At 54.6% G+C, this 57671-nt stretch carries 54 protein-coding genes and 7 tRNA genes (2 of these 61 running past the window's edge); 17 read left to right on the forward strand and 44 right to left on the reverse strand.

Annotated features, from left to right (window positions below):
• On the reverse strand, positions 1-763 hold the 5' portion of the coding sequence (gene dcuC / locus ACOTY5_RS02015; protein WP_017382481.1) for an anaerobic C4-dicarboxylate transporter DcuC. The gene continues 605 nt to the left of window position 1, outside the view; 763 of the gene's 1368 nt are visible here — the first part of the coding sequence; the start codon lies at positions 761-763; its stop codon lies beyond the left edge, outside the window.
• 340 nt (positions 764-1103) lie between these two features.
• On the opposite strand from dcuC, the gene ACOTY5_RS02020 reads away from it, so the two are divergent.
• From ACOTY5_RS02020 to cspE, 7 genes are all read left to right on the forward strand, one after another.
• Positions 1104-1505 (forward strand): hypothetical protein, encoded by a 402-nt coding sequence (locus ACOTY5_RS02020; RefSeq protein ID WP_032647677.1) that lies wholly within the window; start codon positions 1104-1106, stop codon positions 1503-1505.
• A 53-nt stretch (positions 1506-1558) separates the two neighbouring features.
• Entirely contained in the window at positions 1559-1852 is a 294-nt protein-coding gene (locus ACOTY5_RS02025) for a copper-binding protein (RefSeq protein WP_045142404.1), read from the forward strand.
• Between the two features lie 11 nt (positions 1853-1863).
• Positions 1864-3120, forward strand: coding sequence for a TolC family protein (locus tag ACOTY5_RS02030; protein WP_023303289.1), 1257 nt, complete (start codon positions 1864-1866; stop codon positions 3118-3120).
• Positions 3117-4316, forward strand: coding sequence for an efflux RND transporter periplasmic adaptor subunit (locus tag ACOTY5_RS02035; RefSeq protein WP_045142403.1), 1200 nt, complete (start codon positions 3117-3119; stop codon positions 4314-4316). The genes ACOTY5_RS02030 and ACOTY5_RS02035 overlap by 4 nt, the downstream gene beginning before the upstream one ends.
• The gene (locus tag ACOTY5_RS02040; protein WP_045142402.1) at positions 4313-7429 is read left to right on the forward strand and encodes an efflux RND transporter permease subunit; all 3117 of its coding nucleotides are present in this window, start codon (positions 4313-4315) and stop codon (positions 7427-7429) included. The genes ACOTY5_RS02035 and ACOTY5_RS02040 overlap by 4 nt, the downstream gene beginning before the upstream one ends.
• 161 nt (positions 7430-7590) lie before the next feature.
• On the forward strand, positions 7591-8166 hold the full coding sequence (gene pagP, locus ACOTY5_RS02045) for a lipid IV(A) palmitoyltransferase PagP (protein ID WP_017382475.1): 576 nt from the start codon (positions 7591-7593) through the stop codon (positions 8164-8166).
• A gap of 190 nt (positions 8167-8356) precedes the next feature.
• On the forward strand, positions 8357-8566 hold the full coding sequence (gene cspE, locus ACOTY5_RS02050; RefSeq protein WP_002439184.1) for a transcription antiterminator/RNA stability regulator CspE: 210 nt from the start codon (positions 8357-8359) through the stop codon (positions 8564-8566).
• Positions 8567-8785: 219 nt separating this feature from the next.
• Here cspE and crcB read toward each other — a convergent pair whose 3' ends face one another.
• Complete coding sequence (gene crcB / locus ACOTY5_RS02055) at positions 8786-9169, reverse strand: fluoride efflux transporter CrcB (protein WP_017382474.1); 384 nt, start codon at positions 9167-9169, stop codon at positions 8786-8788.
• Positions 9170-9236: 67 nt separating this feature from the next.
• Between crcB and ACOTY5_RS02060 the strand changes: the two genes are divergently transcribed.
• On the forward strand, positions 9237-10025 hold the full coding sequence (locus tag ACOTY5_RS02060) for a deaminated glutathione amidase (RefSeq protein WP_045142401.1): 789 nt from the start codon (positions 9237-9239) through the stop codon (positions 10023-10025).
• Positions 10026-10150: 125 nt separating this feature from the next.
• The gene (gene tatE, locus ACOTY5_RS02065) at positions 10151-10354 is read left to right on the forward strand and encodes a twin-arginine translocase subunit TatE (protein WP_003858723.1); all 204 of its coding nucleotides are present in this window, start codon (positions 10151-10153) and stop codon (positions 10352-10354) included.
• 80 nt (positions 10355-10434) lie between these two features.
• Here tatE and lipA read toward each other — a convergent pair whose 3' ends face one another.
• The 14 genes from lipA to leuS form a co-directional block, all read right to left on the reverse strand.
• Complete coding sequence (gene lipA, locus ACOTY5_RS02070) at positions 10435-11400, reverse strand: lipoyl synthase (RefSeq protein WP_006809637.1); 966 nt, start codon at positions 11398-11400, stop codon at positions 10435-10437.
• Between the two features lie 207 nt (positions 11401-11607).
• The gene (locus ACOTY5_RS02075) at positions 11608-12561 is read right to left on the reverse strand and encodes a YbeF family transcriptional regulator (RefSeq protein WP_032647690.1); all 954 of its coding nucleotides are present in this window, start codon (positions 12559-12561) and stop codon (positions 11608-11610) included.
• 291 nt (positions 12562-12852) lie between these two features.
• Positions 12853-13494: a lipoyl(octanoyl) transferase LipB gene (lipB, locus tag ACOTY5_RS02080; protein WP_045142400.1), complete on the reverse strand. Its 642-nt coding sequence runs from the start codon at positions 13492-13494 to the stop codon at positions 12853-12855.
• Positions 13495-13588: 94 nt separating this feature from the next.
• Positions 13589-13852, reverse strand: a complete 264-nt coding sequence (gene ybeD / locus ACOTY5_RS02085) for a DUF493 family protein YbeD (protein WP_003858718.1) — start codon at positions 13850-13852, stop codon at positions 13589-13591.
• Between the two features lie 107 nt (positions 13853-13959).
• Positions 13960-15171, reverse strand: coding sequence for a D-alanyl-D-alanine carboxypeptidase DacA (gene dacA, locus ACOTY5_RS02090; protein ID WP_003858714.1), 1212 nt, complete (start codon positions 15169-15171; stop codon positions 13960-13962).
• Between the two features lie 139 nt (positions 15172-15310).
• Complete coding sequence (gene rlpA / locus ACOTY5_RS02095; protein ID WP_045142399.1) at positions 15311-16417, reverse strand: endolytic peptidoglycan transglycosylase RlpA; 1107 nt, start codon at positions 16415-16417, stop codon at positions 15311-15313.
• Between the two features lie 16 nt (positions 16418-16433).
• The gene (gene mrdB / locus ACOTY5_RS02100) at positions 16434-17546 is read right to left on the reverse strand and encodes a peptidoglycan glycosyltransferase MrdB (protein WP_015571139.1); all 1113 of its coding nucleotides are present in this window, start codon (positions 17544-17546) and stop codon (positions 16434-16436) included.
• Positions 17547-17548: 2 nt separating this feature from the next.
• A complete protein-coding gene (gene mrdA / locus ACOTY5_RS02105; RefSeq protein WP_015571138.1) occupies positions 17549-19450 on the reverse strand; it encodes a peptidoglycan DD-transpeptidase MrdA in 1902 nt (633 codons plus the stop codon).
• 28 nt (positions 19451-19478) lie between these two features.
• Positions 19479-19946: a 23S rRNA (pseudouridine(1915)-N(3))-methyltransferase RlmH gene (gene rlmH / locus ACOTY5_RS02110; protein ID WP_003858701.1), complete on the reverse strand. Its 468-nt coding sequence runs from the start codon at positions 19944-19946 to the stop codon at positions 19479-19481.
• Positions 19947-19949: 3 nt separating this feature from the next.
• On the reverse strand, positions 19950-20267 hold the full coding sequence (rsfS, locus tag ACOTY5_RS02115; protein WP_003858696.1) for a ribosome silencing factor: 318 nt from the start codon (positions 20265-20267) through the stop codon (positions 19950-19952).
• A 268-nt stretch (positions 20268-20535) separates the two neighbouring features.
• The gene (gene nadD, locus ACOTY5_RS02120; protein WP_003858694.1) at positions 20536-21201 is read right to left on the reverse strand and encodes a nicotinate-nucleotide adenylyltransferase; all 666 of its coding nucleotides are present in this window, start codon (positions 21199-21201) and stop codon (positions 20536-20538) included.
• On the reverse strand, positions 21194-22225 hold the full coding sequence (holA, locus tag ACOTY5_RS02125; protein ID WP_015571137.1) for a DNA polymerase III subunit delta: 1032 nt from the start codon (positions 22223-22225) through the stop codon (positions 21194-21196). Before holA ends, nadD begins: the two co-directional genes overlap by 8 nt.
• Positions 22225-22794, reverse strand: coding sequence for an LPS assembly lipoprotein LptE (gene lptE, locus ACOTY5_RS02130; RefSeq protein WP_006809628.1), 570 nt, complete (start codon positions 22792-22794; stop codon positions 22225-22227). The genes holA and lptE overlap by 1 nt, the downstream gene beginning before the upstream one ends.
• Positions 22795-22808: 14 nt before the next feature.
• Complete coding sequence (gene leuS, locus ACOTY5_RS02135; protein ID WP_023303296.1) at positions 22809-25391, reverse strand: leucine--tRNA ligase; 2583 nt, start codon at positions 25389-25391, stop codon at positions 22809-22811.
• Positions 25392-25605: 214 nt separating this feature from the next.
• Here leuS and ACOTY5_RS02140 point away from each other — a divergent pair, with 214 nt between their 5' ends.
• A complete protein-coding gene (locus tag ACOTY5_RS02140) occupies positions 25606-26088 on the forward strand; it encodes a zinc ribbon-containing protein (RefSeq protein WP_003858689.1) in 483 nt (160 codons plus the stop codon).
• 56 nt (positions 26089-26144) lie between these two features.
• Here the strand turns inward: ACOTY5_RS02140 and rihA are convergent, their stop codons facing one another.
• The 10 genes from rihA to miaB all read right to left on the reverse strand — a co-directional run bounded on the left by rihA (position 26145) and on the right by miaB (position 36393).
• A complete protein-coding gene (rihA, locus tag ACOTY5_RS02145) occupies positions 26145-27086 on the reverse strand; it encodes a pyrimidine-specific ribonucleoside hydrolase RihA (protein WP_045142398.1) in 942 nt (313 codons plus the stop codon).
• Between the two features lie 119 nt (positions 27087-27205).
• The gene (locus ACOTY5_RS02150) at positions 27206-27931 is read right to left on the reverse strand and encodes an amino acid ABC transporter ATP-binding protein (RefSeq protein WP_017382465.1); all 726 of its coding nucleotides are present in this window, start codon (positions 27929-27931) and stop codon (positions 27206-27208) included.
• A complete protein-coding gene (gene gltK, locus ACOTY5_RS02155; protein ID WP_003858686.1) occupies positions 27931-28605 on the reverse strand; it encodes a glutamate/aspartate ABC transporter permease GltK in 675 nt (224 codons plus the stop codon). The genes ACOTY5_RS02150 and gltK overlap by 1 nt, the downstream gene beginning before the upstream one ends.
• Positions 28606-29346, reverse strand: a complete 741-nt coding sequence (gene gltJ / locus ACOTY5_RS02160) for a glutamate/aspartate ABC transporter permease GltJ (protein WP_015571133.1) — start codon at positions 29344-29346, stop codon at positions 28606-28608. It lies immediately after the preceding gene.
• 155 nt (positions 29347-29501) lie between these two features.
• Positions 29502-30407, reverse strand: coding sequence for an amino acid ABC transporter substrate-binding protein (locus ACOTY5_RS02165; RefSeq protein ID WP_003858681.1), 906 nt, complete (start codon positions 30405-30407; stop codon positions 29502-29504).
• 380 nt (positions 30408-30787) lie between these two features.
• The gene (gene lnt, locus ACOTY5_RS02170; protein ID WP_017382463.1) at positions 30788-32326 is read right to left on the reverse strand and encodes an apolipoprotein N-acyltransferase; all 1539 of its coding nucleotides are present in this window, start codon (positions 32324-32326) and stop codon (positions 30788-30790) included.
• A 5-nt stretch (positions 32327-32331) separates the two neighbouring features.
• Complete coding sequence (gene corC / locus ACOTY5_RS02175) at positions 32332-33210, reverse strand: CNNM family magnesium/cobalt transport protein CorC (protein WP_003858679.1); 879 nt, start codon at positions 33208-33210, stop codon at positions 32332-32334.
• Between the two features lie 84 nt (positions 33211-33294).
• A complete protein-coding gene (ybeY, locus tag ACOTY5_RS02180; RefSeq protein WP_003858677.1) occupies positions 33295-33762 on the reverse strand; it encodes an rRNA maturation RNase YbeY in 468 nt (155 codons plus the stop codon).
• Entirely contained in the window at positions 33759-34805 is a 1047-nt protein-coding gene (locus ACOTY5_RS02185) for a PhoH family protein (RefSeq protein WP_421631826.1), read from the reverse strand. The genes ybeY and ACOTY5_RS02185 overlap by 4 nt, the downstream gene beginning before the upstream one ends.
• Before the next feature lie 163 nt (positions 34806-34968).
• Complete coding sequence (miaB, locus tag ACOTY5_RS02190) at positions 34969-36393, reverse strand: tRNA (N6-isopentenyl adenosine(37)-C2)-methylthiotransferase MiaB (RefSeq protein ID WP_017382461.1); 1425 nt, start codon at positions 36391-36393, stop codon at positions 34969-34971.
• 135 nt (positions 36394-36528) lie between these two features.
• Between miaB and ubiF the strand changes: the two genes are divergently transcribed.
• Complete coding sequence (gene ubiF / locus ACOTY5_RS02195; protein ID WP_003858670.1) at positions 36529-37704, forward strand: 3-demethoxyubiquinol 3-hydroxylase; 1176 nt, start codon at positions 36529-36531, stop codon at positions 37702-37704.
• Positions 37705-37800: 96 nt separating this feature from the next.
• On the opposite strand, the gene ACOTY5_RS02200 is transcribed toward ubiF, so the two are convergent.
• The 12 genes from ACOTY5_RS02200 to nagB all read right to left on the reverse strand — a co-directional run bounded on the left by ACOTY5_RS02200 (position 37801) and on the right by nagB (position 44667).
• Positions 37801-37875: transfer RNA gene (locus tag ACOTY5_RS02200), tRNA-Gln, on the reverse strand.
• A 34-nt stretch (positions 37876-37909) separates the two neighbouring features.
• Positions 37910-37984: transfer RNA gene (locus ACOTY5_RS02205), tRNA-Gln, on the reverse strand.
• Positions 37985-38025: 41 nt separating this feature from the next.
• Positions 38026-38102: transfer RNA gene (locus tag ACOTY5_RS02210), tRNA-Met, on the reverse strand.
• Between the two features lie 17 nt (positions 38103-38119).
• Positions 38120-38194 (reverse strand) — tRNA-Gln (locus ACOTY5_RS02215).
• 32 nt (positions 38195-38226) lie between these two features.
• A tRNA-Gln gene (locus tag ACOTY5_RS02220) sits at positions 38227-38301 on the reverse strand.
• Between the two features lie 23 nt (positions 38302-38324).
• Positions 38325-38409: transfer RNA gene (locus ACOTY5_RS02225), tRNA-Leu, on the reverse strand.
• 8 nt (positions 38410-38417) lie between these two features.
• Positions 38418-38494 (reverse strand) — tRNA-Met (locus tag ACOTY5_RS02230).
• Positions 38495-38719: 225 nt separating this feature from the next.
• Positions 38720-40384, reverse strand: coding sequence for an asparagine synthase B (gene asnB, locus ACOTY5_RS02235; RefSeq protein ID WP_015571128.1), 1665 nt, complete (start codon positions 40382-40384; stop codon positions 38720-38722).
• A gap of 250 nt (positions 40385-40634) precedes the next feature.
• Positions 40635-41387, reverse strand: coding sequence for a ribonucleotide monophosphatase NagD (gene nagD, locus ACOTY5_RS02240; protein WP_003858667.1), 753 nt, complete (start codon positions 41385-41387; stop codon positions 40635-40637).
• Positions 41388-41432: 45 nt separating this feature from the next.
• Positions 41433-42653 (reverse strand): DNA-binding transcriptional regulator NagC, encoded by a 1221-nt coding sequence (gene nagC / locus ACOTY5_RS02245; protein WP_017694286.1) that lies wholly within the window; start codon positions 42651-42653, stop codon positions 41433-41435.
• Positions 42654-42661: 8 nt separating this feature from the next.
• Positions 42662-43810, reverse strand: coding sequence for an N-acetylglucosamine-6-phosphate deacetylase (gene nagA / locus ACOTY5_RS02250; protein WP_017382458.1), 1149 nt, complete (start codon positions 43808-43810; stop codon positions 42662-42664).
• A gap of 56 nt (positions 43811-43866) precedes the next feature.
• Entirely contained in the window at positions 43867-44667 is an 801-nt protein-coding gene (gene nagB, locus ACOTY5_RS02255) for a glucosamine-6-phosphate deaminase (RefSeq protein WP_003858663.1), read from the reverse strand.
• Positions 44668-44992: 325 nt separating this feature from the next.
• Here nagB and nagE point away from each other — a divergent pair, with 325 nt between their 5' ends.
• The 4 genes from nagE (at position 44993) to chiQ (ending at position 50998) form a co-directional block, all read left to right on the forward strand.
• Complete coding sequence (gene nagE, locus ACOTY5_RS02260; protein ID WP_045142396.1) at positions 44993-46942, forward strand: PTS N-acetyl glucosamine transporter subunit IIABC; 1950 nt, start codon at positions 44993-44995, stop codon at positions 46940-46942.
• A 169-nt stretch (positions 46943-47111) separates the two neighbouring features.
• Positions 47112-48779 (forward strand): glutamine--tRNA ligase, encoded by a 1668-nt coding sequence (gene glnS / locus ACOTY5_RS02265; RefSeq protein ID WP_045142395.1) that lies wholly within the window; start codon positions 47112-47114, stop codon positions 48777-48779.
• Between the two features lie 447 nt (positions 48780-49226).
• Positions 49227-50624: a chitoporin ChiP gene (gene chiP / locus ACOTY5_RS02270; RefSeq protein WP_017694280.1), complete on the forward strand. Its 1398-nt coding sequence runs from the start codon at positions 49227-49229 to the stop codon at positions 50622-50624.
• A gap of 47 nt (positions 50625-50671) precedes the next feature.
• Complete coding sequence (gene chiQ, locus ACOTY5_RS02275) at positions 50672-50998, forward strand: ChiQ/YbfN family lipoprotein (protein WP_032102682.1); 327 nt, start codon at positions 50672-50674, stop codon at positions 50996-50998.
• A 142-nt stretch (positions 50999-51140) separates the two neighbouring features.
• Here chiQ and fur read toward each other — a convergent pair whose 3' ends face one another.
• The 4 genes from fur to ybfF form a co-directional block, all read right to left on the reverse strand.
• The gene (gene fur / locus ACOTY5_RS02280; protein ID WP_010428651.1) at positions 51141-51587 is read right to left on the reverse strand and encodes a ferric iron uptake transcriptional regulator; all 447 of its coding nucleotides are present in this window, start codon (positions 51585-51587) and stop codon (positions 51141-51143) included.
• 291 nt (positions 51588-51878) lie between these two features.
• Entirely contained in the window at positions 51879-52409 is a 531-nt protein-coding gene (gene fldA / locus ACOTY5_RS02285; RefSeq protein WP_003858653.1) for a flavodoxin FldA, read from the reverse strand.
• A gap of 155 nt (positions 52410-52564) precedes the next feature.
• Entirely contained in the window at positions 52565-52852 is a 288-nt protein-coding gene (ybfE, locus tag ACOTY5_RS02290) for a LexA regulated protein (RefSeq protein WP_003858652.1), read from the reverse strand.
• 128 nt (positions 52853-52980) lie between these two features.
• On the reverse strand, positions 52981-53754 hold the full coding sequence (gene ybfF, locus ACOTY5_RS02295; protein WP_015571124.1) for an esterase: 774 nt from the start codon (positions 53752-53754) through the stop codon (positions 52981-52983).
• Between the two features lie 183 nt (positions 53755-53937).
• Between ybfF and seqA the strand changes: the two genes are divergently transcribed.
• Positions 53938-54483 carry a replication initiation negative regulator SeqA gene (seqA, locus tag ACOTY5_RS02300; protein ID WP_003858650.1) on the forward strand — a complete coding sequence of 182 codons (546 nt, stop codon included), beginning with the start codon at positions 53938-53940 and terminating at the stop codon, positions 54481-54483.
• A gap of 24 nt (positions 54484-54507) precedes the next feature.
• Positions 54508-56148 (forward strand): phosphoglucomutase (alpha-D-glucose-1,6-bisphosphate-dependent), encoded by a 1641-nt coding sequence (gene pgm, locus ACOTY5_RS02305; RefSeq protein ID WP_003858649.1) that lies wholly within the window; start codon positions 54508-54510, stop codon positions 56146-56148.
• Positions 56149-56293: 145 nt separating this feature from the next.
• Here the strand turns inward: pgm and potE are convergent, their stop codons facing one another.
• Complete coding sequence (gene potE, locus ACOTY5_RS02310) at positions 56294-57607, reverse strand: putrescine-ornithine antiporter (RefSeq protein WP_032652978.1); 1314 nt, start codon at positions 57605-57607, stop codon at positions 56294-56296.
• On the reverse strand, positions 57604-57671 hold the 3' portion of the coding sequence (gene speF / locus ACOTY5_RS02315) for an ornithine decarboxylase SpeF (protein ID WP_045142394.1). Its footprint extends 2131 nt past the window's final position; 68 of the gene's 2199 nt are visible here — the last part of the coding sequence; its start codon lies off the right edge, out of view; the stop codon is at positions 57604-57606. Before speF ends, potE begins: the two co-directional genes overlap by 4 nt.

Raw genomic sequence — 57671 nt, forward strand, 5'->3', positions numbered from 1 at the left:
TAATCGGCGTGAAGGGCAGGATGGAATAAAACGCCGGGGCGGTAGTGGTGATTTCGCTGACGTCCATCATTTCGTGGCTGACGTTCTCTTTCTTATCGAGATAGCGTTGCCAGAAGAAATGCGCCACGCCCATGCCGAGAATAGCGGTGATGGAGATCGGCAGTGTGGTTTTGAAGGCGAAGTCAATCAACGACATTTCCGCGGCTTTTGCGGCCAGCACTACGTCACCGGAAGTAGGGGAGAGAATAATCGCCGCCGGAGAGGCGCAAATAGCCGCCGCTGCGCCACGGCTGATCCCGACGTTAACCATTACCGGGAACAACGTTGCCATTAACAGCACGCCAAGGCCCGTTGCTGAGGAAACGGCTAATGACATCAGACAGGCCAGGAAATAGGCCGCGACCATCAGCAGATAGGGGGAGTTAATATATTGCAGCGGCTTAGAAGCCAGCTTTACCACCATATCATTCGCGCCGATATGGGTCATATAGGCAGCAAATCCGCAGAGCATCATGATCATCATGCCCAGATCGCCGCCGCGGCTCATCAGCAGAATTTTTATATATTCCACAATATCGGTAGCGGTATATCCGGTACTGGCTTCGCTGGCGGGTAAAACCTGATGACCCATTAGCGCGCTAATGATCAGCAGCGTCAGGCCGCCGACAAATAGCACGCCGGTGGCTGAGTAACCTTTAATGATGTAGCGTGCTACACCAACAATGACCACGACTCCAATGAGGAGTTCGAGAAAAGTAAGCATGATTTCCCCTGTATCCTTGCTGCCCGAGAGACAAATAATCAATAAAAAAGAAGCTGAAATGTGCCGAATAAATGTCCAGTCCTTGCTGATTAAAATCAAGAAAGAGACTACTAAAGGCACTGATGACGATATTTCTGCTAACCCTGCGTCATTTATATTAAGACGTTATTGACCTGATGAATAGATATTATATGTCATTAAAATGATGGTGAAGTGTTAAGGTTTTGAGTATTACTTGCCGACAATCGATTTAAAACGTAAATCTCTTTAAAACCACTTCTCTTTCATTCTTTTGCCTGCTTATACTCGGTTCACTTTTACCCTATCCGACGATCTGAATATGCACGCCAGCTGGACATATCGCCTGCGCTTTATCAAAAAACATCTGCTGATGTTTTTGCTGGCGTTTGGCTGGCTGTTGATCCAGAGTCAGGTTGCCGTCGCCTCCCATCAATGTTCAATGGATTTGCGCGGTGAGGTGGCCACCATCCAGCATATGGACATGATGGCGCAACCGGGGCCGCATTATGCTGCCGGTGCTTCACCGCTGTGTGAAAAACATTGTGTGCCGGATCAGGTACAAAAAGATCCTGCCCAGCCGCATCTGGTGGCGCTGCCTGCCGCCATGACCCTGACCTTAACGACCCCAGAGTGCTCGTCTGCAAGCCATCCTGCGTGGTCCGTTACCCCTCCTGCTGTGGGGCCGCCGGCAACGATCCGCTATTGCCGGTTTCGGGAGTAAAAACCTGTTAATTCGTTGATTTTATTTACTTAACGTTTAACAGGAGTTTTATCATGCGTACCGTATTCCTTTCCGCGCTGGTTGGCGCGTCCGTCTCTTTCGCTTCTTATACCGTTCAGGCAAACCAGACCTGGCAGGGCCACGGCGTGGTTCAGTCGATCTCTGACAGCGCCGTCATGCTCCGGCACGAGGCCATACCGGAACTAAAATGGCCAGCAATGACCATGCCGTTTACTTTATCTGCCGGCGCCACGCTGAATGGCGCCAAACCGGGGGATGAAGTGACCTTCACGCTTGAGCGTGCGGGTGACGGTTTCCAGATTATCTCGCTGACGCCAGCACGCTAAGCGAGGTCACCATGAAACAACACACACTGAGCCTGTGGCTCGGTGGGGTGTTGTTCGGCCTGTTAACCTCCGCCGCGCAGGCGGAGCCGTGGACGCTCGAACACACCCTGACCGAAGCCCAGCGCTACTCGGCCGAACTCTCTGCCAGCCGTAACGAAGCGCAGGCGCTGGATGCGATGGCGGATTCCGCCACGCAATTACCTGACCCGAAACTGAAATTCGGCATCGAAAACGTGCCGGTACAGGGCAGCAACGATCGGCGGCTGACGCGTGAAGGGATGACCATGCAGAAGGTTGGCATCATGCAAAGCTACGTCAGCTCAGAGAAGCGGGAACGTAAAGCGCAGACCTTCCAGGCGCAGGCGCGAAGCGTGCTGGCAAAATCCGAAGCCGTCCGCGCCGCGCTTCAGCGTGATACCGCCCAGGCCTGGCTGGATCTGGCGCTGGCCCAGCAGGCGCTGAACACGGCCAGAACGCTGGTCCGTGAAACGGAACGCCAGCGGGGCGTGCAGAAGGCGAGCGTCGGGGCGGGAAGCGCCACGCCGGACAGCGTACTGGCCCTGCAAATGATCCTCAGCGCCATGCGCGACAAAGAGACGCTGGCGCAGCGGGATGTGCAGCTGGCGCAAAGCCGTCTGCTGGAGCTTACGGGGCACGCGATTACGGCGGTTCGCGGTCCGCTGCCGCGCTATCAGCGTCTTCCTGCCGATGAAAAAACGTTGCAGGAGGGGATCGTCAGGCACCCGGAAGTGGAGGCCGCACGACGTGAAGCCGAGACCGCGAAAGCGCGTTCAGCGCAATCTGCCGTGGCGGCGATACCCGATGTGGATGTGGAGGTCTATTACGCCCACCGCGCCGAAGGCTATGACGATATGGCTGGCGTGATGTTCAGCGTGGATCTGCCTTTGTTCCAGTCAAAACGTCAGGACAAGGATTACGCCGCCGATGTTTCCCGCTCAATGCAGGCGGTGGATCAACTGACGCTGCTCAAACGTGAACACATTGCCCAGGTGCAAACGCTGGTGGCGCAGTATCAGGCTGCGCAAACGGTGTGGCAGCGACAGCGGGACGAGGTACTACCGTTGCAGCGTCAACGGCTGGCGGTACTGACGGCGCAATATCGCTCTGGACAGTCGGCGCTTCCGGCCCTGCTGGAGGCGCGTCGTGGCGTACTGGATACGGAACTGGCGGTGAACCAGGCGGAGCGCGAAATGGCGCGAACCTGGGCTGCCGTGAACTGGCTGATCCCGCAGGAGCTGGCGCAATGAAAAAAACAACGTTAATGGCGATTGCCATCGCGATAGCTGCCGCTGGCGGCTATTTTGTCGGAAAGAAGCAGACGCATCAGCCGGCTGCGGCTGCACAACCCTCTGAACGTAAGGTGCTTTACTGGTACGACCCTATGGTGCCCGGTCAGCGCTTCAATAAGCCGGGTAAATCCCCCTTTATGGATATGGATCTGGTCCCGCGCTACGCCGATGAAGCACAGGCGGCGTCAGGCGTGGTCATCAGCACTCAACAGCAGCAAAACCTGGGGATGAAAACCGCCAACGTTGAGATGCGCCAGCTGGTTTCGCCGTTCTCGGCCTTTGCCACGGTTGCAACGGATGAACGTAACGTCTCGGTGGTGTCAGCCCCGGCCAATGGCGTGGTGTCAAAATTGTTTGTTAAGGCGCCACAGCAGCAGGTGAAAGCCGGAGAGGCGCTGGCGCAACTGTGGATCCCGCAATGGACCACCGCCCAGCAGGAGTATCTCGCGGTTCGTCAGCTTGGCGATGCCGCATTGACCCGCGCCGCACGCGAGCGGCTGGCGTTGCAGTTTATGCCGGAAGAGGTCATTCGTTTGCTGGAGCGTAGCGGTAAGCCGCAGACCACGCTCACCCTGCGCGCTGACCGGGCGGGCTATGTGGTGAAGCTGGACGTGCGGGAAGGGGCGCAAATCACCGCAACGGCGCCGCTGTTTGAGATCGCCAGCCTCGATCCGGTCTGGCTGGTGGTCGACTACCCGCAAACGCAGGCGCAGTCTCTGGCAGTGGGCAGCAACGTGGTCGCAACATCGGAAAGCTGGCCGGGGGAGCAATTCCACGGCACGGTCAGCGAATTGCTGCCGCAGATGGAGGCGTCCACGCGAACCCTGAAAGCCCGTATCGTGCTGGAAAATACCGCACATAAGCTGAAGCCGGGCATGTACCTCTCCGTCAGGCGTGCGGAAGAGCTGAAAGGCCCGCCGGTGCTGGCGGTGCCGGAAGAGGCGGTAATTAACAGCGGAGAGTCTGCGCGTCTGCTGCTGGCCACCGGGGATGGTTATTTCCAGCCTGTGACGGTGACAACCGGCCTGACGGCGCAGGGCTGGACGGCGATCCTGTCCGGGGTCAAAGAGGGCGATAAGGTGGTGACGTCCGGGCAATTCCTCATTGATTCCGAAGCCAGCCTGCGTAGCGTGATGCCGGAGGTGACGCCATGATTGCCGCTGTGATTCGCGCTTCGTTGCGTAACCGCCTGCTGGTGATCCTGGCCGCGCTGATGATGGCCGGCTGGGGCTGGTGGGCGGTGCAGCGCGCGCCGCTGGACGCGTTGCCCGATCTGTCTGATGTGCAGGTCATTATCAAAGCGAGTTACCCCGGAAAAGCGCCGCAGGTGATTGAAGATCAGGTGACCTGGCCCCTGACAACCTCCATGTTGTCTGTGCCGGGCGCTAAAACCGTGCGTGGTTTTTCAATGTTTGGTGACGCTTATGTGTATGTGCTGTTTGAGGATGGCACCGATCTCTACTGGGCGCGATCCCGGGTGCTGGAATATTTAAGCCAGGTACAGGCGCAGTTTCCGCCAGGCGTGAAGGTGTCGCTGGGGCCAGATGCGACGGGCGTGGGCTGGATCAACGAATATGCGCTGATCGACCGTAGTGGAAAACACAGCCTGGCAGATCTGCGGGCCCTTCAGGACTGGACGCTTAAGTTCGAGCTTAAGACGGTACCGAATGTATCTGAAGTGGCAAGCATTGGCGGAATGGTGCGTCAGTATCAGATCGTGGCGGACCCGGCGAAGATGCGCGCGCTGAATATTACCCACAGCCAGCTATCCGGCGCAGTGCAGGCCGCCAATAAAGAGAGCGGGGGCGCCCTGCTGGAGATGGGCGAAGCGGAGTATATGGTGCGGACAACGGGCTATTTGCGCTCGCTGGAGGATTTTCGCAATGTGGTGATCGCCACCCGCAATGGCGTGCCTGTCCTGCTGAAAGATGTCGCCACCCTTGGCATTGGCCCGGAGATCCGCCGGGGCGTGGCGGAGCTTAACGGTGAAGGGGAGGTCGCTGGCGGCGTGATCGTGATGCGCTACGGGCAGAACGCGCTGGAAACGCTTCGTGCGGTAAAAGCGAAACTGAGCGAGCTGCAAAAAACGCTGCCGCAGGGCGTCGAGATTGTTCCGGTCTACGATCGCTCCACGCTGATTGAGGACTCAGTCAAAACGCTGACGCACAAGCTGCTCGAAGAGTTTGCCGTGGTGGTACTGGTGTGCGCGCTGTTCCTGTTCCACCTGCGCTCCGCGCTGGTGGCGATGGTCTCTCTGCCGCTGGGGATCCTCGGGGCTTTTGTGGTAATGCACTATCAGGGCATTAACGCGAATATGATGTCGCTCGGCGGGATCGCCATTGCCATCGGGGCGATGGTGGATGCGGCAATTGTGATGATTGAAAACATGCACAAGGTGCTGGAGCAGTGGCGGCATGATAATCCGGGCAAGGAGCCCGCGCCGGGGGAATACTGGCGTCTGGCGGAAAAGGCGGCGGTTGAAGTGGGACCGGCGCTGTTTTGCAGCCTGTTAATCATCACGCTGTCATTTATACCGGTTTTTTCGCTGGAAGCGCAGGAGGGGCGAATGTTCTCGCCGCTGGCGTTCACCAAAACCTGGTCGATGGCCGTGGCCGCCGGGCTTGGGATCACCCTGGTGCCGGTGCTAATGGGCTTTTTCATTCGCGGGAAAATCCCGGATGAGAAGGCAAACCCGATCAACCGCCTCCTGATCCGCCTGTATGAGCCGCTGCTGGACAAGGTACTGACCTTCCCGAAAACGACCCTGGCACTGGCATGTCTGCTGCTGATCGCCACACTGTGGCCGCTGAGCCGCCTGGGCAGCGAATTTATGCCGCCGCTGGATGAAGGGGATTTACTCTATATGCCCTCCACGCTGCCGGGGATCTCTGCTCGCGAGGCATCGCGGCTGCTTCAGCAGACGGACCGCTTGATCAAAAGCGTCCCGGAGGTCGCGAGTGTGTTTGGCAAAGCCGGTCGGGCGGAGTCGGCAACCGATCCCGCGCCATTAACCATGCTGGAAACAACCATCCACTTTAAGCCCCGCGAGCAGTGGCGGCCAGGAATGACGCCGCAAAAGCTGGTGGAGGAGCTCGATAAAACCGTGTCGCTGCCGGGCATTGCCAATGTGTGGGTGCCGCCTGTCCGTAACCGCCTGGACATGCTGGCAACCGGGATCAAAAGCCCGGTCGGCATTAAGGTGAACGGCAATAATATTGCCGACATTGAGCGCGTGGCCCGGCAGATTGAGCAGGTGGTGAAGGACGTTCCTGGCGTCTCCTCTGCGCTGGCGGAGCGTCTGGAAGGCGGGCGCTACGTGGATATACGTATCGACCGGCAAAAAGCCGCGCGCTACGGCGTTTCCGTCGATGAACTGCAAAGCCTGGTCTCCACGCTGGTCGGGGGTGATAACATTGGCGAGGTGATCCAGGGACGCGAGCGGTATCCCATCAACCTGCGTTATCCCCGCGATTTGCGTGATAACGTCGACACGTTGCGGGTGTTGCCGGTAGTGACCGCCAGCGGTAGCCAGGTGGCACTGGGGGAATTGGCCGATATCGTCGTGACGGAAGGCCCACCGATGCTAAAAAGTGAAAACGCGCGCCTTTCCAGCTGGATCTACGTGGACTTGCGCGGGCGCGATCTGAAGTCCGCCGTGGATGAAATGCAAAAACGGGTGGAGGAGAAGGTGGTATTGCCGCAGGGCGTGTCTCTCTCCTGGTCCGGGCAGTTTGAATATCTGGAACGCGCGACCGCGACGCTCAAAATAGTCTTACCTGTCACGCTGATGATTATATTCGTCCTTTTATGGTTAACCTTCAGGCGGATATCAAATGTCCTGATAATAATGGGGACATTGCCTTTCGCGCTTATTGGGGGCGTGTGGTTACTGTGGCTGCTTGAATATAATTTGTCAGTGGCGGGGGCCGTTGGCTTTATCGCCCTTTCCGGGGTGGCGGCAGAATTCGGCGTAATTATGGTTCTTTATTTGAATCATGCGCTCGATAAATATCACAGGCTGGAGCCAGAAGGGGGAAATACGGTGCTGATGCGGGCGATCCACGAAGGTGCCGTGCTGCGCGTGCGTCCGAAGGTGATGACGGTCGCCACTATTATGGCGGGACTGCTGCCCATCATGTGGGGCAGTGGGAGTGGCTCAGAGGTGATGCAACGTATTGCCGCGCCGATGATTGGTGGCATGGTAACGGCACCGTTATTATCGATGTTAGTTATTCCCGCACTCTACAAATTGTTACATCAACGTTAAATATGTCAACTGCATGTGCTTATTCAGGCATGCAGTTTATGTATCCTCAGATTATTCCCAGGAACGGGATGGTAATTAGGAATAACACCCATGCTGTTAAGCGTTCATTCAAGTATTCTGTGTTAAGGTCTGCACCGAATACTAAATATGGTAATGGCATTGTGATTGTACGAATTAAATTCCCCCTGATTTTGTTGTTTATTATTGGGCAGTTATCGTTTGCGTCTGCGGTTAATGCAGACAGCAATACAGCGGATAAAGGCTGGTTCACCACCTTCACGGATAACGTCGCGCAAACATGGAACGAACCTGAGCATTACGATCTCTATATTCCGGCCATTACGTGGCATGCACGTTTTGCCTACGATAAAGAAAAAACTGACCGTTATAACGAGCGTCCGTGGGGGGCCGGCTTCGGTCAGTCTCGCTGGGATGAAAAAGGTAACTGGCATGGCCTGTACCTGATGGCGTTTAAGGACTCCTACAATAAATGGGAGCCTATTGGTGGCTACGGCTGGGAAAAAACCTGGCGTCCGTTATCAGACGACAACTTTCGTCTGGGGCTGGGCTATACGGCAGGGTTCACGGCGCGTGATAACTGGAAATACATTCCTGTTCCGGTACTGCTGCCGCTTGCCTCCATCGGCTATGGTCCGGCAACGTTTCAGATGACCTACATACCGGGTACCTATAACAACGGTAACGTTTACTTTGCCTGGATGCGGTTTCAGTTTTAACTAAATTTTTCTGCTAAATCGGCCAAAAAACGCACAGATATTGAAATGTAAAGGATAAAAATCGAACAGCGAAAATTAACGCGACTTTTGTCACTTTTTATCAAAGATCCGCTGGACAAAACGCCTCACAATTGTTGTACTGATACCCGACACAGCATTTGTGTCGTTTTTTAATGTAAAGGTAATTTTGATGTCTAAGATTAAAGGTAACGTTAAGTGGTTTAATGAGTCCAAAGGATTCGGTTTCATTACTCCTGAAGATGGCAGCAAAGACGTGTTCGTACACTTCTCTGCAATCCAGTCTAATGGTTTCAAAACTCTGGCTGAAGGTCAGCGCGTAGAGTTCGAAATCACTAACGGTGCCAAAGGCCCTTCTGCTGCTAACGTAATCGCTCTGTAATTCAGACGCGTCAGCAAGAATTTCAAAACCCGCTCAATGAGCGGGTTTTTTTCGTTCTGAATCAACCAATAAGATAGATCTTCAGGAAGCTGGCGACAATCGCGACGCTTAGCAATACCATACCCACGCCTGACAGAGTTTCTTTCATGCTATCACCCTCGTTCAATATTGAGCCAAGAGTGACAGAGAAAAATTAAGCCAACATTAAGGTTGCCGCGCTTAATGTCCGCTGGCGGAGGAAAATAACCAGAATGCGATCGCAGTCATCGCAAACGAGCCAAGCATGTTAACGGCAATGTTGGTCAGCGCCCAGCCCATCCGGCCTTCCTGAAACAGAAATACTACCTCCGCAGAGAAGGTAGAAAACGTTGTTAAGCCGCCGCAGAAACCAGTTGTAATCAGAACCTTCCACATAGGGTCGATGTTGGTCATGCGATTAAACCAGGCCAGCCCCATCCCAATAATAAACGCCCCGATCAGATTTGCCGCCAGTGTCCCCATCGGAATGGCCTGATGCAGGGGGTTAAACCGCATGCTTAAGAGCCACCGCGCAACGCTACCCGTGCCTCCACCAATAAAAACGGCTATAAGTAGTTGTAACACTGTCAATACCTGCTATTTGCTGTGTAAGTGCGTCGAGTGTAACGCTGTTTTTAACCGGGAGACAATTATGTATGTTGCAGTAGGGCAGTTCGCGGTGACGCCGGACTGGAATGAAAACGCGGAAAAATGCGTCTCCCTGATGCATCAGGCGAAGCAAAAGGGGGCGTCGTTGCTGGTACTTCCCGAGGCGTTACTGGCCCGTGATGATGGCGATCCAGACCTGTCGGTAAAGTCTGCGCAAACGCTGGAAGGGGCGTTTCTGAAACGACTGCTGGCCGAAAGCGTTGGCAACACGCTCACCACCATCTTGACGGTCCATATTCCGTCCTCGCCGGGGCGCGCGGTAAACACGCTGGTGGCGATACGTGAGGGTGCCACCGTCGCGAGCTACGCCAAACTTCATCTGTATGATGCGTTCAGCGTTCAGGAGTCGCGCCTGGTCGATCCGGGGAGTGTAATTCCGCCGCTGATTGAGGTCGAGGGTTTTAAGATTGGCCTGATGACCTGCTACGATATCCGTTTTCCCGAGCTGGCGCTGAACCTGGCATTGCAGGGGGCCGAGGTGCTGGTTCTGCCTGCCGCGTGGGTCAAAGGACCGCTTAAGGAGCATCACTGGGCGACGCTGCTGGCAGCACGTGCGCTGGATACCACCTGTTACGTGGTAGCCGCGGGTGAATGTGGTAACAAAAATATCGGGCAGAGCAGGGTTGTCGATCCGCTGGGGGTGACGGTTGCGGCAGCAGCGGAGACGCCTGCGTTATTGCTGACGGAGATAATTTCCGCCCGAATAGCGCTTGCGCGTCAGCAATTACCTGTTCTGCGCAACCGCAGGTTTGCGCCACCGCAATTAATGTGATGTTTTTTTCAACAATGCTTGATTCACCTTGTTACAGATTGCTATTGTGTGCACGCGCCAAATGACCGTTAATACGTTCAGGTTTTTTGGCGGAATGCAGCCTGTTTCATGTAAAGAAGGTATTTATGGGTGAGATTAGTATTACCAAACTGCTGGTGGTTGCCGCACTGGTCGTCCTGCTGTTCGGTACCAAGAAGTTACGCACGCTGGGTGGAGACCTGGGGGCTGCCATTAAGGGCTTTAAGAAAGCAATGAACGATGACGACGCGGCAGCAAAGAAAAGCGCCGAAGATGACATCACTGCACAGAAGCTTTCACACAAAGAGTAATGGCAATGCTGCAAGGCTTGCATAAAAAAACCGGCTCACGAGGCCGGTTTTTTGTTTTACTGTAAATAAATTTTACAGCTTTATTTCACTTCTTCGCCCTTCGCCTGCATATCGGCGTGATAAGAGGAGCGAACAAACGGACCGCACGCGGCATGGGTAAAGCCCATCGCCATCGCTTCGGCTTTCATTTCATCGAACTCATCCGGGCTCACGTAACGCTGTACAGGCAGGTGGTGACGGCTTGGCTGGAGGTACTGGCCCAGCGTCAGCATGGTGACGCCGTGGCGGCGCAGATCGCGCATCACTTCAATGATCTCAGCGTTGGTTTCACCCAGGCCGACCATCAGGCCGGACTTGGTTGGAATATGCGGATGGGCTTCTTTAAAGCGCTCCAGCAGCTTCAGCGACCAGTTGTAGTCTGCACCGGGACGTACCTGTCGGTAGATACGCGGTACGTTCTCCAGGTTGTGGTTGAACACGTCTGGTGGCGTCGCGGTCAGGATATCGAGCGCGCGATCCATACGGCCACGGAAGTCTGGCACCAGCGTCTCAATCTTAATGTTCGGGCTTTTTTCGCGGATGGCGGTAATACAGTCAGCAAAATGCTGAGCACCGCCATCGCGCAGATCGTCACGGTCAACGGAGGTGATAACAACATAACGCAGCGCCATATCGGCAATCGTCTGCGCCAGTTTTTGCGGTTCGTTTGCGTCAGGCGCAACAGGACGGCCATGGGCAACGTCACAGAACGGACAGCGGCGGGTGCAGATGGCACCCAGAATCATAAATGTCGCGGTACCGTGATTGAAACATTCAGCAAGGTTAGGGCAGGAGGCCTCTTCACAGACAGAGTGAAGGCCATTTTTGCGCATCGCCGCTTTGATCCCCTGGATACGCGAAGAGTCGGCCGGAAGTTTGATTTTCATCCATTCCGGTTTTCTTAACAGCGCCTCGCGCTCTGTAGCCACGTTTTTAACCGGGATAAGGGCCATTTTATCGGCATCGCGGTATTTAACACCGCGTTCCATCACAATGGGTTTACTCATAGCGTGCGTGTTCCAGTTGCGAATATCGAAGGAAAGCGTTTCAATTCAAGGGAATGTTGTAATTATCAACTATTTTTGAACGAACGACAGGCAGTATATCATTTAAAGGGGCGATAAAGCAGCCTGCCAGGTCGCCAATTTGTAAAATAGTTGTTGTTTTGTGCCTTTTGCCCCGCTTGCGGCAGGGGCTTGTGCTGAAAGGCGGGATTAGAACGCCTGGCGGATCACGTTAATGACGTTTTCCAGCACCGGATCGCGCAGGCTTAGCTTGTTGTAATGCAGTGAGATTTCAACAGATTCCGTCGTAAGTTGACTCAATGGAATGCTCTCCAGCGGCCAGCACTTTTGAAGCAGAGTGAAGAGACGCACAGGCATAATACAGAGCAAATCGCTGCTGCCAATAAGGGCCGCGAGGGTAAACATATTGTAACTGCTGAAGCTGATCAGACGGTCCGGGAACAGTTCGTCAATACGCTGGCGCAGCGGATCCGGACCCTGCCCCTCGGACATAAAGGTTGCATGTTCGTAATGACGCAAATTTTCAGGCGTCAAAGCTGCGCCCAAAGCAGGATGACTCTGACGACATACGAGCGCCAGAGAGTCGGTATAGAGAACGTTATGCCCTAATGCCCTGGCCGCGAAGCTGTTGCTGTCGATAATAAGGTCCGTCTGGAATTGTGCCAGCTGAGTTTCCGGATCGTTAACGGGCACGTTGCGGATCAGCAGCTGTGGCGCATGCTGTTTAACAGCCTGGTAAATAGCGGGCATGACCAGAACGCCCACAGAGGGAGAGGTGCCTATGGTGATGGTTCGTTGCTTATCGTAACTGCCGGTGAGATCCAGCGCGCCCAGAATCGATTCCAGACCCTGGCTGATGTACTCATGCAGATGGGTGGCGTACGCGGTGGGGGTTACGCCCTGGCCTTTACGAATAAATAAGGGATCGGGAAATATCGCGCGCAATTTTTGAATTGACTGGCTAATAGCGGAGGGCGTGAGATTAAGAATTTTCGCAGCATTAACGATACCTTTGTGGACATATACCGCCTCAAAAATAGTCAATAAATTGAGATCAATATTACGTAAAGTCCGGAAAATTTGCGGCTTATCTTCGCCGCTGGTTTCATTCAGGCGTTTGGCTGGTAAATTAGTAGGCTCCACGCTCTTACTCCGTATCCATTCACAATATGAATGATAGTTGAATTTATTTATTATGCTTGCAGAGATTCGTAAAGTGTTTCGCAAGTTTCCCTTGTTTATCGAAAACAAGCAGTTGGGTGATTATCACGCACGTTACACGATACCCGGTGATGGTACTATTAAGGTTCTAATTAATATGGGACGCTAATATATGGGCGACTCGAAAATATAGAATATGCGGTTTATTGTAAAGCGTAAATGCGGCAATTAAGCAGTGGCTGGTCAAATAACCGAACCACTGTCGGAAGTGTGTTAAGCAGCAATATATTCGTAGTCAGGATTGTTAAGCAGCGCTAAAAACTTCTTCAGAAGCACGGGGCGGATATTCTCAGGGGTGGCGGTATCGACCCACTGGCGCATTTGCGTCATTTCCATACCGGCATACCCGCATGGGTTGATGCGCTGGAAAGGAGTCAGATCCATATTGATATTCAGCGCCAGCCCGTGGAACGAGCAACCTTTACGGATACGCAGCCCCAGCGAACAGATCTTCATCTCTCCCACGTAGACGCCCGGGGCATCGGCGCGAGGGTGAGCATCGATACCATACTCAGCGAGCGTGTTCACCACGGTTTGTTCCAGTAAGGTCACGAGCTCACGCACGCCCAGCTTTCTGCGTTTCAGGTTAAGCAGGACATACATTAGCTGCTGGCCCGGGCCGTGGTAGGTTACCTGTCCACCGCGATCGCTCTGGATCACCGGGATATCACCCGTCATCAACAAATGTTCGGCTTTTCCTGCCTGGCCTTGAGTAAACACCGGCAAGTGTTCAACCAGCCAGATTTCATCAGGGGTGGTGTCATCGCGCATATCGGTAAAGTCATGCATAGCCTGAGAGACTGGCTCGTAAGGCTGTAGCCCAAGATGGCGGACAAGAATTTTATCCTGGTACAAAAGGACGTCTCCGAAGACAAGGGAGAATAGGTAACGGGGAGTATATCACAGCGGGGAAGTGGGTTACCCGGCAAACCGGGTAACCGCTGAGGGACTACAGCACCATACGAACAATTTCGATATTGCCGAGCTCTTCGTACAGCGTCTCAACCTGCTCAATGTGTGTCGCAGTGATGGTGATTGAGACCGAGTGGTAGTTACCTTTGCTGCTCGGTTTGACTGATGGAGAGTAGTCACCCGGCGCATGGCGCTGTACCACTTCAACCACCTGATCAACCAGCTCAGGTTTCGCCAGACCCATTACTTTGTAAGTAAAAGGGGTAGGGAATTCAAGCAGTTCGTTAAGTTTGGTTTTCATGTCAGCTCCGGCGTGTGTATAAAAAATAATAACTCCCGCCACGGGGCGGGAGTTTTACTGATACGTAGTATATGGGGATCAAAATCACACTTTCAAGTGTTCGATTTTTAACCAAACCAGTGATGGAACATCAGCTTAATGTAATCAATGATTTTGCCGAAGAAATTGCCTTCAGGAATTTCCTCCAGCACCACCAGCGGGCGCTGATCGATGGTTTTGCCATCCAGCTGGAAGTTGATAGTACCCACGACCTGATTCTTTTGCAGCGGGGCGTGCAGCTCGGTGGTATTCAGCACGTAGCTGGCTTTCAGATCTTTCATACGACCACGTGGGATCGTCAGATAGAGATCTTTGTCCACGCCCAGGGAAGCGCGATCGTTATCGCCAAACCAGACAGGTTCAGAGGCAAATTCTTTACCGGCTTTCAGCGGGTTCACGGTTTCGAAGAAGCGGAAGCCCCAGGTCAGCAGCTTTTTGCTTTCCGTTTCGCGGCCTTTAAACGTACGTCCCCCCATCACGGCAGAGATCAGACGCATCTGGCCTTCAGTGGCGGAGGCCACCAGGTTATAGCCGGCTTTATCGGTGTGGCCAGTTTTGATGCCGTCGACGTTCAGGCTGTTGTCCCACAGCAGGCCGTTACGGTTGGTCTGACGAATGCCGTTGAAGGTGAACTCTTTCTCTTTGTAGATAGAGTACTCGTTTGGCACATCGCGGATCAGCGCCTGACCGATCAGCGCCATGTCACGCGCGGAACTGTACTGACCTTCGGCGTCCAGGCCGTGAACGGTCTGGAAGTGGCTGTTTTTCAGGCCCAGGGCGGAGACGTAGCTGTTCATCAGGCCCACGAACGCGTCCTGGCTGCCCGCTGCAAAATCGGCCATGGCCACGCAGGCGTCGTTACCGGACTGCAAGTTGATGCCACGGATAAGCTGAGAGACCGGAACCTGCATACCAGGCTTCAGGAACATCAGCGATGAACCTTTGAACACCGGGTTGCCGGTTGCCCACGCATCGTTACCGATAGTCACCAGGTCGGTTTCTTTGAATTTGCCTGCTTTCATGGCCTGGCCGATAACATAGCTGGTCATCATTTTGGTCAGGCTGGCCGGATCGCGGCGGGCATCGGCGTTCTGTTCTGCCAGAACTTTGCCGGAGTTGTAATCAATCAGGATGTAGGATTCCGCGTCGATCTGCGGAACGCCAGGGATCATGGTCTTGATGTTCAGGTCATCCGCGTGAGCTGCGGAGAACGCAGCAGCGCAAAGGGCCGTGGTCAGCGCCATGCGCTGCACAAAACGAGCAGAAAAAGTGGTCTTCATGGTCAGAACTACGACATCCGTGATGGAATTAAAAAAAGTGCCTTACTATAGCAAATGCTATACGGGCAGGCATCCGACTTTCATCATGAGAGTGTTAACGTGCTTTACACAAACTGACATTTCGGATACCACCGAATAATTATTTTGCAACAGCGATAAACGACTGGAGCTGCGCCTCGCTCTGCAAACGCTGTTGCAGGGACGCTGCCTGCGATTTGCTGGCAAACGGACCCATCTGGATACGCCATACCGCACCGTTTTGCTCAACGCGGCCTGGCACGCCAAACTGCTTGCTTAAACGCTGCTGATATTGCTCTGCACGGGTCCGATCGCTGACGGCGCCAACCTGAACCACGTAGCTGCCGCTCGCCGTCGCAGGCGCCGCAGTCTGCGTAGCAGCAGGCGCGGTCACCGGGGCGGGTTGTGTAGCGGGTGCAGCAGCGACGGGCGCAGGCGCTGGGGCAGGTTCATTTGATTCAATCACGCCCGGCGCTAACGTGGTGGGTGCGCCAAGGAAACCACTGCTTTTCACCGGGGCGCCTGTCGCGTCTTCACTTTGCAGCGTATCGTTGCTGATAGCGCGCACTTCACCCTGCGGCTGTGTGAGCTCTGCCGGCGTTGAAGCGCCCCCCATACCACCGCTCAGATCCGGGCGAGCGGGCAGGGCATAGGTCTGTTTCGCGACCGTGGTACAGGCCGTGCCCGGGCCGGACAGCGAACCATCCTGCGCCACGATAATCGGGTCGATACGCACTTTAGTATTGTTTGAGGTGTTCAGACGGTCGGCCGCCGCGCGGGACAGGGAGATCACGCGATCGCTGCCGTAAGGACCGCGATCGTTGATACGCACCACGATCATTCGGCCATTCGCCAGGTTAGTGATGCGTGCATAGCTCGGGACAGGCAACGTCGGGTGTGCCGCCGTGATCTGCATCGGATCGAAGGTTTCACCCGACGCGGTCAGATTGCTGCCGGGCTCAGCGTCATAGATGGCAGCAAAGCCAGCCTGGCTGAAACGGGAAGGATCCTGAACGATTTTATAGCTTTTACCGTCGCGCTGATAATCCTGATTCACGCTGGCGTTCAGCGGTTCATAAACGGGATCGGCACCGCTAATCTCAACAATCGGGCCATTACAGACCGCAGGCTGCGGCGGCGCGACGGTTGCCTGTTGCTGACCATCATCACTTGTACAGGCGGCAAGTAAACTTGCTGCGATGCAGATCCCCAGCCACTGCTTACGCATTGCGATCCCCTTATTTTTATACGCTTTTGGACAACATTTTCCTGTGGGTATGGATCGACATGACGATACCAAACCCGGCCATCAACACGATCAGTGCCGAGCCCCCGTAACTCACCAGCGGCAGCGGTACGCCAACAACCGGCAGAATACCACTCACCATACCAATATTTACGAAGACATAAACGAACAAAATCAACATTAATCCGCCTGCCATGACGCGACCAAAGGTGGTTTGCGCGCGCGCGGCAATCCACAAACCTCGCATGATCAGCAGCACGTAGAGTGCAAGCAGCACCAGGATGCCAACCAGCCCTAACTCCTCAGCCAGAACGGCAAAGATAAAGTCGGTGTGGCGTTCCGGTAAAAATTCGAGCTGCGACTGCGTACCGTGCAGCCAGCCTTTACCGCGCAGGCCGCCGGAGCCAATCGCAATCTTCGACTGAATAATATGATAGCCTGCGCCCAGCGGATCGGTCTCGGGATCGAGCAGCATCATAACGCGCTGACGCTGGTAATCATGCATCAGGAAGAACCAGAGGATGGGGATAAACGCGGCAACCAGCACCACGGCGATACCGATCAGACGCCAGCTCAGGCCGGACAGGAACAGGACGAACAGGCCGGAGAGGGCGATAAGAATTGAAGTACCGAGGTCCGGCTGTGCGGCCACGAGCAGCGTCGGCAGGAAAATCAGCACCAGCGCAATGGCGGTATTTTTCAACGACGGGGGGCAGACGTCGCGGTTAATAAAGCGCGCCACCATCAGCGGGACGGCGATTTTGGCGATTTCCGACGGCTGGAAGCGGACAATCCCCAGATCCAGCCAGCGTTGCGCCCCTTTCGAGATGGCGCCGAAAGCATCTACTGCCACCAACAAAATGATACAGAAAATATAGAGATAGGGCGCCCAGCCCTCGTACACGCGCGGCGGTATTTGCGCCATCACCACCATAATGACCAGACCCATGGCGATCTGGCCGATTTTACGCTCCATCATGCCGATATCCTGGCCGCTGGCGCTCCAGATAACGAGGGCGCTATAGACCAGCAGAGCCAGCAGGATCAGCAGCATGGCAGGGTCGATGTGGATCTTGTCCCACAGCGATTTTTTATTCGGATTATCCGTCATGATTATTGGTCCTCCGCCGCAGCGGCTGCCGGGTTTTCAGCTGGCAGTTCGGTGTTGTTGTCACCCAGCATGATGTGGTCGAGGATTTGACGCATGATGGTACCCACCGCCGGGCCTGCGCCGCCGTTCTCAAGAATCATCGCCACCGCAACCTGCGGGTTATCATAAGGGGCAAACGCCGTCATGAGCTTGTGGTCACGCAGACGTTCGGCAATTTTATGTGCGTTATAAGTTTCATTCGCTTTCAGACCGAAGACCTGAGCCGTACCTGATTTCGCGGCAACCTTATACGGTGCGCCGGCGAAATATTTGTGCGCCGTCCCGTTAGGACGGTTGGCTACACCGTACATGCCGTCTTTCGCGATTTCCCAGTAGCCGGAATGAATGTCACCCACCGGCGGCTCGTGCGGCTGTATCCACGGCACTTTTTTGCCGTCTTCAACGGTGCTTTGCAGCAGGTGCGGCACTTTCACAACGCCATCGTTAATGAGGATCATCATCGCCTTGTTCATTTGCAGCGGCGTTGCCGTCCAGTAGCCCTGGCCGATCCCTACCGGAATGGTGTCACCCTGATACCAGGGTTTTTTAAAGCGCTTCAGCTTCCATTCGCGGGTTGGCATGTTGCCGGAACGCTCTTCCGCCAAATCTATACCGGTGTAATGCCCGTAGCCGAATTTGCTCATCCATTCAGACAGACGATCAATACCCATGTCGTAGGCGACCTGATAGAAGAAGGTATCCGCCGACTCCTCCAGTGATTTGGTCACGTTCAGATGGCCGTGGCCCCATTTTTTCCAGTCGCGGTAGCGTTTCTCAGAGCCAGGTAACTGCCACCAGCCGGGGTCAAACAGACTGGTATTGCGGGTGATGACGCCCGCGCTTAGCGCAGACACGGCGACATACGGTTTAACCGTTGAAGCTGGAGGATAAACCCCCTGCGTCGCGCGATTCACCAGCGGCGTGTTTGGATCGTTGAGCAGGCCGGAGTAATCCTTGCTGGAGATGCCATCCACGAACAGGTTCGGATCGTAGCTTGGCATCGAAACCATCGCCAGAATGCCGCCGGTACGCGGGTCGGTCACAATAACCGCAGCACGGCTACCCGCCAGCAGCGTCTCGATATACTGCTGTAGCTTCAGGTCGAGCGTCAGATAGACGTCATGCCCCGCCTGCGGGGGAACCTCTTTCAGCTGACGGATCACGCGGCCACGGTTGTTAACTTCAACCTCTTCATACCCGGTCTGACCGTGCAGCACGTCTTCGTAATAACGTTCGATCCCCAGCTTGCCAATATCATGGGTTGCGGCGTAGTTAGCCAGCTTGCCGTCTTTATCAAGGCGTTCGACGTCTTTATCGTTGATTTTGGAGACGTAACCAATGACGTGCGTCAGCGCGGAGCCGTAAGGATAGTAGCGGCGTTTATAGCCTTTGACTTCCACACCGGGGAAACGGTACTGGTTAACGGCAAAACGGGCGACCTGCACTTCCGTCAGGTTGGTTTTTACCGGAATGGAGGTGAAGCGGTGAGAACGTGCGCGCTCTTTTTTGAACGCAGCGATATCGTCATCAGTCAGGTCGACAACGCTTCTCAGCGCGTTCAGCGTATCCTGCACGTTATCCACTTTCTCGGGCATCATCTCTATCTGGTAGATGGTGCGATTAAGCGCCAGCGGCGTGCCGTTACGATCGTAGATAATGCCGCGGCTGGGCGCGATGGGCACCAGCTTGATACGGTTTTCGTTTGAGCGGGTCTGGTAATCGGTATAGCGGACAATTTGCAGATTATAGAGGTTGGCGATCAGCACGCCGGTAAGCAGCAAAATCCCCGTAAAGGCGACCAGCGCCCGGCGCACAAACAGCGCGGACTCAGCCGTATAGTCGCGAAAAGAATTCTGTAGTTTCATCCGCTGCTTAAATTACCCTGGTCAGTCATTACTCGCGGTGATAAGGGTGGTTGGTAGTGATGCTCCATGCGCGATACAAACTTTCTGCCACGAGAACCCGTACAAGCGGGTGGGGCAACGTCAGCGCCGAGAGTGACCAACTTTGTTCTGCTGCCGCTTTGCAGGCGGGAGATAACCCCTCTGGTCCGCCAATCAACAGACTGACGTCCCGACCATCCTGCTTCCAGCGCTCCAGTTCGTGCGCCAGCTGCGGCGTATCCCAGGGTTTGCCCGGGATATCGAGGGTCACGATGCGGTTTTTGCCTGCGGCAGCCAGCATCAGCTCTCCCTCTTTATCGAGAATACGTTTGATATCTGCGTTCTTGCCGCGCTTTCCTGCTGGGATCTCCACCAGTTCGAACGGCATATCTTTTGGGAAACGACGCAGATACTCAGTAAAACCGGTTTGTACCCAGTCCGGCATTTTGGTGCCGACGGCGACCAGTTGCAACTTCACGCATTAACCCCAGAGTTTTTCCAGCTCATACAGGCGACGGCTCTCTTCCTGCATGACGTGGACAATCACATCGCCGAGATCGACAACCACCCAGTCAGCGGTCGCTTCACCTTCAACGCCCAGCGGAAGCAGCCCTGCCGCGCGCGATTCCTGAACAACATGGTCAGCAATCGAAACAACGTGACGAGTTGAGGTCCCGGTGCAGATGATCATGCAGTCGGTGATGCTGGATTTACCCTTAACGTCGATAGCGATGATGTCCTGACCTTTCAGGTCATCAATTTTGTCGATAACAAAATCCTGGAGTGCTTTACCCTGCAAGTTTTCCCCCTGGGTGTATGAGATTGTACAACTATGAATTCGTGGTCAGTCAGTATACCTGAACTGACGCCAGTCGCGGGACAAATGTCACCGCCCGGCTTTTGAAGGCGGGTATCATCCCACCCTCCGCCTGATATTGCATCGCCATTTTTGTAAAACAATTTCTGTAAAGCAGCGATCGGCGGGAAAGTCTGGCAGCGGAGGATATCAGTATGGCTTAGCCTGTCAAGGCAGGATAATCATTAACGGACAATTTCGCCGGCGATGCTCAGACATCTGTACTTTTCTGATACAGACCGTGTGCGTGGATATAGGCCAGCACGGGCGAGGGGAGGAGATCGTCACAGTCTAAACCCTGCTGGAGACGCTCGCGGATGAGGGTTGCGGAAATATCAAACCACGGCGTTTCAGCGAGGTAAATTTTCCCGGCGGGGAGACTGTGCAGGTCTTCTATATTGTCCGTCAGATGCGCGTCAAGCCACTGCTGATGCTGTGCGTCGCGCATGGTCAGCGGGTAGCCCGGACGGCGGCAGACCAGCAGATGACTGTTTTCCAGAATGGTTTCGTACTGGTACCAGCTGGGAAAGTTGAGCAAGGAATCCTGGCCGATGATAAACGCCAGCGGTTTCATGGGCCCTTGCTCAGCGCGCCACTCCCGCAGCGTTTGCGATGTCCAGGAAGGGGTATCTCTGCGCAGTTCACGCTCATCCAGCGTGAAGAGAGGCTTATCGGCGATAGCCAGTGCGAGCATCGCTTTACGCTGCTCGCTGGTTGCTTCTGGCTGAGGACGGTGCGGCGGAACATTGTTGGGCATGATGATTACCCGCTGCAACCCAATCAAATTCGCGAGGATTTCTACCGGCTTAAGATGCCCATAGTGTACCGGGTCGAAGGTCCCGCCATACATTGCCTGTAAAGAATGCATATCACCCATCGATAAATACGTCTGCCAGCGCCTTATGGCAGAGCAGCAAAGAGAGGCTCTCCAGCTCCGCCCAGACAGACTGGCCGTAATCCTGTTTTAACGTCAGTTCGGCGCGCATCAGAAGTTGTACTGCCTGACGCAACTGCTCCTGGCTCAGGCGGTTTATCGCCTCCGTGGTCATCGCCCGACGGTTTTGCCAGACGCGATGTTTGTCGAATAAGGCGCGCAGGGGCGTGTGTGCTGACTGGCGTTTAAGGTTGTTCAGCAGCAGTAATTCGCGCTGGAGCGTACGGAGCAGGATGACCGGCTCACTCCCTTCCAGGCGCAGCTGTTGCAGGATGTGCAGGGCACGCTTACTTTTCGCCGACAGCAGCGCATCAACCCAGTGGAAGGGGGTAAAGTGCGCGGCATCATTCACCGCCTGTTCCACGCGCGGCAGCGTCAGCTTACCATCGGGCCACAGCAGGGCGAGCCTGTCCAGCGCCTGCGCCAGTGCCAGAAGGTTGCCTTCGTAGCAGTAGCACAGGAGCTGACTGGCGGCCTCATCCAGCTGCAAATTGTGCTGCTTTGCTCGCGCGGCAACCCATTTTGGCAGATGCGCCTGCTCTGGCGTCTGGCAGGTGACCAGCACCGCACTGGGGGCTAGCCGGGTAAACCAGGCCGCGTTTTCCTGCGCTTTTGTGAGTTTGTTGCCGCGTACGATAAGCAGCAGATCGTCGTGTAACAAACTTACCAGCATGGCCAGCTGTTCATTGATAGCAGCGTTAGGTCCATTCTCTGGCAGCAGGATCTGGATTGTCTGACGAGAGGCAAACAGGCTCATGGCCTGACAAAGCGAGAAGATAGCGTTCCAGTCGGTACTGTTATCGATCTGGAACGTATGATGCTCATCGAAACCCTGCGCGGCTGCCGCATGGCGAACCGCATCAAGGCTTTCCTGAAGTAACAGGGGGTCATTGCCGAGTAGCAGATAGGCCGCGCGCAGCCCTTCGTTGAGCTGCGCGCGGAGTTGTTCAGGATACAACCTGATCATCAGTTACCCAGAGACGTTGGCATATCCGGCGTGCTGGCATCCGGTGTTTCGATGACGTCAGCGCCTTTTTTCGTCGACGCGGCAATGGCAGGCAGTCTGCGGATCAGCTGTTCCGCGGCCTTATCGTACATCTCTTTGATGATAATCTGCTGTTCGGCGTCTTTTGCCAGCGCCGTCTGCGGGTTATCGAAGAACGAGCGGTAGACTTTGGTATTGATAGGGTAAATATCTTTACCTGGCATCAAGACGGCCGCATCAACGGTAAGCACCATCTGATATTCCGCCGTCCGCCCATCCTGGAAGATCGAGGCCGTATCTTGTGACAGCGTTGATTTCAGGACGCGAAGCGAAGGAACATCCTGACGCAGGGTTCCCTTCTCGATCAGCTCAACATCGTTCAAACGCAGCTGGTTACGAATGGCCCGGCTCAGCGGTCCGTTCGGATCGGATGAGTCGAAGATCATTGTTTTCATCTGAGCAGGCACTGCCGTGGTGTTGCGCAGGTGCCAGCCGCAGCCAGCGGTGACCAGCACCGCCAGAGATAAGAGTATTGTTGCCAGTTGTCGCACGTTTCCTCCCGCGCTTAGCCAACGACCAGATTCAGCAGTTTACCAGGTACGTAGATCACTTTACGTACGGTAACGCCCTCAAGGTATTTCGCGACCAGATGCTCCTGGCTTGCGCGCTCGCGAACCTGTTCTTCGGTTGCGTCGACCGCGACGGTAATTTTACCGCGCACTTTACCGTTAACCTGCACCACCACCAGCGTGGTGTTTTCCACCATAGCGGATTCATCCGCCACTGGCCACGGCGCGTTGTCGATATCGCCTTCGCCTTTCAGCTCCTGCCACAGGGTGAAGCTAACGTGCGGCGTGAACGGGTTAAGCATGCGAACGACCGCCAGCAGCGCTTCACGCATTAAGGCGCGATCCTGCTCGCCGTCCTGCGGGGCTTTCGCCAGCTTGTTCATCAGTTCCATAATAGCCGCAATTGCGGTATTGAAGGTCTGACGACGACCAATATCATCGGTGACTTTCGCAATGGTTTTATGAACATCACGACGCAGCGCCTGCTGATCTTCGCTCAGTGCAGCCACGTTCAGCGCTGGCGCATCACCCTGAGAGGTGTGCTCGTACACCAGTTTCCAGACGCGTTTCAGGAAGCGGTTTGCCCCTTCAACGCCGGATTCCTGCCATTCCAGCGTCATATCTGCCGGGGAGGCGAACATCATGAACAGACGCACGGTGTCAGCGCCGTAACGCTCAACCATTACCTGCGGGTCGATACCGTTATTTTTCGACTTGGACATCTTGCTCATGCCGGTATACACCAGTTCATGACCTTCGGCGTCTTTCGCCTTCACGATACGGCCTTTCTCGTCGCGCTCCACAATCGCATCAACCGGAGAAACCCAGTTACGCTCGCCGTTCGCGCCAACGTAGTAGAACGCATCTGCCAGCACCATACCCTGACACAGCAGCTGTTTTGCCGGCTCGTCGGAGTTGACGAGGCCTGCGTCACGCATCAGTTTGTGGAAGAAGCGGAAGTAGAGCAGGTGCATGATGGCGTGTTCAATGCCACCGATGTAGATGTCTACCGGCAGCCAGTAGTTTGCTGCATCGGAATCCAGCATGCCTTCTTTGTACTGCGGGCAGGTGTAGCGCGCATAGTACCAGGAGGATTCCATAAAGGTGTCGAAGGTGTCGGTTTCACGCAGCGCTGGCTGACCGTTGACGGTGGTTTTCGCCCACTCAGGATCGGCTTTGATCGGGCTGGTGATGCCGTCCATGACCACGTCTTCCGGCAGGATCACCGGCAGCTGATCTTCCGGCGTTGGCATCACGGTGCCATCTTCCAGAGTCACCATTGGGATTGGCGCACCCCAGTAACGCTGACGGGAAACGCCCCAGTCGCGCAGACGGTAGTTCACTTTACGCTCGCCCACGCCCAGGGAGGCCAGCTTGTCGGCGATGGCGTTGAAGCCTTCTTCGAAGCTCAGGCCGCTGAACTCACCGGAGTTAAACAGGGTGCCTTTTTCAGTCAGCGCTTGCTCAGAGAGATCGGGCTCAGAGCCGTCAGCGGCAAGAATAACAGGCTTGATGGTCAGGCCGTATTTGGTGGCAAATTCGTAGTCGCGCTGGTCGTGACCCGGCACGGCCATCACTGCGCCTGTGCCGTATTCCATCAGTACGAAGTTGGCTGCCCAGACAGGGATCGCTTCGCCCGTCAGCGGGTGAATGGCTTTAAAGCCGGTATCAACGCCTTTTTTCTCCATCGTCGCCATGTCGGCTTCGGCCACTTTAGTATTGCGGCATTCGTCGATGAAGGTCGCCAGTTCCGGATTGTTTTCTGCCGCTTTCTGCGCCAGCGGGTGACCTGCGGCCACGGCCAGGTAGGTCGCGCCCATGAAGGTGTCCGGACGGGTGGTATAGACGGTCAGGGTCTGGTCGTAGTTCTCAACGTTGAAGGTAATTTCCACACCTTCGGAACGGCCGATCCAGTTGCGCTGCATGGTCTTAACGGTATCTGGCCAGTGGTCCAGATTATCCAGATCGTTCAGCAGTTCGTCAGCGTAGGCGGTGATTTTGATAAACCACTGTGGGATCTCTTTACGCTCTACTTTGGTGTCGCAGCGCCAGCAGCAGCCGTCGATAACCTGCTCGTTCGCGAGAACGGTCTGGTCATTCGGACACCAGTTAACGGCAGAGGTCTTCTTGTACACCAGGCCTTTTTTATACAGCTCGGTGAAGAATTTCTGCTCCCAGCGGTAGTATTCCGGGGTACAGGTTGCCAGCTCGCGGCTCCAGTCATAGCCAAAGCCCAGCATTTTCAGCTGGTTTTTCATGTACGCAATGTTGTCGTACGTCCACGGAGCCGGTGCCGTGTTGTTTTTCACCGCCGCGCCTTCAGCAGGCAGGCCGAACGCATCCCAGCCGATAGGCTGAAGAACGTTTTTGCCCAGCATACGCTGGTAGCGCGCAATCACGTCACCGATGGTGTAGTTACGCACGTGGCCCATGTGTAGTCGTCCAGAAGGATAGGGAAGCATCGACAGGCAGTAATACTTCTCTTTGCTCTCGTCTTCGGTTACTTCAAAGGTGCGCTTCTCGTCCCAGTGTTGCTGGACTTTTGATTCTATCTCTTCCGGGCGGTATTGCTCTTGCATGGCAGCCAGTGGTCCTGTGTTCAATACAGCTACAAATGTAGCCAATGGATGTGGTAATTCAGATCCGCATAGCATAGCCCAAACGCCCGCGTCAAAACAGCCTTTCACGCAAATGCACTTTGCAGGAATTTACCGGGTCTGTGCTTCACCTGACAAAGCGGCGGCGAAATAAGGTCTATTATTAGAGACAGTTACTTACCCGGGAGGCAAAATGATGAACAAGGTTGCTCAATTTTACCGTGAACTGGTAGCGACTCTGACGGAACGGCTGCGTAACGGCGAGCGTGATATCGACGCGCTGGTCGAACAGGCACGCGCACGCGTGACGCAAACGGGTGAGTTAACGCGAACCGAAGTGGAAGAGGTGACGCGCGCCGTGCGCCGTGACCTGGAGGAGTTCGCGCGAAGCTATGAAGAGAGCCAGGACGAGATCGCCGACAGCGTTTTTATGCGGGTCATCAAAGAGAGCCTGTGGCAGGAGCTGGCGGATATTACCGATAAAACTCAGCTGGAATGGCGTGAGGTGTTTCAGGATTTAAACCACCACGGTGTCTATCACAGCGGCGAAGTAGTGGGGTTGGGGAACCTGGTGTGTGAGAAGTGCCACCATCATATAGCCGTTTATACGCCGGAGGTGTTGTCGCTGTGTCCGAAGTGCGGGCACGACCAGTTCCAGCGTCGGCCATTTGAGCCATAGGTAAAAGCAAAACTGTTTGCACCCTCTCCCTGTGGGAGAGGGCCTGGGTGAGGGCATCAGGCCGCAGAATAATAAGCCAGCCGCTCCGCCAGTAAATCCACAAACGCTTCCCGATCGATATCCACCATTACCGTGGTATTCGGCTTGTTTCCCGTCAGCGAGTAATAGTCCACCACCGTCATTCCCTGGGTATATTTCCCCTGTGTTTCCACACCAACCCAACGCTCGACCGTGGTAAACATTTCCGGCTTCAGCAGCCAGGCGATGGTGCATGGGTCATGCAGCGGGGCGCCGTGGAAGCCCCACTTCTCGGCTTTGTGATACTCCATAAAGAAGTCGAGCAGCTCGGCCACGGTCGTTGCAACCGGGTTGCCCACGGCGCGGAAGCGTTCAATATCGTCTGTCATAATCTGTGCCCGATGCGTCACGTCCAGCCCCGCCATCACAATCGGCAGGCCCGACTGGAAGACGATTTCCGCGGCTTCCGGGTCAACGAAGATGTTGAACTCTGCTGCTGGCGTCCAGTTCCCCAGCCCCATTGCCCCGCCCATGATGACGATACGGGCGATGTTGCTGTGCAGTTCAGGATGGCTGTTCAGCAGCAGCGCTACGTTGGTCTGCGGGCCGGTCGCCACCAGCGTCACGGGCTCTGCGCTCTCACGCAGCACCTTCGCCATGAGCTCGACGGCAGTGCAGTTTTGCGGTGCGAAATTCGGCTCCGGTAGCGCCGGGCCATCCAGCCCACTCTCACCGTGAACATTATCCGCAATGATCAGCTCGCGCATCAGTGGCTTAACGGCGCCACCTGCGACCGGAATATCGGTGCGTTTCAGCAGCGTCAACATGCGCAACACGTTTCGCAAGGTTTTATCCGGCGTCTGGTTCCCGGCGGAGGAGGTGACAGCTTTTACGTCCAGTTCAGGGGAAGCAAGAGCAAGGACGAGTGCGATCGCGTCATCATGACCCGGATCGCAGTCGAGAATAATTGGCTGTGCCATAGCGTTCTCCATTCTCAGCATTATTTGTGACAAGGTTAACGCTGCGATGTGACGCCGAATAGAAAAAGAGATCTAAAGCGTGAAGCAGTGCGCAATCCACAGATTGCGCACTAAAAAGATTAATGCAGGATTTTGGCGAGGAAGTCTTTTGCACGTTCAGATTTAGGATTTGCGAAGAACTCTTCTTTTGGTGAGTCTTCAACAATTTTCCCTTCATCCATGAAGATCACGCGGTTGGCCACTTTACGGGCGAAGCCCATTTCGTGCGTCACCACCATCATGGTCATCCCTTCGTGCGCCAGCTCCACCATGACGTCCAGCACTTCGTTGATCATCTCAGGGTCGAGCGCGGACGTCGGCTCATCAAACAGCATTGCCACCGGATCCATGCACAGCGCACGCGCGATTGCCACACGCTGCTGTTGGCCGCCCGAAAGCTGGGCCGGGAACTTATTCGCATGCGCAGACAGCCCGACGCGTTCCAGCAGCTTCAGCCCCTTTTCGCGCGCCGCTTTTTTGTCGCGCTTCAGCACTTTGACCTGCGCCAGCGTCAGGTTCTCAATGATGGACAGGTGAGGGAACAGCTCAAAATGCTGGAACACCATCCCTACGTGGGAGCGAAGCTGGGCAAGGTTGGTTTTCCTGTCATTTACTTTGGTGCCGTTAACGACAATCTCGCCCTGCTGGACAGGTTCCAGCCCATTAACGGTTTTGATAAGCGTGGACTTACCGGAACCGGACGGGCCGCATACCACTACCACATCGCCTTTTTTTACTTCTGTTGAGCAGTCGGTCAGCACCTGAAAGTGCCCATACCATTTAGAAACATTTTTCAGGGAAATCATTATACCGTCCTTTTCTTCAGCCAGCTGACCAACAGCGATGCGCTTAAACTAATCACAAAATAGACCCCGCCCGCGAAGAGGATCATCTCAACCTGCGTTCCGTCACGTTCGCCAATGGTGGAGGCGGTACGGAAGAAGTCTGCCAGACTCAGCACGTAGACCAGGGAGGTATCCTGGAACAGGACGATGCCCTGCGTCAGCAGCAGCGGAACCATGGCGCGAAACGCCTGCGGCAAAATAATGAGCTTCATGGACTGCCAGTGCGTCATACCGAGCGCCAGCGCAGCGCTGGACTGCCCGCGAGAGATACTCTGAATACCTGCGCGGATGATCTCTGAGTAGTAGGCGGCTTCAAACATGGAAAACGCCACCATGGCAGAGATCAGGCGGATATCGGTCTTTGGCGACAGTCCCAGTACGTTCTGTAAAAAGCCGGGAACAATCAGATAAAACCACAGCAGCACCATGACCAGTGGAATGGAGCGGAATACGTTAACGTAAGCCGTGGCAAACCAGGCGAGCGGCTTAAAGCTCGACAGGCGCATCACTGCCAGCAGGGTGCCCCAGACAATACCGACGATAATGGCGATAACGGTGATCTTTAAGGTGATTGCCAGTCCATCCAGCAGATAGGGCATGGAGGGAACAATGGAACTCCAGTCAAAATCGTACATTTATTTGCCCCCCAGATTGCCCGGCAGGCGTACTTTGCGTTCAACCAGGTTCATCACCAGCATGATGAAAGCGTTAATCAGAACATAGGCGAGCGTGATCGCCGTGAAGGATTCCCAGGCGTGAGCGGAGTAATCCAGCAGTTTGCCCGCCTGTGCCGCCATATCCACCAGACCGATGGTTGAGGCGATAGCCGAGTTTTTTACCAGGTTCATCATCTCGGACGTCATCGGCGGAACGATGACGCGGTAAGCGTTAGGCAGCAGTACGTAACGGTAGGCCTGGGGCAGAGTCAGGCCCATTGCCAGTGCCGCATTCTTTTGCCCGCGCGGCAGTGACTGTATGGCGGCACGTACCTGCTCGCAGACGCGCGCAGCGGTGAACAGCCCCAGACACAGCATAGAGGAGACAAAAAATTGTACGTTAGGATCCAGCTCGGCCTTAAACCACATGCCGAGATCTTCCGGCAGCAGTTCCGGGATCACCAGATACCAGGTAAAGAACTGCACGATCAGCGGAACGTTACGGAACAGTTCCACATAGAGCGTGCCAATCGAAGAGAGAAAACGGTTAGGGACGGTACGCAGAATACCGAACAGCGAACCGACAAGAAACGCGATAATCCACGCCGTTATCGATAACGCAACGGTAACCTGAAAGCCGCTCCACAGCCAGCCGAGATAGGTGGTGTTGCCGAACGGGGCTTGTTGCAGAAAGATGCCCCAGTTCCAGTCAATTGACATAGTAAACTCCAGAAAAAAAAGGGTAGCAGCGCTACCCTCGAAGATTGGTGAGAAGCTCAATTTTTGCGCTGAGTGGGGAACGACCACTCAACGTATAGTCTGTCCATGCTTCCCGACAATCGAGAGGGCAGGAGATCCCGCCCCTGTCGTTCTAATTAGTTAAGAGCTTTGTCGTTTGGTGATTTGAACAGCGCTTTCATGTCGTCAGACAGTTCAAAGTTCATGTTCAGGTTTTTTGGTGGAATTGGGTTCTTGAACCATTTGTCGAACCATTTTGCCGCTTCGCCGGAGGTTTGCGCCTGAGCGATGGTGTCATCGATCAGTTTCTTGAAGTCCTCGTCACCTTTACGCAGCATACAGCCGTAGGCTTCTTTCGACTGGGCGGTACCGACGATTTCCCAGTTGTCTGGTTTCTTCGCTTTCGCGCGTTCGCCCGCCAGCAGGGCGTCATCCATCATAAACGCGACAGCACGGCCGCTTTCCAGGGTACGGAAGGAGTCGCCATGGTCTTTCGCGCTGATGATGCGCATGTCCATTTTCTTCTCGTCGTTCAGCTTGTGCAGCAGCACTTCGGACGTGGTACCGGAGGTCACGACAACCGCTTTGCCTTTCAGGTCAGCAAAATCTTTGATGTCGCCGCCTTTCTTCGTCAGCAGGCGGGTGCCCACAACGAAGATGGTGTCCGAGAAAGCGGCCTGTTTCTGACGTTCAAGGTTGTTGGTGGTTGAGCCACATTCAAAATCAAATGTGCCGTTTTGCAGCAGAGGAATACGGTTCTGTGAAGTGATGGGGATCAGCTTCACTTGCAGGTCAGGTTTGTTCAGCTTTTTCTTCACGGCTTCAACGATGGCGTTGGAGTAATCCTGTGAATAGCCCACGACTTTTTGCGTGTTGTCGTAGTAAGAGAACGGGACAGAAGATTCACGGTGGCCGACCACGATCACGCCGTTTTTGGCAATCTTGTCGAGAGTGCTTCCTGCTGCCGGAGCGTCTTCAGCGTGGACAACCCCCGCAGACATTCCCATAACCAGCATTGCTGTGGCCAGTTTACGTAATTGCATACCCAACTCCTTTCTTATCAGCGCCAGTGACGCATAGATACCCATTGTGATGTTGTTATATCTCGCGCAATGCGAGTGCAGTGTTATGCAAGCTTGTTAACATTTAGTCTGGCTTAATGTAAAGATTTTGCTGCGTTATTGTTTATTTTTGCGAAGCGCGCCGCACCATTCAGAGGCAATAATCCCTCATTGCACCGTTTCGGTGCTACCGATGATCTACGCTGGTGCGACAAAGTTGCACGTTAAGCCAGACAGCGTTGATGTGAATAAACAAAGCAACAGGCGTGCCAGAATTGAAGTTTGGGAGGAAATTGTCGGGTGGGGGCGGCGGAGAGTAGGCCGGGTAAGGCGTAGCCGCCACCCGGCAACAGAAGGTAAGGTTATTTACGACGCTGACGCAGGCTCATCAGTACTGCGCCAAAGCCGAAGAGCAAGGTCAAAATCCACAGCGGCCAGTTCCCGGTGCGCGCGTAAGGCGTAAGCCCGGTAGTTGGCGTGACGTTAGTAGTCAGCACCTCACGGGTAAATTGCGGGATCATGGCCTGGATTTCACCCTGCGGACCAATCACGGCGGTAATGCCGTTATTGGTGCTGCGCAGCAACGGACGCGCCAGCTCCAGAGAACGCATTCGCGCCATCTGGAAGTGCTGCCACGGGCCAATCGATTTACCGAACCACGCATCGTTTGAGATGGTCAGCAGATAGTCGGTGTCCGGGCGGAAATTATCGCGCACCTGCTCGCCGAGGATAATCTCGTAGCAAATGGCGGCCGTCAGGGCAAAACCGTGCGCATGCAGCTGCGGCTGAACGTAAGGGCCCCGGCTGAATGAGGACATCGGCAAATCAAAGAACGGTGCCAGTGGGCGCAGAATAGACTCCAGCGGAACAAATTCGCCAAACGGTACAAGGTGGTTTTTGTTGTAGCGATTGGTGGAGGTATAGCTGTATTCGCTGTCCTTACCGAGCGTAATGATCGTGTTGTACGTGTCATAGCGGTTCTGCTGATTGAGACGCGCATCCACAATTCCGGTGATCAGCGTACTGCCGCGCGCGCGCAGCAGATCGTCCATCATCTTCAGGAAGGGCTGCTGATTGATCTCCAGGTCCGGGATCGCAGACTCAGGCCAGATGATGAGCTGCGATTTGCCCATCACCTTTTCAGTGGCGTTGGCGTAGATTTTCAGCGTGTTCAGCAGCTGATTCTCATCCCATTTCAGGGACTGCGGGATATCGCCCTGTACCAGAGAAACCTGCGTGGCGCGCGCGGGCTCCAGCGTAAACCACTGGATATAACGCAGCGGGAAGGGCAGGGCAAACAGGATCAACGCGGCAACCAGCGGCTTCCAGTTACGTGTCACCAGAGCCAGCACCAGAAGGCCGCTGACCGCCATGAGCAGGAAGTTGATCGCCTCCACGCCCATGACCGGGGCCAGGCCTTTCAGCGGGCCGTCTACCTGGCTATAGCCGAACTGCAACCACGGGAAGCCGGTCAGTACCCAGCCGCGCAGAAATTCGGTGATTTGCCAGACAACGGGTGCCGCTATCGCCACGCGCAGCCAGGTCGTTTTTGGCCACAGGCGAGACAGGATGCCCGCGAACAGGCCGGTGTAGAGTGAGAGATAGGCGGCGAGCAGCACAACCAGGAAGACGTTAACCGGCCCCGGCATTCCGCCAAATTGCGCGATACTGACGTAGACCCAGTTGATACCAGAGCCGAACAGCCCCAGCCCCCAGAAGTAGCCAATGGCCGCGGCCTGTACCGGACGACGGTTCAGGGTAAGACCCTGTAGCCCCATCAGGGAGAGAATAGCGGCCGGCCAGATATCGTAAGGAGAAAAAGCCAGCGTACCGCTGGCTCCGAGTAACAGCGCCAGCAGCAAACGGACGCGCTGGCGTTCAAAGAGTGGGGCAAATGCCATTTACATTAATCTTCCAGTTTTGGCACCGGTGAGTCGTCCGGCATTCTGACGTGAACCTGAATAATACGTCGGCTGTCAGCCATTGCGACCTTGAACTGGTAACCATCGATGTCAACGGTTTCACCGCGGGCCGGAAGATGGCCGAAGGCCTGCATCACCAGACCACCAATGGTGTCCACTTCTTCATCGCTGAAGCTGGTGCCAAAGGTATCGTTGAAGTCTTCAATGGAGGCCAGCGCGCGCACGGTCCAGGTGTGGCGGCTCAGCTGACGGAAGTCGATATCCTCTTCTTCGTCATACTCATCTTCGATTTCGCCCACGATCAGCTCAAGGATGTCTTCGATTGTGACCAGACCGGAAACGCCACCAAATTCATCAATAACAATCGCCATGTGATAGCGCTGGGAGCGAAACTCCTTCAGCATCCGATCCACACGTTTACTTTCCGGCACAACCACGGCCGGGCGTAACACCTTTTCCATACTGAAGGCTTCGGCATCGCTGCGCATAAACGGCAGCAGATCTTTCGCCATCAAAATCCCTTCAATGTGATCTTTGTCTTCGCTGATGACCGGGAAACGTGAGTGAGCCGATTCGATAATCACATCGAGGCACTCGTCCAGCGTCTGGTTGCGTTTCAGGGTAATCATCTGCGAGCGGGGGATCATGATGTCGCGGACGCGCTGGTCGGCGATGTCCATCACCCCTTCGAGCATTTCGCGCGTATCTTCGTCGATAAGGTCGTTCTGCCCGGAATCACGAATCAGCTCCAGCAGTTCATCACGGTTTTTCGGTTCGCCGTGGAAAAGCTGGTTCAGAATGAGGGAGAAAAATCCCTTTTTAGTGGTTGTCGTGTCGCTACTGTGTGAATTGTCGTCGCTCATGGCGTTTGTTAAGGGTTCTCTTGTTAGTTCAATGTTAACCGCCGCGCTATGTCCCTGCGCGGCGGCATGGTAGTCAGTGACTGACTATTCTTTCTCGGCAATGTACGGATCCTCATAGCCCAGAGCAAGCATTATCTCTGTCTCGAGGGATTCCATCTCTTCCGCTTCGTCATCTTCAATATGGTCGTAACCCAGAAGATGCAGGCTACCGTGCACCACCATGTGTGCCCAGTGCGCTTCCAGCGGCTTTTGCTGCTCTTTGGCTTCCTGCTCAACCACCTGACGGCAGATGATCAGATCGCCCAGCAGCGGCATCTCAATGCCCGGAGGGGCTTCGAACGGGAAAGAGAGCACGTTGGTCGGCTTATCTTTCCCGCGGTAGGTCAGGTTGAGCTCATGGCTTTCTGCTTCATCCACCAGGCGAATCGTGACCTCTGATTCTTCCTGAAACTGGGGGATAACGGCATCCAGCCATTTCTGAAACTGTGCCTCTTCTGGCATGCCGGAATTATCTTCACAGGCCAGCTGTAAATCGAGGATCACCTGACTCATTTCTGTTCATGCTCCTGCGCTTCGCGCTTACGTTCTGCGGCCAGTTCGGCCCTGCGCTTCTGATCTGCCTCTTCCCAGGCCTCATAAGCGTTAACGATACGCGCGACGACCGGATGGCGTACCACGTCTTCACTGTGGAAGAAGTTAAAGCTGATTTCCTCTACCTCGGCCAGGACTTCGATGGCGTGACGCAGACCCGATTTGGTGTTACGCGGCAGGTCAATCTGGGTGACGTCACCGGTGATAACCGCTTTCGAGTTAAAGCCAATACGCGTCAGGAACATCTTCATCTGTTCGATGGTGGTGTTCTGGCTCTCATCCAGAATGATGAACGCGTCGTTAAGCGTACGGCCACGCATGTAGGCCAGCGGAGCAACTTCAATCACGTTACGCTCGATGAGCTTTTCAACTTTCTCGAAGCCGAGCATTTCGAACAGCGCGTCATACAGCGGACGCAGGTAGGGATCTACTTTCTGACTCAAATCACCCGGCAAGAAGCCCAGTTTTTCACCGGCTTCAACAGCAGGGCGGGTCAGCAGGATACGGCGGATCTCCTGACGCTCGAGCGCATCAACCGCAGCGGCAACCGCCAGATAGGTTTTACCCGTACCCGCCGGGCCTACGCCGAAGGTGATGTCGTGGTCGAGAATGTTGGCGATGTACTGCGCCTGGTTCGGGGTACGAGGCTTAATCACGCCGCGTTTAGTTTTGATGTTGATGGCTTTGCCATAGTCCGGCACGCTTTCCGCGCTCTGCTCAAGCACGCGCGCCTCTTTAATGGCCAGGTGGATCTGTTCAGGTTCAATATCCTGGATCTCTCCGCGCATCGGGGCGGTATCAACATACAGGCTGCGGAGAATATCTGCCGCGGCGTTGACGCAGATTGGGCGTCCGGTGAGTTTGAAATGCTTATCGCGACGATTGATTTCGATACCCAGACGTCGCTCCAGTTGTTTGATGTTGTCATCAAACGGCCCGCACAGGCTCAGCAGGCGAGCGTTGTCTGCGGGCTCAAGGCTAATTTCACGCGTATCTATGTTCAAACTGTTCCTCTTTAATTGGTTAACTGACCTGTGGCCACACGGCGTAATAAAACGGTCATTACCGAAATTATTCACGCCACAGAATAAAGGCGCAAGCGTTGCGGTAGATATTGGGGGTGATGAGAGGAAATACAAGGCCTGCCGGACAGGCAGGCCAGAAGGATCAAGGCTGGTAAATACCTACGCCAGAGTCGTTGACTTTGCGGGTGCGAGAGATAACGGATTCCGGCGTCTCGGCAATACGCAGACCCATTTCGTCCTCAGTGCGTACCACCTTCCCGCGCAGCGAGTTCGTGAGTACTTCGACAATCTCGACGTCCACAAACTTACCGATCATGTCCGGGGTGCCTTCAAAATTCACCACGCGGTTATTTTCGGTTCGACCAGACAGTTCCATGACGCTCTTACGGGAGGTGCCTTCCACCAGAATACGCTGGACAGTACCGAGCATACGACGACTCCAGGCGTTGGCCTGCTGGTTGATACGCTCCTGTAGAATATACAGACGCTGCTTTTTCTCTTCTTCCGGCACATCGTCAACCATATCGGCCGCAGGGGTGCCCGGGCGCGCAGAGAAGATAAAGCTGTAGCTGACGTCGAAATTCACCTCGCCGATGAGCTTCATGGTGCGCTCAAAGTCATCAGCGGTTTCGCCAGGGAAGCCGACGATAAAGTCGGAGCTAATCTGGATATCCGGGCGCGCTTCACGCAGCTTGCGGATGGTGGACTTATACTCGAGCACCGTATGTGGACGACCCATCAGGTTCAGCACGCGATCAGAACCGCACTGGATCGGCAGGTGCAGGAAGCTCACCAGCTCTGGCGTATCGCGATAGACGTCAATAATGTCGTCGGTAAATTCCATCGGATGGCTGGTGGTAAAGCGAATGCGGTCGATGCCGTCAATCGCCGCCACCAGACGTAGCAGTTCAGCAAAGCTGCCGGTGGTACCGTCGTAGTTTTCCCCGCGCCAGGCGTTCACGTTCTGACCCAGCAGGTTCACTTCACGAACGCCCTGCGCGGCAAGCTGCGCGATTTCAAACAGAATATCGTCTGCCGGGCGGCTCACTTCTTCACCGCGGGTGTAAGGCACCACGCAGTAAGTACAGTATTTGTTGCAGCCTTCCATGATGGAGACGAAGGCGGTCGGGCCATCAGCGCGCGGCTCAGGCAGACGGTCAAATTTCTCGATCTCCGGGAAGCTCACGTCAACCACCGGGCTACGGCTGCCGCGAACCTGATTAATCATCTCTGGCAGGCGGTGCAGGGTCTGAGGGCCAAAAACGATATCCACATAGGGGGCTCTCTGGCGGATCAGCTTACCTTCCTGCGATGCGACGCAGCCACCCACGCCAATGATCAGGTCCGGATTTTTCCGTTTGAGAAGCTTCCAGCGGCCTAACACATGAAAGACTTTTTCCTGTGCTTTTTCACGAATTGAACAGGTGTTCAGCAGCAGCACATCGGCTTCTTTCGCATTTTCAGTCAGCTGGTATCCGTGGGTGGTATCCAGCAGATCGGCCATCTTCGATGAATCGTATTCGTTCATCTGACAGCCCCAGGTTTTTATATGGAGTTTTTTAGTCATCGACTTGCTCAGCTCAGGATTGCAAGCCGCGTATTGTAATGCTTTGGTGCGGTTGTGACCAGTATGAAGGTTGTCAACCTCAGGGTCGCAAAAATCCGGTAAACTTAAGGTATTCTCCAATAAGGAATAGTGACCATGACACTCCTGAACACCGAAGTTGCCGTTGTTGGCGGCGGTATGGTCGGCGGCGCACTGGCGCTGGGGCTGGCGCAGCAGGGATTTGACGTAACCGTTATTGAACAGGCGGCTCCGCCGGCATTCGATCCTGCCAGCCAACCGGACGTGCGTATTTCCGCCATCAGCGCGGCCTCTGTTGATCTGCTTCGCGGGCTGGGCGTCTGGGAGGCGGTGCTGGCGATGCGCGCGCACCCATACAGCCGTCTTGAAACCTGGGAGTGGGAAAATGCTCACGTGTCGTTTGATGCCGCCGAGCTGAAACTGCCGCGCCTGGGCTATATGGTGGAAAACAACGTGCTCCAGCAGGCACTCTGGCAGGCGCTGGAGGCGCACCCGAAGGTGACGCTGCGCGTTCCGGACTCGCTGAAAGGCCTGCATCGTCATGAGGGCGGGTATCTCCTGACGCTGGACAACGACGATGAGCTGGCCGTGAAGCTGGTGGTGGGGGCGGATGGCGCGAACTCGCAGGTCAGGCAGATGGCAGGCATTGGGATCCATGCCTGGCAGTACCAGCAGTCCTGCATGCTGATCACCGTTCAGTCAGAAAACGCGCCGGGCGAAAGCACCTGGCAGCATTTTACGCCGAACGGCCCGCATGCATTCTTGCCGCTGTTTGATAACTGGGCCTCGCTGGTGTGGTACGACAAACCGGCGCGCATTCGACAGTTGCAGGGGCTGTCCATGGATCAGTTGCAGCGCGAAATTCGCCAGCACTTCCCGAGCCGTCTGGGCAACGTGACCCCGGTTGCCGCCGGCGCATTCCCGCTGATGCGACGCCATGCGTTACAGTATGCCCGTGAAGGACTGGTGCTGGTGGGAGATGCGGCGCACACCATTCATCCGCTGGCGGGGCAGGGGGTGAATCTGGGATACCGTGACGTCGATGCGTTACTGGATGTGCTGGGTAACGCTCGCGCCCACGCGGAAGCCTGGGCCAGCCATCAGGTACTGAAGCGCTACCAGACGCGCCGTATGGCGGATAACTTCATTATGCAGTCGGGGATGGATCTGTTCTATGCCGGGTTCAGCAATGATGTTGGTCCGGTGCGTATAGTGCGCAATATTGGATTGATGGCAGCGGAACGCGCCGGTGGGCTGAAGCGTCAGGCCCTGAAATACGCCCTCGGACTCTGATCTTTATTCCCTCTCCCCGTGGGAGAGGGCATCAGGCCGCACTATTCTGAACAACAAAAACAAAAAAGCCCGCAGAGCGGGCTTGTTTGTTTTAAGTGGCTGGGGTGCAGGGATTCGAACCCCGGAATGCTGGTATCAGAAACCAGAGCCTTACCGCTTGGCGACACCCCAATTGCGTTAAACAAACTGCTTAACGACTTTAAAGTGGCTGGGGTACGAGGATTCGAACCTCGGAATGCCGGAATCAGAATCCGGTGCCTTACCGCTTGGCGATACCCCAACAATGTTCAGTTTACCGAATCGTATTCGATAACATAAATATGGTGGCTACGACGGGATTCGAACCTGTGACCCCATCATTATGAGTGATGTGCTCTAACCAACTGAGCTACGTAGCCAGTACTGCAATCTTCGATGGCTGGGGTACCTGGATTCGAACCAGGGAATGCCGGTATCAAAAACCGGTGCCTTACCGCTTGGCGATACCCCAATACCGCGGAGAACCGCATAATCGAAGAAATATGGCTGGGGTACCTGGATTCGAACCAGGGAATGCCGGTATCAAAAACCGGTGCCTTACCGCTTGGCGATACCCCATCCGTGCAACGCTTACCTGGGAATGGTGCGGGAGGCGAGACTTGAACTCGCACACCTTGCGGCGCCAGAACCTAAATCTGGTGCGTCTACCAATTTCGCCACTCCCGCAAAAAAGATGGTGGCTACGACGGGATTCGAACCTGTGACCCCATCATTATGAGTGATGTGCTCTAACCAACTGAGCTACGTAGCCATCTTTTTTTCGCGTTACCTTATCGGCGTTGCGGGGCGCATTATGCGTATAGACCCTTGCAGCGTCAACACCTTTTTCAATGAAAATAGTCGGAATGTGACTGTTTGGTTAGGTTGCGAACAGCGAGGCCGAATATTCGACAATTATTGGTTATTAATCGATTTTATGCGGAGAAAAGAGAGGCAAAAAAATCAGGCCCTGGAGGGCCTGATGATACTCTGAACATTATTTATAGGCAGACTGGTGAACGCCCACCGCGCGTCCTGACGGATCGTTCATCGCTTTGAATGATTCATCCCATTCAATGGCTTTAGCAGAAGAGCAGGCGACCGATGGGCCACCCGGTACGCACTCTGCTGCGCTTGGAACCGGGAACAGCTCCTCAAAGATCTCACGGTACAAATACGCTTCTTTCGAGGCTGGCGTGTTGTACGGGAAACGGAAGCTCGCAGTTTCCAGTTGTTGATCAGAAACCTGTTTCGCCGCCACCTCTTTCAGGGTGTCGATCCAGCTGTAACCCACGCCATCCGAGAACTGCTCTTTCTGACGCCACGCCACGCTCGCCGGCAGGTAGGATTCAAAACATTCACGCAGGATATGTTTCTCCATTTTGCCGTTGCCGCACATTTTGTCCTGCGGGTTGATGCGCATCGCCACATCAAGGAATTTCTTATCGAGGAACGGCACGCGGGCTTCCACACCCCAGGCGGACATCGCTTTGTTGGCGCGCGCGCAGTCAAACATGTGCAGCGCCTGTAGCTTACGCACCGTTTCTTCATGCAGCTCTTTGGCGTTTGGCGCTTTGTGGAAATAGAGGTAACCGCCAAACACTTCGTCAGAACCCTCGCCGGAGAGCACCATCTTGATGCCCATCGCTTTGATCTTCCGCGACATCAAATACATCGGTGTGGAGGCGCGAATGGTGGTCACATCATAGGTTTCAATGTGATAGATCACATCGCGGATCGCATCCAGACCTTCCTGTACGGTGAAGTGAATTTCATGGTGCACCGTGCCGAGATGATTTGCCACTTCCTGGGCGGCTTTCAGGTCAGGTGCCCCTTCCAGACCCACGGCAAAGGAGTGCAGCTGCGGCCACCAGGCTTCAGATCGCTCCTGATCTTCCACGCGACGTGCGGCGAATTTCTTGGTGATCGCGGAGATCACGGAGGAGTCCAGACCGCCGGAGAGCAGTACGCCGTAAGGTACGTCTGACATCAGGTGGCTTTTCACTGACTCTTCCAGGGCCTGACGCAGTTCGGCTTTGTCCGTCACGTTGTCTTTCACCGCCTCATAATCAAACCAGTCGCGCTGGTAGTACGGGCGGATCTCGCCGTCTTTACTCCACAGGTAGCTACCTGCCGGGAACTCTTTGATGGTGCGGCACACCGGCACCAGGGCTTTCATCTCTGAGGCAACGTAGAAGTTGCCGTGCTCATCGTGTCCCATGTACAACGGGATAATACCAATATGGTCGCGGCCAATCAGGTAAGCGTCTTTTTCGCTGTCGTACAGGGCGAAGGCGAACATACCTTGCAGATCGTCGAGGAACTCCGGGCCTTTCTCCTGATACAGCGCCAGGATCACTTCGCAGTCTGAGCCGGTCTGAAACGCGTAGCGATCGCCGTACTCGGCGCGCAGCGCCTGATGGTTGTAAATTTCACCGTTAACAGCCAGCGCGTGCGTTTTTTTCTCGTTATACAGCGGCTGTGCGCCAGCGTTGACATCAACAATGGAGAGACGTTCGTGAGCCAGAATCGCTTTATCGCTGGCGTATACGCCTGACCAGTCCGGACCGCGATGGCGCATCAGGCGGGACAATTCGAGTGCTTTTTTACGCAGTTCGCCCGCGTCAGTTTTAATATCCAGTACGCCAAAAATAGAACACATAACCTTCTCCGTTAACCCTGTTGCGTTGTGATGTTGCTTGCTTATGAAAATGCCGCAAAAGGGGGAGGGGGCGCAAGCGTTTTACCGATGAAAACGTAAAAAGTGCAATGGCGATTGCCGAATCTTAAAAAAAGAGTATGTCTTAAGCAATTCTATTGATGATTTCTCAATGAAGGGCTGATTTCGTTAGATGAAGTGATGTTTTCAGACAGCAGAAATGAAAAACCACGCCCTGAGGCGTGGTTCTGAATCAAATAACGTCGATTTCGTCGACAGAGGGGTAAATCCAGCTTGGCCGGAACGGCATCGTATCAATGTCATCAAGCTGTGAAACGCCAGAAAGCACCAGGATGGTTTCAAGCCCCGCCTGGAAGCCAGCCAGAATATCGGTACGCAGGTTGTCGCCCACAATGACGGTTTCTTCTGAGTGTGCCTGCATCGTATTCAGTGCGGCGCGGATGATCCACGGGCTCGGTTTACCGACAACAAACGGCTTACGACCCGAGATTTTTTCGATACCGGCGCACAGCGCACCGCAGGCGGGATAAAAACCACGACCGTGCGTGTCCGGGTTGGTGGCGATAAAACGCGCACCGTTGGCGACAAAGTAGGCTGCCTTATGCATCATCTCCCAGTTAAAGGAGCGCGTTTCGCCCACGATGACAAAGTCCGGGTTCACGTCGGTGATGGTGAAGCCCGCTTTATACAGCTCGTGGATCAGCGCACCTTCACCAACGACATAGGCTTTTTTGCCTTCCTGACGCTTCAGGAAATCCGCGGTCGCCATCGCAGAGGTATAGAACACGCTGTCCGGGACGTTGACGCCTGCGGTAGCAAAGCGGTTTGCCAGATCCTGACCAGTCTGTGAAGGGTAGTTCGTGAGAAGAACCAGTGGCATTCCTTTGTCGATGATGCGGTGAAGAAACTCCGCAGCACCCGGCACGGCAACGTTGTCGTGCATCAGCACGCCGTCGATATCACAAATTACATTCTTAATGGTCATGGACAATCCGACATCAAAAAAAGAAGGCGTTACTATAAGGTCCGATCAGGATTCCAGCAAATGTTGCAGCAGGATCCCGTTGAGCATGGCACGTTTTACCAGGGCGAATGCGCCAATTGCCGAGCGGTGATCGAGCGTAGATCGCACCACCGGCAAATTCTGGCGAAATGCCTTCAGCGCCTGGGTATTGATGCAGCCTTCAATGGCGGGCAGTAACACTTTTTCGGCTTCAACGATCTCGCCGGCAATCACCACTTTCTGCGGATTAAACAGGTTGATGGCAATGGCGATGGTCTTACCCAGGTGGCGTCCTACCTGTTCGATCACTTCGCAGGCCAGCGCATCGCCTTTGTTTGCCGCTTTGCAGATGGCGCCGATCTTACAATCGTCCAGCGTGACGCGGCTCTGGTAACCCTGCTCCAGCAGATGGCGAACGCGATGTTCAATGGCGGCATTGGCGGCAACGGTTTCAAGACAGCCAAAGTTACCGCAGTGGCAGCGCTCGCCAAGCGGTTCCACCTGGATATGACCAATCTCGCCTACGTTACCGTTACGGCCAATAAAAATGCGGCCATTCGAGATGATGCCCGCACCTGTACCACGGTGAACGCGCACCAGAATAGAGTCTTCGCAGTCCTGGCTCGCACCAAAGTAGTGCTCCGCCAGCGCCAGCGAGCGAATATCGTGACCAACAAAGCAGGTCAGCTTGAAGCGCTTTTCCAGCGCCTCAACCAGCCCCCAGTTCTCTACCTTAATATGCGGCATGTAGCGAATAACGCCGCTTTCCGGGTCAACCAGGCCGGGCAAAATCACCGAGATGGCGATGAGTTCACGGATCTTGCGCTGACAGCTTTCGATAAACTGCGCAATGGTATTCAGCAACGCATGTTCAAGCGTCTCCTGCGTGCGCTCAGGAAGGGGGTAGTGTTCTTCGGCAATGGCCTTGCTGCTCAGATCGTAGAGCGTAAGCGTGGTGTCATGACGTCCTAAGCGAACGCCAATGGCCTGAAAATTGCGGGTTTCCGTGACGATGGAAATCGCGCGGCGGCCCCCGGTGGAGGCCTGCTGATCGACTTCTTTGATCAGGCCGCGCTCAATGAGCTGACGTGTAATTTTTGTCACGCTGGCGGGAGCAAGCTGGCTTTGTTCGGCTATCTGAATGCGCGAGATTGGCCCGTGCTGGTCAATCAGGCGATAAACCGCCGCGCTGTTAAGTTGTTTAACGAGATCGACATTACCGATTTGAGCTTGTCCGCCTGGTGTCATACTTTTACTTACTCAGTGACGACCTCGTTACCATTAACGATGGTCTTAATAATTTTATAATCGTGTGTGAACGCCGTCAGGTTTGCAACCATACCTGGCGCAATACCGCCGAGCTGTTTATCGACGCCAATGGCGCGCGCCGGATAAAGCGTGGCCATGCGCAGCACTTCCTCAAGCGCGATGCCGCAATGTTCAACGAGGTTACGTACCCCTTCGATCATCGTCAGAGAAGAACCGCTCAGCGTGCCGTTCTCATCAACACACAGTCCATTCCGGTAGTATATTGTTTTACCAGCAAAAATGAACTGCTCAATATTCGCTCCTGCCGGAGCGGTAGCATCCGTTACCAGGCAGAGCTTGTCGCCTTTCAGACGCTTGGCGTTGCGGATGTTGGTGTAATCGACATGCAAGCCGTCGGCGATAATGCCGCAGTAGACGTCTGGTTCATCCAGAATGGCGCCAACCAGTCCCGGTTCGCGGCCAGTAATATAGGGCATCGCGTTATAAAGGTGTGTGGCAAACGTAATGCCTGCGCGGAAACCGGCCTTCGCCTCTTTCAGCGTCGCGTTCGAATGGCCCGCAGACACCACAATCCCGGCGGCGGCCAGTTTGCTGATGACCTCCGTGCCGGTCATTTCCGGGGCCAGCGTTACTTTGGTGATCACATCGGCATTGGCGCACATGTAATCCACCAGCTCGGCATCCGGTTTGCGCACGTAGTTTGGGTTATGGGTGCCTTTCTTGACCATATTCAGCCATGGTCCTTCCAGGTGCAGGCCCAGCGCCTGATTCGGATGTTTTGCCAGGTATTCGCGCATGACGCGGATACCCTGTTTCATCAGGTCATCGCTGCTGGTGATCAGCGTTGGCAGATAGCTGGTGCAGCCCGATTTCTCGTTGGCTTTTTGCATGATTTCCAGCGTTTCAACCGATACCGCCTCTGCGGTATCGTTAAACTGGACACCGCCGCAGCCGTTGAGCTGTACGTCGATGAAACCGGGGGAGATTACTGCTCCATTGAGGGAACGCTGTTCGATCTCCGGCGGCAGTTCCGCCAGCGGGCAAACACGTTCAATCAGGCCATTGGCGATTACAATCGCATGGTCATCCAGAATTTCATGGCCGGTATAAATCCGACCGTGGGTTAAAGCGTACATATCGACCCCCGGTTAAAAAAAGCGACCGCCCCGGATATAAAGAGGCGGTTATTCAATTACAGACCTTTGATGTTCTCAGCTTCCAGCTCGTTGAAGTATTTCAGCGTTTTCACTTTCAGCTCCATGGTGGACGGTTCGTCACACACGACAACCGCTTTTGGATGCAGCTGTAAGCAGCTGATCGTCCACATATGGTTCACGTTACCTTCAACGGCAGCCTGAAGCGCTTGCGCTTTCACCGCGCCCAGCACCAGAATCATCACTTCTTCGGCATCCAGCAGCGTGCCCACGCCCACGGTCAGCGCGTATTTAGGTACCTGATTGACGTCGCCGTCAAAGAAGCGGGAGTTAGCCACGCGCGTATCATGGGTCAGCGTTTTAATACGGGTACGGGAAGCCAGTGAAGATGCCGGTTCGTTGAACGCGATATGACCATCGTTGCCTACGCCGCCCATAAACAGGTGGATTTTACCGTAGGAACGGATCTTTTCTTCATACTGACGGCATTCTGCGTCAATATCAGGCGCGTTTCCATTCAGCAGGTTAATGTTTTCAGCCGGAATATCAACGTGATCGAAGAAATTACGGTGCATAAAGCTGTGGTAACTTTCCGGATGTTCCTTCGGCAGGCCGACATATTCGTCCATGTTGAAGGTCACAACGTGTTTAAAGCTAACCTGGCCCGCTTTGTGCATTTCAACCAGAGCTTTATACGCGGTCAGGGGCGTGCCACCGGTTGGAAGACCGAGAACGAAAGGACGATCGGCTGTTGGTTTGAACGCGTTGATGCGGTTAACGATATGACGAGCAGCCCATTTTCCGACTTGTTCAGCTGTTGCCAGGGGAATCAGTCTCATTATTCACCTCTAAAGTTTAAGTAAAAGTGGGCGGATGATTAGTGCAACCTGAACTAAGCGTAACCTGGAACCTTTCAGGCCGGATCAATCCGTCTTGATTTTTTGAATGATAAAATAAGTTTTCGTCGTTAGCCAGTGAAAGGGAGGGTTTAATACGATATTTGGTGACAATAATCACAAAAAATAGGTGTTTAATTTGCGATACGAATTAATTTTTCACACACTCACACTGCCAGTGAATCATCAACTGTATCTATCGTTCGTGACACAATAAAAACATAGTTTATGCGCGAGTCTTAACAAAGGGTCTCGTAGGGGGAATAGGATGAATATTTTAGGTTTTTTCCAGCGCCTCGGTAGGGCTTTGCAGCTCCCTATCGCCGTGCTACCGGTTGCAGCGTTGCTGCTGCGATTCGGGCAACCCGATCTTCTTAACGTGCCGTTTATTGCCCAGGCAGGCGGCGCAATTTTTGACAACCTGGCGCTGATTTTCGCCATCGGTGTGGCGTCAAGCTGGTCAAAAGACAGCGCTGGTGCCGCGGCACTGGCAGGGGCTGTCGGTTACTTCATCCTCACGAAAGCGATGGTAACCATCAACCCTGAAATCAATATGGGTGTGCTGGCAGGTATCATTACCGGCCTGGTGGGTGGCGCCGTGTACAACCGTTGGGCAGGTATCAAACTTCCTGACTTCCTGAGCTTCTTCGGCGGTAAACGTTTTGTGCCGATTGCGACGGGCTTTTTCTGTCTGATCCTCGCCGCCATCTTTGGCTACGTTTGGCCACCGGTGCAGCATGCTATCCATGCGGGTGGCGAGTGGATCGTGTCTGCGGGCGCAATGGGCGCGGGCATCTTCGGTTTCATTAACCGTCTGCTGATCCCAACCGGTCTGCATCAGGTACTGAACACCATCGCCTGGTTCCAGATTGGTGAGTTCACCAACGCGGCCGGCGCGGTATTCCACGGTGATATCAACCGCTTCTACGCAGGCGACGGCACCGCGGGCATGTTCATGTCTGGCTTCTTCCCAATCATGATGTTTGGTCTGCCTGGCGCGGCGCTGGCAATGTACCTGGCTGCGCCGAAAGCGCGTCGCCCAATGGTTGGCGGGATGCTGCTGTCCGTTGCGATCACCGCCTTCCTGACCGGCGTGACCGAGCCACTGGAATTCCTGTTCATGTTCCTGGCTCCGCTGCTGTATCTGATGCACGCGATCCTGACCGGTATCAGCTTGTTCGTCGCCACCCTTCTGGGTATCCATGCTGGCTTCTCCTTCTCCGCAGGCGCCATCGACTATGTGTTGATGTACAACCTGCCGGCGGCAAGCAGCAACGTCTGGATCCTGATGGTGATGGGCCTGATCTTCTTCGTTATCTACTTCGTTCTGTTCAGCGCGGTTATTCGTATGTTTAACCTGAAGACGCCGGGCCGCGAAGATACGAAAGATGATGTTGTGACCAGTGAAGCCAACAGCAATACCGAAGAGGGTTTAACCCAGCTGGCAACCAACTACATTGCCGCTGTGGGTGGCACCGACAACCTGAAAGCGATCGATGCCTGTATTACCCGTCTGCGTCTGACCGTAGGTGACTCCGCGCGCGTGAGCGATGCAATGTGCAAACGCCTGGGTGCGTCTGGTGTGGTGAAACTGAACAAACAAACCATCCAGGTAATCGTGGGTGCGAAAGCCGAATCTATCGGCGATGAAATGAAAAAAGTGGTTGCCCGTGGGCCGGTCGCTGCCGCCTCAACGGATAACGCGGCAGTGGCTGACGCGCCGGTTGCAAAACCGCAGGCTGTGCCAAACGCGGTGACCATCGCTGCGCTGGTTTCTCCGGTGACAGGTGACGTTGTTGCGCTTGAGCAGGTGCCTGACGAAGCGTTCGCCAGCAAAGCGGTCGGTGACGGCGTGGCGGTGAAACCAACGGACAAAACCGTGGTCTCTCCGGCTGCCGGTACTATTGTGAAAATCTTCAACACCAACCACGCGTTCTGCCTGGAAACGAAAAAAGGCGCGGAGATCGTTGTCCATATGGGTATCGATACCGTTGCGCTGAACGGTCAGGGCTTTACTCGTCTGGTGGAAGAGGGTGCTGAAGTGGCGGCAGGTCAGCCGATTCTGGAAATGGATCTGGACTTCCTGAATGCCAACGCGCGCTCCATGATAAGCCCGGTCGTGTGCAGCAACATCGACGACTTCAGCGGTCTGGTGATCCAGGCGCAGGGTCAGGTGGTTGCAGGCCAGACGCCACTGTATGAGATTAAAGGCAAGTAATCGCTCCTGAGTAGAGTTATGCCTTTAGCGGCGGGGGATATCCTCCGCCGCTTTTTTTTGCAGCAATTGCCCCCATTATTTTCTTCCGGGACGTTTTAAGGGTTGTCACTACGTCCGGCTTATAAGATCATATGCCGTTATACGTTGTTTACGCTTTGAGGAATCCACGATGAGTGAGGCAGAAGCCCGCCCGAGTAACTTTATTCGTCAGATCATCGATGAAGATCTGGCCAGTGGTAAGCACACCACAGTCCACACGCGTTTCCCGCCGGAGCCAAATGGCTACCTGCACATTGGTCACGCCAAATCGATCTGCCTGAACTTTGGTATTGCGCAAGATTACCAGGGGCAGTGCAACCTGCGTTTCGATGACACCAACCCAGTAAAAGAAGACATCGAATACGTTGAGTCGATTAAAAACGACGTGCAATGGCTGGGCTTCAACTGGTCTGGCGATATCTGCTACTCCTCAGACTACTTCGATCAGCTGTATGCCTATGCGGTTGAACTGATTAACAAAGGTCTGGCATACGTCGACGAATTGTCTGCTGACGAAATCCGTGAATACCGCGGTACGCTGACTCAGCCTGGTAAAAACAGCCCGTTCCGCGATCGTAGCGTGGAAGAGAACCTGGCGCTGTTTGAAAAAATGCGTGCCGGTGGCTTCGAAGAAGGTAAAGCGTGTCTGCGTGCCAAAATCGATATGGCGTCTCCGTTCATCGTGATGCGCGATCCGGTGCTGTACCGCATTAAGTTCGCTGAACACCACCAGACCGGTAACAAGTGGTGCATCTACCCGATGTACGACTTCACCCACTGCATCAGCGATGCGCTGGAAGGCATTACGCACTCTCTGTGCACGCTGGAATTCCAGGACAACCGTCGTCTGTACGACTGGGTGCTGGATAACATCACCATTCCTGTGCATCCGCGTCAGTACGAGTTCTCTCGTCTGAACCTGGAATACACCGTGATGTCCAAGCGTAAGCTGAACCTGCTGGTCACCGACAAGCACGTTGAAGGCTGGGACGACCCGCGTATGCCGACCATCTCTGGCCTGCGTCGTCGTGGCTATACCTCGGCGTCCATTCGTGAGTTCTGCAAACGTATTGGCGTTACCAAGCAGGACAACACCATCGAAATGGCGTCTCTGGAATCCTGCATTCGCGAAGACCTGAACGAAAACGCGCCGCGCGCGATGGCAGTGATCGATCCAGTGAAACTGGTCATCGAAAACTATCCGCAGGGCGGAAGCGAACTGGTCTCGATGCCTAACCATCCGAACAAACCGGAAATGGGCACCCGCGACGTGCCGTTCAGCGGTGAAATCTGGATCGATCGCGCCGACTTCCGCGAAGAAGCGAACAAGCAGTACAAGCGTCTGGTGCTGGGCAAAGAAGTGCGTCTTCGTAACGCCTATGTGATCAAAGCCGAGCGCGTAGAGAAAGATTCGGAAGGTAACATCACGACCATCTTCTGTACGTACGACGCAGAGACGCTGAGTAAAGATCCGGCGGATGGCCGTAAAGTGAAAGGTGTGATCCACTGGGTGAGTGCGCAGCATGCGCTGCCGGTTGAGATCCGTCTCTACGATCGTCTGTTCAGCGTACCTAACCCAGGCGCTGCGGAGGACTTCCTGGCGGTTATCAACCCTGAGTCGCTGATTATCAAGCAGGGGTATGCCGAGCCGTCTCTGAAAGCCGCTGAAGCCGGTAAAGCGTTCCAGTTTGAACGTGAGGGTTACTTCTGCCTGGACAGCCGTTACAGCACGGAAGAAAAACCGGTATTTAACCGTACCGTCGGTCTGCGTGATACCTGGACTAAGATCGGCGAATAATAACGCTGCCCTGGTCAATGAGAAACAAACGCCGCGTAATGCGGCGTTTTTTTATTTAACGATCATGTCGTTAAGCATTGGCATAATCATTTAAAGCCAACATTCCAGGTCAATGTGGTGCTACTTATTTTATTTAAAAAAAGTTTGTTGTTTTCCAAAAACAGAAACGCTGAAAAATATATTCACAATATCAATGTTACTTACTGAAAATTAGCGCATTCCCCCGCCAGTACTCGCTTCCCGGTAAATGTTACAAAGCACTACGAAATATGTGCTCTTCGTCATAATCCTGACTTTTGCCTGATTAAAAGCATTGATAATTCGCGTCGCGAAAAATAACCTAAAGACGGTAGTTAATTCGAGGGTATTTCTGACTACCCCTGACCACTTGGTCTTTTCTGTTTTTCGCCGTTTAAGGCGTTTTAATTCGTCAAAGAGGAATAATCTATGCGTACGTTCAGTGGCAAACGTAGTGCGCTGGCGCTGGCTATCGCCGGTGTGACAGCAATGTCGGGCCTGGTGGTTGCGCCAGAGGCAAAAGCAGCAGGTTTCATTGAAGATTCCACCCTCACGGGCGGTATTTATTACTGGCAGCGTGAGCGTGACCGTAAAGACGTCACTGAAGATAAATACAAAACCAACCTTTCTCACTCGACCTGGAACGCCAACCTGGATTTTCAGTCGGGATATGCCGCCGATATGTTCGGGATCGATATCGCAGCGTTCACCGCAATTGAAATGGCCGAAAATGGCGACAGCGGCCATCCGAACGAAATTGCGTTCTCCTCCAGCAATAAAGCCTACGACGAAGACTGGTCCGGCGATAAAAGCGGAATCAGCCTGTATAAAGCGGCTGCAAAATTCAAATATGGTCCGGTCTGGGCGCGTGGAGGTTATATCCAGCCAACCGGTCAGACGCTGTTAGCACCGCACTGGAGCTTTATGCCAGGCACTTATCAGGGTGCGGAAGCCGGTGCTAATTTTGACTACGGCGATGCGGGGGCGTTGAGCTTCTCCTATATGTGGACCAACGAGTACAAAGCGCCGTGGCACATTGAGATGGACAAGTTCTATCAGAACGATAAAAAAACCAAAGTTGATTATCTCCACTCGCTGGGGGCGAAGTACGACTTCAAAAACGATCTGGTGCTGGAAGCTGCTTTTGGTCAGGCTGAAGGCTATATCGATCAGTACTTTGCTAAAGCCAGCTACAAATTTGATATCGCGGGTAGCCCGCTGAGCACCAGCTATCAGTTCTACGGTACGCGCGACAAAGTCAGTGATGGCAGCGTAAATGATATCTATGACGGCACCGCGTGGTTACAGGCGTTGACCTTCGGCTACAAGGTAGGTCAGGTTGATTTACGTCTGGAGGGAACATGGGTCAAGGCAGAAGGGCAGCAGGGCTACTTCCTGCAACGTATGACGCCAACCTACGCCTCTTCCAATGGTCGTCTGGATATCTGGTGGGATAACCGCTCTGACTTCAACGCCGACGGCGAAAAGGCGGTCTTCTTCGGCGCAATGTATGACCTGAAGAACTGGAACCTGCCTGGCTGGGCAGTGGGTGCGTCCTACGCGTACGCCTGGGACGCGAAGCCAGCAGATATGGCTACGCCAGACGCCTACTACGATCCGAATTACCGTCTGAAAGAGTCTTCATACAGTCTGGATGCGATTTACACCCTTCAGGAGGGCCGTGCGAAAGGCACGATGTTCAAACTGCACTTCACCCAGTATGACAACCACTCCGATATCCCGAGCTACGCGGGCGGTTACGGCAACATCTTCCAGGATGAACGTGACGTGAAATTCATGGTCATTGCGCCATTCACAATCTTCTGATGAATACGCAGGCGGGCGAAATCCCGCCTGCATGGAGACTGCATATGATGAAAAAAATGGTAATCGTTGCGCTGCTGGCATCGGGGCTGGTGGCGTGTGCGCAGGATCAGGCGCAGAAAGAAGACTCCCGTCTGAAGGAGGCGTATAGCGCCTGCATCAATACAGCACAAGGATCGCCAGAGAAGATTGAAGCCTGCCAGAGCGTGCTGAATGTGCTGAAAAAAGAGAAAGCGCATGAGCAGTTTGCGACGCAGGAAAATGTTCGCGTGATGGATTACCAGGCCTGTATCCAGGCGCGGAAAAGCGGTAACGATCAGGAAGTGGCGAAGCGTTGCGATAAGATCTGGGACGAGATTCGCAATAACAATAAATAAGTTGCTTTATGCCCGGTGGCGCTGCGCTTACCGGGCCTACAACGGTGTCACAGCCCGTAGGCCCGGTAAGCGCAGCGCCACCGGACTTTTTTCAGGCAAAAAAAAGCCAACCTTACGGCTGGCTCAGAGTATGAACACGATATTATTTCGCGTCGTGCGCGTGGTCGTCTTCGCGGCAATCGCCTTCAGCGCAGTGACCGTACAGGTACAGGCTGTGGTTGGTCAGGCGGATGCCATGACGGGCGGCGATTTCACGCTGGCGTGATTCAATGGAATCATCGCTAAATTCAATGACCTTGCCACAGTCGAGGCAGATCAGGTGATCGTGGTGATGCTGCTGAGTCAGCTCGAACACGGATTTACCGCCTTCGAAATTATGACGAGTAACAATGCCCGCGTCATCAAACTGGTTCAGCACACGATAGACGGTTGCCAGCCCAATCTCTTCACCCATATCGATAAGACGCTTATAAAGGTCTTCCGCACTGACATGGTGATTGTCTGGCCCCTGAAGCACTTCAAGGATTTTTAACCGAGGAAGCGTTACTTTCAGGCCAGCTTTCTTTAATGCGGTATTGTTGTCAGTCATGCGGAATCTGTCCTGTTGCTAAACGATTCACTTCAAAAGAAGAAGTGACAGAAAATGCACTTGGGATAATGCGTCTCATTATAGAACTGCCATGGCTAAATGAAAACTGCAAGTCTCAAGCAAAGTATGCTTATAAAAACGTGGTATCACCAACAAACTTGTTCGATGGCACCCACTTTTTACCAGGGGGATATTGTACAGGTCTGGGCGAAAAAGTTAAAAGTTTGTAGCAATTAATTTAATCGGTTTTACCTGGAAAACGGGCGCAACCGGAGTTGCGCCGCAGGGATATCAGGCGTTAAGGATATCGTCCAGGTTCAGCTCTTCACGAACCTGCTTAACCCATTTTTCTACACGCTCAGCGGTCAGCTCTGGCTGACGGTCTTCATCAATGGCCAGGCCAACGAAGTGATCGTCATCTGCCAGACCTTTGGACGCTTCGAAATGGTAACCCGCCGTTGGCCAGTGACCGACGATCGCCGCACCGCGTGGCTCAATGATGTCGCGAATAGTGCCCAGCGCATCACAGAAATACTCAGCATAGTCTTCCTGATCGCCACAGCCAAACAGGGCAACCAGCTTGCCGTTGAAGTCTACTTCTTCCAGCGTCGGGAAGAAATCGTCCCAGTCACACTGTGCTTCACCGTAGTACCAGGTCGGGATGCCCAGCAGCAGGATGTCATAGCCCTCGAGATCTTCTTTGCTGCTCTTGGCGATGTCATGCACATCAGCAACGTCTTTACCGAGCTGTTTTTGAATGTTTTTTGCGATATTTTCAGTATTGCCGGTATCACTGCCAAAGAAAATGCCGATGATTGCCATGAGTAAAATAACCTCTTGAAACTTAATGGTATGGTGGCGCAAATTGTCCACGGATAAGGGCAATAATAGCAGAACAGGCAACCCTGCGGAAACAGCTATCACGCAGGACTGCACTCTGTGCTACATGAAAAAGGTAATATTGGGGATTTTCTGACTCACGCCTTGCCGCGTAACGTCTCAAGCTGGGCGATCAGCATCTCTTCGATCAGTTCGCTGCGGCTGATGTTGCGCGCGTCAGCTAACTCGTTAAGCGCATCGACGGCATCGGCATTCAGCTTCAGTTCGACACGCTTAAGCCCACGATTTTTATCGCGTTTAAGCTGGTTGCGTTTATTGATACGCAGCTGTTCATCGCGCGAAAGCGGATTCGTTTTCGGTCGTCCCGGTCGACGCTCATTCGCGAACAGATCTAGTGTCGTACGGTCCGTTTGTTCTTTGGCCATGATTCTGAGACTTCGGGGGAAACACGCCGCCCTGCTAATGCCCGGGCGATAAGCGCGCCATCATACATCACCCAAATCCACACGCCAACGACTGGAAGCCCGTCGTCTTCCGGTCGCTGGCTTTTTAATCAATTCGCTGTATCAGTAAGATAGCGGCGAATGGCGCGCAGGACGGCATCCGGTTTTTCCGCGTGTACCCAGTGCCCGGCACCCGCAATAACGTGAGCGCGAGCCTGCGGGAATTGCGCCAGCAGCGTGTCACGGTATGCATCAGTGACGTAAGGGGAGTTGCCGCCGCGAATAAAAAGGGTAGGGTGCGGCCAGGCGGGGACGGTTTCCCAGCCCACAATATGCGAATACTGATCCCACAATACCGGGACGTTAAAGCGCCATTGTCCGTCAACAAACGATTTCAGCAGGAACTGGACCACGCCTTCCTCATCAAGATGCTCACGCATAACGGCAGCCGCCTGCTGGCGGGTTGCGACACCCGCTTCGGTGACCGCATTGATGGCGGCAAAAATCTCATCGTGACGGCGAACGTCGTAATTGACGGGCGCAACGTCGATGACCACCAGCCCGGAAATTCGCTCAGGGGCCAGCGCAGTGAGCGCCATCACCGCTTTGCCGCCCATTGAATGCCCGATAAGCGTCGCTTTCTGGATATTATTCGCATCGAGGGTGTCCCGCAGATCCTGCGCCATGGCTGCGTAGGTCATCTCCTCCGAGCGCCCAGAAAGACCGTGATTGCGCATATCAACCTGGAGGATCGCGTGATCGGCCACTAAATCGCGCGCAAGCACACCCAGATTATCCAGGCTACCAAACAGGCCGTGAACCAGTACGATGGGAGAATTATTGTTCGGCGATTGTGCAGTTTGCGCTCGGGTATTCAATTTCATGGCAAAGTTCTTTTTTTAGGTTTGTCAGGTTAGGGTATCATGTTGACCATTCTGCCGCCCGGGGGCAAGGATCCAGTTTAATCTGACTTTTGCCGCCAACCTGGTTTGACGCTATCCGCTGTTGGGATTTGACCTTATAATCTCAACGACTTGTATTCAGATAAGATATCGCACTGGATTAAGATGAAAACAATCGAAGTTGATGACGAACTCTATCAGTATATTGCCAGCCAGACGCGGCATATTGGGGAGAGCGCGTCCGACATTTTACGGCGCATGCTCAAAATTTCCGCCGCCTCACAGCCCACTCCTGTCACTAAAGATGTCGTGTCTCAGCCGAGCGTTGTTGCACAAGTAAAACCTGCCGTCATGCCGGCAAAAGACAAAGTGCGAGCGATGCGCGAGCTGCTGCTGTCCGATGAATATGCCGAGCAGAAAAAGGCGGTTAACCGCTTTATGCTGGTGCTGTCTACACTTTACTCACTGGATAACAACGCATTTGCAGAAGCGACAGAGTCGCTGCACGGTCGCACGCGCGTTTACTTCGCAGGCGACGAGCAGACCCTGCTGCAAAATGGCAACCAAACCAAACCCAAACACGTTCCCGGTACACCATACTGGGTGATCACCAACACCAATACGGGCCGTAAGTGCAGCATGATCGAACATATCATGCAGTCCATGCAGTTCCCGGCGGAATTGATCGAAAAGGTTTGCGGTACAATTTAACCCTTGCATCAGAAGGACCAGGCAATGGCAAATCACAGCCGTGCAGGACAACCTGCACAACAACGCGATTTGATTAACGTCGCTCAACTGACCGCGCAGTACTACGTGCTGAAGCCGGTGGTGGGCAACGCAGAACACGCAGTGAAGTTTGGTACATCTGGCCACCGCGGTAGTGCGGCGCGCCACAGCTTTAACGAACCGCACATTCTGGCCATTGCTCAGGCCATCGCGGAAGAGCGCGCCAAAAATGGCGTCACCGGTCCGTGCTATGTAGGGAAAGATACCCACGCCCTGTCTGAACCTGCTTTTATCTCCGTGCTGGAAGTGCTGGCGGCGAACGGCGTAGACGTGATTGTTCAGGAGAACAACGGTTTTACGCCAACGCCAGCGGTTTCTAACGCTATTCTGGTACACAACAAAAAAGGTGGCGCGCAGGCTGACGGCATTGTGATCACCCCGTCCCACAACCCACCGGAAGATGGCGGCATCAAGTACAACCCACCTAACGGTGGCCCGGCGGATACCAACGTCACGAAAGTGGTGGAAGATCGTGCCAACGCGTTACTGGCTAACGGTCTGAACGGTGTGAAACGCATCTCGCTGGATGAAGCCATGGCCTCCGGCCACGTGAAAGAGCAGGATCTGGTGCAGCCGTTCGTGGAAGGGCTGGCGGATATCGTTGATATGGCCGCTATCCAGAAAGCCGGTCTGAAGCTGGGCGTGGATCCACTGGGCGGCTCCGGTATTGAATACTGGAAACGCATTGCCGAGCACTACAAGCTGGATCTGACCATCGTGAACGATCACGTCGATCAGACCTTCCGCTTTATGCACCTGGACAAAGACGGCGCGATCCGTATGGACTGCTCCTCCGAATGCGCAATGGCTGGCCTGCTGGCGCTGCGCGACAAGTTCGATCTGGCGTTTGCCAATGACCCGGACTACGACCGCCACGGTATCGTCACCCCTGCCGGGCTGATGAACCCGAACCACTACCTGGCTGTTGCGATTAACTATCTCTTCCAGCACCGTCCGCAGTGGGGCAAAGAGGTCGCGGTGGGTAAAACGCTGGTCTCTTCCGCCATGATTGACCGTGTGGTCGATGCGCTGGGCCGCAAGCTGGTGGAAGTGCCGGTGGGCTTCAAGTGGTTTGTTGACGGTCTGCACGACGGCAGCTTCGGGTTTGGCGGTGAAGAGAGCGCGGGGGCATCCTTCCTGCGCTTCGACGGCACCCCATGGTCAACCGATAAAGACGGCATCATCATGTGCCTGCTGGCGGCGGAAATCACCGCGGTCACCGGTAAGAACCCGCAGGAACATTACAACGAGCTGGCGGAACGTTTTGGTGCGCCAAGCTATAACCGTATTCAGGCTGGCGCCACGTCTGCGCAAAAAGCAGCTCTGTCAAAACTCTCTCCGGAGATGGTCAGTGCCAGTACCCTGGCAGGTGACCCGATCACCGCGCGTCTGACGGCGGCGCCGGGTAACGGCGCATCGATCGGCGGCCTGAAAGTGATGACCGAAAACGGCTGGTTCGCCGCGCGTCCATCCGGTACGGAAGATGCGTACAAAATCTATTGTGAAAGCTTCCTCGGCGCTGAGCACCGTCAGCAGATTGAGAAAGAAGCGGTAGAGATTGTCAGCGAAGTGCTGAAAAACGCGTAAGTCGTGATCTGGTGCGGGCTGATGCCCTCACCCCGGCCCTCTCCCACTGGGAGAGGGAGAAAACATAAAAAACGGCAACCTCAGGGTTGCCGTTTTGCATTGACCTCGTAGGCGCGGTAAGCGCCAGCGCCACCGGGCTTCTTTTTTAACTATGTTTATTCTTCAGTTCAAACCGTGGTGAGACCAGACCGTACAGCGTCCAGCCCATGAATGTCACCATCGCCCCATACAGCATCGCCTCCTGACCGGACGAGTAGAGCGCATAGAAGCTGTAAATCGCCCCAATCAGCGCCACGATATTGGCCGCCCGGGCTTTGCGCGGATCCACCTTCGCCACCTTCTGAATAATCACCAGCGCCGCCATCGACAGAATGTACGGAATGATGTTCGTCACCACCGCCAGGTTGACCAGCACGTTAAACTGGCTGTTCAGCGACGGGCTAATGGTCATCAGCGACAATCCGCTCTGGAAGATGACAATCGCCAGCATGCCCTGCACCGGTGCATCCGCTTTGGTGACGCGGGAGAAGATTTTCGGGAAATAACCTTCGTCAGCGGAAGATTTGAATACCTGGGCGATGGTGAACTGCCAGCCCAGCAGCGAGCCGCAGCAGGACATCACCATCAGTCCCATGATCACTTTCCCTACCTCCGGCGTAAACATCTGCGCAAACGCCAGTCCGAACGGCGCCGTGGAGTTAGCCAGATCCATGTTGGGCACAATTCCCGCAATCACGTTGGTCGAGACGATATAGATCACCGCCGCCCCCAGCGTCCCGCCGAGTACCGCGATCGGCACATTTTTCTCCGGGTTTTCCACCACTTCCGCATTCGCACAGGCCGACTCCAGCCCGAGGAAGGCCCACAGCGTCATGGCGATGGACGATCCCACGGCGGTGAAGAACGGTACGTGATGCGGATTCCAGGAATTGGCGTACAGCGACGGGCTGAACCAGAACCAGCCGATGATGCACAGGCCGACAACCGGGATGATGACGCCCCAGACGGTGATGCTGCTGAGCTGTCCGGTGATGCGCGCGCCGCCAAAGTTAGCGACGGTGCAGATCCAGAGCACGCCGATGGTCGCCAGCCCAATTTGCACCGGGGTCAGCGTCGCGCCAAACAGCTCTGTGCCGTAACCGACAGCGGAAATGGCAATCGCCACATTGGCGATCAGCAGCGACACGCCATAGGTATAGTTCGCCATAAAGTTACCGGACTTACCAAACGCATATTCGGCATAGCCGCCCATCCCGCCGGACTTGCGGCTGAACATGCCGCACTTGGCAAACGCCCACGCCAGCGCCATCGAACCCACGGCGGTAACAAGCCAGGAGATAATCGAAATCGTCCCCACTTCAGCGAGCTTGGTGGGGAGCATGATGATCCCCGAACCCATCATATTCACCATGGTGAGAATAGTGAGTTGCACCACGCCCATCTTGTTGGCCTTACTCATAATTTTTCTCCTTTCAGCAGCGATGGCTGAGCGGCAGGTTGTTTGATGACGTAGCAGCGCACCT

The sequence above is a fragment of the Enterobacter cloacae complex sp. SHL018 genome (assembly GCF_049237905.1).
GTDB classification, from domain to species: Bacteria; Pseudomonadota; Gammaproteobacteria; order Enterobacterales; family Enterobacteriaceae; genus Enterobacter; species Enterobacter hormaechei_C.

What these genes read in the sequence shown, in the direction of transcription:
- fldA (WP_003858653.1), bottom strand. Translation starts at nt 52,409, where the DNA reads ATGGCAATCATCGGCATTTTCTTTGGCAGTGATACCGGCAATACTGAA.
- ACOTY5_RS02020 (WP_032647677.1), top strand. Translation starts at nt 1,104, where the DNA reads ATGCACGCCAGCTGGACATATCGCCTGCGCTTTATCAAAAAACATCTG.
- glnS (WP_045142395.1), top strand. Translation starts at nt 47,112, where the DNA reads ATGAGTGAGGCAGAAGCCCGCCCGAGTAACTTTATTCGTCAGATCATC.
- ACOTY5_RS02040 (WP_045142402.1), top strand. Translation starts at nt 4,313, where the DNA reads ATGATTGCCGCTGTGATTCGCGCTTCGTTGCGTAACCGCCTGCTGGTG.
- ACOTY5_RS02140 (WP_003858689.1), top strand. Translation starts at nt 25,606, where the DNA reads ATGAACAAGGTTGCTCAATTTTACCGTGAACTGGTAGCGACTCTGACG.
- ybfF (WP_015571124.1), bottom strand. Translation starts at nt 53,754, where the DNA reads ATGAAATTGAATACCCGAGCGCAAACTGCACAATCGCCGAACAATAAT.
- gltK (WP_003858686.1), bottom strand. Translation starts at nt 28,605, where the DNA reads ATGTACGATTTTGACTGGAGTTCCATTGTTCCCTCCATGCCCTATCTG.
- gltJ (WP_015571133.1), bottom strand. Translation starts at nt 29,346, where the DNA reads ATGTCAATTGACTGGAACTGGGGCATCTTTCTGCAACAAGCCCCGTTC.
- ybeY (WP_003858677.1), bottom strand. Translation starts at nt 33,762, where the DNA reads ATGAGTCAGGTGATCCTCGATTTACAGCTGGCCTGTGAAGATAATTCC.
- tatE (WP_003858723.1), top strand. Translation starts at nt 10,151, where the DNA reads ATGGGTGAGATTAGTATTACCAAACTGCTGGTGGTTGCCGCACTGGTC.
- nagE (WP_045142396.1), top strand. Translation starts at nt 44,993, where the DNA reads ATGAATATTTTAGGTTTTTTCCAGCGCCTCGGTAGGGCTTTGCAGCTC.
- potE (WP_032652978.1), bottom strand. Translation starts at nt 57,607, where the DNA reads ATGAGTAAGGCCAACAAGATGGGCGTGGTGCAACTCACTATTCTCACC.
- ubiF (WP_003858670.1), top strand. Translation starts at nt 36,529, where the DNA reads ATGACACTCCTGAACACCGAAGTTGCCGTTGTTGGCGGCGGTATGGTC.
- cspE (WP_002439184.1), top strand. Translation starts at nt 8,357, where the DNA reads ATGTCTAAGATTAAAGGTAACGTTAAGTGGTTTAATGAGTCCAAAGGA.
- rihA (WP_045142398.1), bottom strand. Translation starts at nt 27,086, where the DNA reads ATGGCACAGCCAATTATTCTCGACTGCGATCCGGGTCATGATGACGCG.
- fur (WP_010428651.1), bottom strand. Translation starts at nt 51,587, where the DNA reads ATGACTGACAACAATACCGCATTAAAGAAAGCTGGCCTGAAAGTAACG.
- lnt (WP_017382463.1), bottom strand. Translation starts at nt 32,326, where the DNA reads ATGGCATTTGCCCCACTCTTTGAACGCCAGCGCGTCCGTTTGCTGCTG.
- ACOTY5_RS02025 (WP_045142404.1), top strand. Translation starts at nt 1,559, where the DNA reads ATGCGTACCGTATTCCTTTCCGCGCTGGTTGGCGCGTCCGTCTCTTTC.
- ybeD (WP_003858718.1), bottom strand. Translation starts at nt 13,852, where the DNA reads ATGAAAACCAAACTTAACGAACTGCTTGAATTCCCTACCCCTTTTACT.
- ybfE (WP_003858652.1), bottom strand. Translation starts at nt 52,852, where the DNA reads ATGGCCAAAGAACAAACGGACCGTACGACACTAGATCTGTTCGCGAAT.
- ACOTY5_RS02030 (WP_023303289.1), top strand. Translation starts at nt 1,864, where the DNA reads ATGAAACAACACACACTGAGCCTGTGGCTCGGTGGGGTGTTGTTCGGC.
- miaB (WP_017382461.1), bottom strand. Translation starts at nt 36,393, where the DNA reads ATGACTAAAAAACTCCATATAAAAACCTGGGGCTGTCAGATGAACGAA.
- nagC (WP_017694286.1), bottom strand. Translation starts at nt 42,653, where the DNA reads ATGACACCAGGCGGACAAGCTCAAATCGGTAATGTCGATCTCGTTAAA.
- holA (WP_015571137.1), bottom strand. Translation starts at nt 22,225, where the DNA reads ATGATCAGGTTGTATCCTGAACAACTCCGCGCGCAGCTCAACGAAGGG.
- nadD (WP_003858694.1), bottom strand. Translation starts at nt 21,201, where the DNA reads ATGGGTGATATGCATTCTTTACAGGCAATGTATGGCGGGACCTTCGAC.
- nagA (WP_017382458.1), bottom strand. Translation starts at nt 43,810, where the DNA reads ATGTACGCTTTAACCCACGGTCGGATTTATACCGGCCATGAAATTCTG.
- chiP (WP_017694280.1), top strand. Translation starts at nt 49,227, where the DNA reads ATGCGTACGTTCAGTGGCAAACGTAGTGCGCTGGCGCTGGCTATCGCC.
- pgm (WP_003858649.1), top strand. Translation starts at nt 54,508, where the DNA reads ATGGCAAATCACAGCCGTGCAGGACAACCTGCACAACAACGCGATTTG.
- dacA (WP_003858714.1), bottom strand. Translation starts at nt 15,171, where the DNA reads ATGAAGACCACTTTTTCTGCTCGTTTTGTGCAGCGCATGGCGCTGACC.
- ACOTY5_RS02035 (WP_045142403.1), top strand. Translation starts at nt 3,117, where the DNA reads ATGAAAAAAACAACGTTAATGGCGATTGCCATCGCGATAGCTGCCGCT.
- ACOTY5_RS02165 (WP_003858681.1), bottom strand. Translation starts at nt 30,407, where the DNA reads ATGCAATTACGTAAACTGGCCACAGCAATGCTGGTTATGGGAATGTCT.
- lipA (WP_006809637.1), bottom strand. Translation starts at nt 11,400, where the DNA reads ATGAGTAAACCCATTGTGATGGAACGCGGTGTTAAATACCGCGATGCC.
- nagD (WP_003858667.1), bottom strand. Translation starts at nt 41,387, where the DNA reads ATGACCATTAAGAATGTAATTTGTGATATCGACGGCGTGCTGATGCAC.
- asnB (WP_015571128.1), bottom strand. Translation starts at nt 40,384, where the DNA reads ATGTGTTCTATTTTTGGCGTACTGGATATTAAAACTGACGCGGGCGAA.
- corC (WP_003858679.1), bottom strand. Translation starts at nt 33,210, where the DNA reads ATGAGCGACGACAATTCACACAGTAGCGACACGACAACCACTAAAAAG.
- seqA (WP_003858650.1), top strand. Translation starts at nt 53,938, where the DNA reads ATGAAAACAATCGAAGTTGATGACGAACTCTATCAGTATATTGCCAGC.
- ACOTY5_RS02150 (WP_017382465.1), bottom strand. Translation starts at nt 27,931, where the DNA reads ATGATTTCCCTGAAAAATGTTTCTAAATGGTATGGGCACTTTCAGGTG.
- chiQ (WP_032102682.1), top strand. Translation starts at nt 50,672, where the DNA reads ATGAAAAAAATGGTAATCGTTGCGCTGCTGGCATCGGGGCTGGTGGCG.
- leuS (WP_023303296.1), bottom strand. Translation starts at nt 25,391, where the DNA reads ATGCAAGAGCAATACCGCCCGGAAGAGATAGAATCAAAAGTCCAGCAA.
- mrdA (WP_015571138.1), bottom strand. Translation starts at nt 19,450, where the DNA reads ATGAAACTACAGAATTCTTTTCGCGACTATACGGCTGAGTCCGCGCTG.
- ACOTY5_RS02060 (WP_045142401.1), top strand. Translation starts at nt 9,237, where the DNA reads ATGTATGTTGCAGTAGGGCAGTTCGCGGTGACGCCGGACTGGAATGAA.
- nagB (WP_003858663.1), bottom strand. Translation starts at nt 44,667, where the DNA reads ATGAGACTGATTCCCCTGGCAACAGCTGAACAAGTCGGAAAATGGGCT.
- mrdB (WP_015571139.1), bottom strand. Translation starts at nt 17,546, where the DNA reads ATGACGGATAATCCGAATAAAAAATCGCTGTGGGACAAGATCCACATC.
- rlpA (WP_045142399.1), bottom strand. Translation starts at nt 16,417, where the DNA reads ATGCGTAAGCAGTGGCTGGGGATCTGCATCGCAGCAAGTTTACTTGCC.